The following is a 43549-nucleotide window of genomic DNA, read 5'->3' on the forward strand; positions in this document are numbered from 1 at the left end:
CATCATAATCCCGGAAGTAGTTATACCAGCTTTGCTTTTCGGCATCCCAGTATTGGCCTGGGAATCCTATGTTAAAGTCACCAATCGACGTAGTTAGCACACTATGGTCAAACGCCTCCAGCCTGGCCCGCCATACTACCGCTTTACTGGCGTTGGTAATCACTTCCGGCCGGCCTAAGTGGTCGTTATGCACATAGTACAACTGGTTATTTAAAATATAACCAACAATTTGCCCCTGAAAGTAAATATATTGCTTATTGGTGCCCTCAGCCAGCAGCTGGCCTTGTGGGCTGTAAACAAACCGGGTGATATTACTACCGTCTTTATTTCCACCTTGAGCAGTTTTTTAAATCTACATTTGGTGCAGCTAATTCAAGGCCGCAATCACGTGTTCAGGATCTCGCTCTATCGCTCGCAGCAAGGCTTTTGCCGGGCCGGTCGGTTCACGTCTGCCTTGCTCCCAATTACGAAGGGTGCCCAGTTGCACATCAATCAAACTGGCAAAAGCGGCTTGGGTTAGTTTGGTTTTTTGACGAATTTCTTTCACTTTAACGGCTGCCACAAAGCTTTCCCGGCTGGGCTGACGCTCACCGCGAATAATCTCGCCCATTTCATCAACACTGGCTAGCAGCTGATCAAACAGTTCATCTTTCATTGTTCCACCTCTTTACTGCGTCAACTAATGCTTTGAGTTGCTGATCGGTTAAATCGTCTTGCTCGTTTTTAGGGTAAATCAGCAACAAACGAATATGACTATCTGGTTGTACATAATAATAAATCACCCTAACACCACCGCTTTTACCATGACTTTTCAGGCCCCAGCGGACTTTTCGTAAGCCACCGCTACCCTTGATCACTTTGCCGGCTTCAGGTGCATTAGCGAGAAATTGCTGAAACTCCCGATATTCATCATCATTCATCAGGGCGGTCAGTAATTTGGTAAAAATAGTAGTTTCAATAAATAACACTAGCACCTCACTACGCCATTGGCGTATTAAAGTATACCGCATTTAACGGACAATTTAACAACTGAGTATATTTATATTCTGGCAATATGCACCAAATGAAAACCCGTTAGTTTATTTGGGCCAGACCATTGATCCCCCCTGTTATCTCCCTTAGACTTCTGTAGATCTATTTGCCAGCAATTCGCCTGGTGGTTTGCCGGAGAGCTTGCCTTGAAACCCTTACCCCAACTGGATTTACGTAACAAAGTCAGCGCTGAAGAATGGCAATTACGGCTGGATTTAGCGGCCTGCTACCGGCTGGTAGAGCACCATCGCTGGGGGGATTTAATTTATACCCATTTATCTGCCAGACTGCCGGGCACTCACCATTATTTAGTCAATGCCTTTGGCCTGACCTTTGACGAAGTCACCGCTTCTAACCTGGTAAAGGTCGATTTACACGGCAATATTCTGGATGACACCCCCTTTAGCATTAACCCGGCTGGTTTTACTATTCATAGCGCCATTCATGAAGTGCGGCCCGATGCGCATTGTGTGATCCACCTGCATACCAAAGAGACCATCGCCGTGGCCACACAGCAGCAAGGTTTATTGCCGCTTAGTCAGTATTCGCTGTTCTCGCTCTCCTCGCTGGCCTATCATCAATACGAGGGATTAGCAGTGAATCTGGATGAAAAAGCCCGCTTACAGGCCGATTTAGGCCACAATAACCATATGTTGCTGGTCAACCACGGCGGTTTAACCTTAGGGCCGACCGTGGGTGATGCCTTTATGCGTTTTTATGATTTACAGCGCGCCTGCGAGATCCAACTGGCGCTGCAGGCCAGCGGCCAGCCACTGATCCCGGTGGCGCCATCTATTGTGGAAAACATTAGTCAGCAAGCCAAAGTCGTGCATAGTGGCAGCACCGGCGGTCAGTTAGCCTGGCCGGCCATGCTGCGTAAAGCCTACCGGCTTGATCCCGGTTTTGCTCAGTAGCCCCCGCTCACCTAACAGGAGTTAGCATGAAAGTTACCCGCGTAGAAGTCTTTGATATTTTTTGCCCCGAGCGCCCGGCCTGGACCCCGGTATTTGTGCGTATTCATACCGATGAGGGTATCAGTGGGGTTGGTGAAGCCGGCCTCGCTTACGATCTAGGCCACAGTGCCGCTGCCGCCATGATTAAAGAAATGGCCGAAGCCTTTTTAATTGGCCATGATCCTTTTCAAACCGAAAAGCTCTGGTCACGCATGCTGCGCGAAAGCTTCTGGGGCTTAGGTGGCGGACCGGTGATTTATGCGGCAATGAGCGCCATTGATACCGCCTTGTGGGACATTAAAGGCAAAGCCCTTGGCGTGCCGGTATATCAACTGTTAGGCGGTAAAGTAAACGCCAAACTGCGCACCTATGCCTCGCAACTGCAATTTGATTGGGGCCCGGAATTTAAAGCCCTGGTGCAGCCAGAGCAGTACGGCGAAGCCGCGTTAAAAGCCATAGCCGAGGGCTATGATGCGGTTAAAGTTGACCCCATCATGTACGATAAAGCCGGCAACACCTATTATGATCGCACCAATATTATTAGCCGGGCTGAAATGAAGCTATACCGGGCACGGATGCAGGCTATTCGTGATGCGGTGGGCGATGAAGTCGATATTATTTTTGAATGCCACAGCCTGCCAGGCGCCACCAGTGCCATTCAAATTGCCGAGATTGCCGAAGAATTTGACTGCATGTTCTACGAAGAGCCGGTGAACTACCTTAACCATTCGCTGCACGCTAAAGTGGCGCGTAAAGTGCGGGTACCGCTGGCCGGTGGCGAGCGTTTATATAACCGCTGGGCGTTTAAACCTTACTTTGAAGATCAGAGCATAGATGTGCTGCAACCCGATATCGGCTTGTGTGGCGGTTTTACCGAAACCAAAAAAGTCTGTGACTATGCCGATATTTTCGATATCCGCGTGCAAGCTCACGTCTGTGGTGGCCCGGTCGCCACGGCGGCCTCGCTGCATTTAGAAACCGCTATTCCTAACTTTTTAATTCATGAGCACCATACTTATGCCATTAAAAAGTGGAACCGCGAGCTGTGTCTGCAGGATCCGCAACCGAAAAACGGCTTTTTTGAAGTCTCCGAAACGCCGGGTATTGGTATTGAGCTAAATGACGAGATAGTGATGCGCTCACAGCGTGTCGAAATTAAATAAGGAGCACAGCATGACTGACGCCCTGATCCAACATCACGCTGAGCAACAGCGCTTTGTACTTAAACTGGACGGGGCCGAAGCCTTGCTGGATTACCAGTTAAGCGGTAACTGCATTAATTTTCATCATACCTTTGTCCCCATGGCGTTTCGTGGCAAAGGCCTGGCTGAACAACTGGTACGCCACGGCCTGGCCTGGGCGAATGCCCAGCACTATCAGCTGACGGCCAGTTGCAGCTATGTGCAGAAGTTTTTAAGCTAGATGGCAAAGCCGATGCCACCGCCCCAAGGCCAGGCCCTCCCCAGGCATCTGGGCCTGTTTGGTCTCTGGTTGCTGGTGGTAAATGGCTTAATTGGCGCCGGTATTTTTGGCTTACCCGGCGGTGCAGCCCAATTAGCCGGTGAATACAGCCCGTTAATTTACCTGTTTTGTGCGCTGTTAATCTTACCCATACTGCTTTGTATGGCGGAGCTTGCCAGCTATTTTCGCGGTAGTGGTGGCCCGGTGCGCTATGGCACGGCGGCTTTTGGCCCCTTTATTGGTTTTCAGGCCGGCTGGTTGTATTACATTGCCCGTTTAGTGTCTTTTGCGGCCAATACGGTGTTGCTGGTCGATAGCATCAGTTACTTCTGGCCAGCCGCTTCAGGCGTCTTTCGCCCGCTATTACTGACCGCCATTATTGCCAGCCTGACGTTTATTTATGTTATAGGCTCAGTGCGGGCCATGCGCTCACTGGCGCTGCTCACTGTCGTCAAATTTGCCGTATTGCTGCTATTGGTCATCGCTGGAATCAGCCTGTTAGGCAGCCAGCTGCTACCCAGCTTTAACCCGCTAAATGTGTTTAACAGCCCCTACGATATAGGCGCTGCCACCTTATTACTGATTTATGCTTTTGTCGGTTTTGAATCCGTGGTGGTACCGGCCGGAGAGGCAAAAAACCCGGCGCGGGATATGCCAAGGGCGCTAATTTTGGGCTTATTGCTGGTGACCCTGTTGTATATTGCCATTCAGTTAGTCAGCGTCGCCGCAGTGCCTGATATTGCCGGCTCGGCCAGCCCCTTACTGGATGTTGCTGCGGTATTATTTGGCCCGCTGGGGGCCGCCCTGCTGATGCTGGGTGTGGTGACTTCTGTCGGTGCCAACCTGTTGGGTGCTATTTTCTCCACGCCACGCGCCAGCTTCGCCTTGGCCGAAGATGGCAGCCTGCCGCGTTGGTTTGCCAGTGTGCAGCCACGTTTCTTAACACCGGCCAATTCCATTATATTTTTTGGCATACTGGCTTTACTGCTCACGCTGTACGGCTCATTTTTATGGCTGGCCGCAGCTACTGTAGTATCACGCTTACTGCTTTACGGCTTAACCTGCGCCGCAGTGCCTGTGCTTCGGCCAAAGCTGGCCAGCAACGACAGCTTTGTCTTGCCTTGGGGTTACAGCCTACCACTGCTGGGCATCGCTGCTTGTATCTGGCTGGCACTGCAAGTCAGCATGTCAGCCATTATCGCCACCGCCTTATTTGTGCTACTAGGCACAGCGCTTTACCTACTCGCCCGCTGGCAACGCTAAAAACAACAAAAGGGGTCAGGCCTTGCATTTTGCATTTGTTAACAAATGCAAAATGCAAGGCCTGACCCCTTAGGGTGTTTAACCGCGACGGCTAGCTTAAGCTTAGCCCAGCCAGACGCGGGCGTTGCGGAACATTCTTAACCAAGGGCTGTCTTCTTGCCAATCGTCCGGGTGCCAGGAGTGCGCTACGGTGCGGAATACCCGCTCCGGGTGTGGCATCATAATGGTGACACGGCCATCGGTGGTGGTAAGCGCGGTAATCCCTTGTGGCGAGCCGTTAGGGTTAGCCGGATAGCGCTCAGTGACCTGACCATAGTTATCAACAAAACGCATGGCCACAGTGCCACTGGCTGCAGCGGCTTGTAACGCCGTCGCGCTGGCAAATTCAGCATGGCCTTCACCATGTGATACCGCTATAGGCAACCTTGAACCCGCCATGCCGCTGAATAACAACGACGGGCTTTGCTGCACTTCGACCAAACTAAAGCGCGCCTCGAAACGCTCAGATTTATTGCGCACAAAATGTGGCCATAACTCAGCGCCCGGGATCAGGCTTTTCAGGTTAGACATCATCTGACAACCGTTACAGACACCTAAGGCGAAGGTGCTGTTGCGACCAAAAAAGCCTTCAAATTCAGCACGGGCCTGCTCGTTAAACAGGATAGATTTCGCCCAGCCCTCACCGGCGCCCAGCACGTCACCGTACGAGAAGCCGCCACAGGCCGCTAAACCATTAAAGTCGCGCAGTGATACCCGGCCAGAAAGAATATCGCTCATGTGCACATCAACCGCATTAAAACCAGCACGGTTAAAGGCGGCGGCCATTTCTTGCTGCGAGTTCACACCCTGCTCGCGCAAAATAGCCACCTTAGGCGCCACGCCTTTTAAAATAAAGGGTGCAGCCACATCAGCATTCGCATCGAAGCTGAGTTTTACGTTTAATCCCGGATCGGCCTTATCGGCTTTGGCAGCAAATTCCTGCTCTGCCATGGCCGGGTTATCCCGTAGCGCCTGCATCTGATAGGTGGTTTCTGCCCAAATGCTGCGCAAACGGCTGCGGCTATCGCTAAACAGTACTGCTTCGCCGCGGCTAACCTGGAACAAATCACTGTTATCAACACTGCCTAAATCATGGCTAAGGTCGGCTAACTGATGCTTAGCCAGTACCTGCTGCACATAGGCTACATCGGCAGCAGCGACCTGAATCACAGCACCCAGCTCTTCGCTGAACAAGGCCGCCAGTTCATCATTACCCAGCGCGCTGATATCAACCTTAACACCCGCCTTACCGGCAAAGGCCATCTCAGCCAGGGTCAGTAATAAACCGCCGTCTGAACGGTCATGATAAGCCAGTAACTTTTGCTCGCGGGTCAGTTGCTGAATAGCATGGAAGAAATTAATCAGCAGCTGCGGGCTGTCTAAATCGGCAGGGGCATCACCTAATTGCTGATACACCTGCGCCAGACAAGAGCCGCCTAAACGGTTGGCACCCTGACCTAAGTCCAGCAGCAGCAAGCGCGTGTCGCCCTTGTCGGTGCGCAGTTGCGGTGTTACCGTTTTGCGAATGTCTTCTACCCGGGCAAAGGCAGTAATAATTAATGACATAGGCGAGGTCACCGCTTTTTCTTCGCCGTCCTGTAGCCATTTGGTCTTCATTGACATGGAGTCTTTGCCCACCGGAATGGTCACCTCTAATGCCGGACACAGCTCTTCGCCAATGGCTTTTACTGCGGCATATAAACCGGCATCTTCGCCCGGGTGACCGGCCGCCGACATCCAGTTGGCCGACAGTTTAATGCGTTTTAAATCGCCAATATCGGTCGCCGCTATATTTGTAATGGCTTCTGCTACCGCCAGCCGGGCTGAGGCGGCAAAATCTAACAAGGCGACGGGCGTACGCTCTCCCAGTGCCATGGCTTCACCATGATACGTATCGTAACTGGCGGCGGTGACGCCACAGTTTGCTACCGGGACCTGCCAGGGGCCGACCATTTGATCGCGTGCCACCAGTCCGGTTACCGTACGATCGCCAATCGTCACTAAAAAGGTTTTCTCGGCAATAGTCGGTAAGCGCAATAAGCGCTCTGTCGCGTCAGTCAATGACATTTGCGAGCGGTCCAGCGCCTGGCCCAGCGCTTTGGCACTTTGCACATCGCGGTGCATTTTCGGCGCCTTACCCAATAATACGTTAAGCGGTAAATCTATTGGCGTGGTGCCAAAATGCTTATCGGTTAAGGTCAGGTGTTGCTCGCTGGTGGCTTCACCCACCACCGCGAAAGGTGCACGTTCACGTAAACAAATTTGCTCAAAAACCGGCATTTTTTCTGGTGGAATCGCCATCACATAACGCTCTTGCGACTCATTACACCAAATTTGCAGCGGTGACATGCCCGGTTCGTCGTTGGGGACATTGCGCAGTTCAAAATTACCGCCAACGCCACCATCATTGACCAGCTCAGGGAACGCATTCGATAAGCCCCCCGCGCCGACATCATGGATAAAGCAAATCGGGTTATCGGCGCCCAGCTGCCAGCAGCGATCAATCACTTCCTGGCAACGGCGTTCAATTTCCGGGTTTTCGCGCTGCACTGAGGCAAAATCGAGATCTTCAGCCGACTGGCCAGAGGCCATTGATGAAGCCGCACCGCCACCCAGGCCGATGTTCATTGCCGGGCCGCCTAATACCACCAACTTGGCACCTGGTGGTAACACGCCTTTTTGAACATGATCTTCGCGAATGTTACCCAGACCACCAGCCAGCATAATCGGCTTGTGATAGCCGCGCACTTCAGTGCCATTGTGGCTGTTAACTTGTTGCTCATAGCTGCGGAAATAACCGACGATGGCCGGACGGCCAAATTCGTTATTAAAGGCTGCGCCGCCTAAAGGACCGTCCAGCATGATATCCAGCGCGCTGACAATGCGCTCTGGCTTGCCAAAATCCTGCTCCCAAGGTTGTTCAAAACCCGGGATGCGCAAGTTAGACACCGAAAAGCCCACCAAACCGGCTTTAGGCTTAGAGCCAACACCGGTAGCGCCTTCATCACGAATTTCGCCACCTGAGCCGGTCGCCGCGCCCGGGTAAGGCGAAATAGCCGTTGGGTGGTTATGGGTTTCTATCTTCATCAAAATATGAATAGGCTCATGGCTGTAGCCATATTGCTTAGTATGATGATCAGGGAAAAAACGGCCAGCGGTTGAGCCGGTCATCACCGCAGCGTTATCTTTATAAGCAGATAACACAAAGTCCGGTGTCTGCTCATAGGTGTTTTTAATCATTTTAAACAGCGATTTAGGCTGTTTTACGCCGTCGATAGTCCAATCAGCGTTAAAAATTTTATGCCGGCAATGCTCAGAGTTTGCCTGGGCAAACATATAAAGCTCAATGTCATTTGGATTGCGGCCTAACTGGGTAAAGTTAGTCACCAGATAGTCAATTTCATCATCGGCCAACGCTAAACCCATGGCCATATTGGCATCGGCCAAGGCTTGGCGCCCACCACTGATAATATCTACTGAACTCAGCTCAGCTGGCTCTGCCTGACTAAAAAGTGCCGAGGCGGCAGTAAGCTCGCTGAACACCGTTTCCATCATTCTGTCGTGCAACAGCGCTGCCAGCTGTTGTCGTTGCGTTGGGTTTAACTCAACCGCGCTTTGTACATAGTAAGCAATGCCCCGCTCTAAGCGTTTAATGTTACTCAAACCACAGTTATGGGCAATGTCGGTGGCTTTGGACGACCAGGGCGAAATAGTACCAGGGCGCGGTGTCACCAACAGCAACTGGCCTGCTGCCTGATGCGTTTCAATTGAGGGGCCATAACTAAGCAGTTTATCCAGCGTCTGCTGCTGTGCTGCAGTTAACTGACCGGCGACATCAGCAAAATGGTAGTACTCAGCGTACACCGTGCTAACCGCCAGCTGTTGCTGGGCACAAAGGTCAAGGATCTTTTGAATTCGGAACTCGGACAGTGCAGGAGCACCACGCAGGATCAACATAGGCTATTTTCCGTTGGTTGAACGACAGTGGAACCTAAAACAGGCGCGTCATTATAAAGAAATTTGCTGCTAAGTGGTATGTTAAAAACTGACTGGATAGCAGAAGTTTGTTATAACAGGCAAAACGAGGCCGAAAAGAGTCAGCTGGCATGCGCAAAACCCTGGGTATTTTTTGTTGTTGGCTGTGGCTTGGTGGCTGTGTACCCTCAGCCGCTCCACCGCAACAACTAGCCAGCATTTATCAGCGCGACAGCCTGAAAGTAGGTGTTTTACATGGCCCCACCAGTTATTTTATCGGCGTAGATGGCGCCAGCGGCTTTGAATATGAGCTGGCACAAGCACTGGCCGGGAAATTGGGGGTACAGCTGGAATTAGTGCCTAGTTTTCAATTAGAGGATTTACTGCAAAAACTGGAGCAAGGTCAGGTAGATTTTATCGCCGGTGGCCTGACGCTTACTGAAAAACGCCAGCAACGCTTTCGCTCAGCCCCCGCCTATCGCTGGATAAATGAAGTACTGGTGTTTCAACAAGGCAAGCCCTGGCCGCGGGCGCTGACTGATTTAACCGAGCCGGTAGTGGTAGTGAGCGGCAGTAGCCATGCCGAAACCTTGCAGCAATTAAGCAAGGAAGTCGATAATTTACAGTGGCGGCAGCAAAATGATTGGGATGCCGAAGAAGTATTACAAAAAGTCGCTGATGGCAGTATCAGCTACACCTTAACCGACTCTAACTTATTGGCGCTTAACCGCCGTTTTTCGCCCAACATCAGTATTGCTTTTACCGTGCGCGAAGATTTGCCCGTGACCTGGCTGCTACGTCGCGATAATGATGATTCACTGTATAGCGTACTGATTGAGTTTTTCGGCAACATGTATCGCAGTGGTGAATTGATTACGTTGGAAGATCGCTATTTTGGCCATGTTCGCCAGTTTGATTATGTCGACAGCCTGAAATTTATTGAAGCGATTGAGCAAACGCTGCCAAAATACCGCCCCTGGTTTATTCAATATGCCGGCGAACTGGACTGGCGCTTGCTGGCGGCACTCAGTTATCAGGAATCACACTGGGATCCGCTCGCCCGCAGCCCGACGGGTGTACGCGGCCTGATGATGCTGACCTTACCCACTGCCCAGCAAATGGGCGTGAACAGCCGGCTGGATCCGCAAGAAAGTATTCGTGGTGGTAGTCGCTACTTGCACCGCTTATTCAGCCGCATGCCAGAACGGATCCCAATGCCCGACAGGTTATGGTTTGCATTAGCCTCCTATAATGTCGGCTGGGGCCATGTCGAAGATGCGCGTATTCTTACCCAACGCCAGGGCAGCGATCCGGATAAATGGCTCGAGGTAAAACAACGTTTGCCGCTACTGCGCCAAAAAAGTACTTATCAGCACACCCGCTTTGGCTATGCCCGGGGCGATGAGGCCGTTCATTATGTAGAAAACATACGCCGCTACTATGACACCCTGGTATTGGTAGATGAAAAACAACAAGCAGAAAGCCGCCTGGAACTGCAACGGCAACGATTGCTGGAGCAATTAACTGAGACAGAAAGTATCACACCTGATCTGGAAAATTAACACCGCCCCTTGTGAGTGGCTGCGCACAGCCTTATAGTGACACTATCAGCGCTCTAAAAAACAAAGAGAGGCGCTCACACAGTTCAGGTGACCCATGTTAAAACGTAAAAAACCGGCGATGAAACGTAAACGCCGCATGCTGGATATCTCATCCAGCCGCAGAAGAATAAAACGCAATATGGCAGTGCTTAAACTGCATCGTCGCCGGCGCAATTATCAGACACTATTCCAACAATCGGAGGGGATGGCGGAGCCAACGCCGCCAGCTGTTTAAGCTGCTTTTTTTCCTGGCGCCGACGCTGAAAAAATGCCGACAATTGCGCGCCACACTGCTCAGCCAACACCCCCGCCGTGACCTGCAATTGATGATTAAACTGCGGCTGGCGCACCACATCTAATACTGAGCCAGCCGCACCGGTTTTGTAATCACTGGCACCATACACTAAGCGGCTTACCCGGCTGTGCACCAGCATACCGGCGCACATAGTGCAGGGCTCCAGTGTCACATAGAGGGTGCAATCGATTAAGCGGTAGTTCTGTAGTTGTTGTGCAGCTTGCCTGACTGCCTGCATTTCGGCATGGGCCGAAGGGTCATGTAAACTTATCATCTGGTTATAACCTGCCGCCAGCAGCTGGTGGTCTTTCACCAGCACAGCCCCTACCGGCACTTCGCCGGCTTGTTCGGCCAGCTCGGCTTGTTTTATAGCCTGTTGCATCCAGTATTCGTCTGTCATAGCAATTTACAATTCTTTGCGGCGATGCGGCTATTTTATCACTAGACTTTAGTCAGCATGACCATTATTTTGTATTTAGCACCAGTCTGCTGCAAAGTGAACTGGCTATCACCATGTTTTATATGAATTTTTATACTGGCATTATGCTTGCTTAGTTAGCTGAGAACACTTATCCCTCAACAAGGAGAATTCCATGGGACCTTTTGAAATTGCCGCCATCGCTATTATTGGTGGTTTGGCTTATTCGGCATACGAAACTCATATGAAAACCAAGAGCAAAGCCGGTAAAGGCGAGCTTGAGGCATTACAGACTGAGATTAACCGCTTAAAAGAGCGGGTGGTGACGCTGGAAAGCATCGTAACCGACAAATCTTATCAATTAAAAGACCAAATCAATAAGCTTTAAACCACGTTAAAGCAGTTGTCAGCCAGGCTGACAGCTGCTGCCATTGCACTCCTTAGCCTTTATCCCCGCTATTCTACTTTCTCTATTTTGCTAACTGATAATTTCACCACTTCTTAGCGAAACAGACCAACTCTGTGGCAGCACCGCCGCTGACGCCAAACCACAAACCAACCTAAATAATTGATTTTAATCTTATTTAATATTTGGCACAGCTCTTGAAGTACCAATGTTAAATGACTAACAGGAATGACTCTGATGAACAAAACTATCGTAATTATTTTATTGGTGCTGCTGGGCTTGTACTGTCTGCCCACCTTGCTGGCGATTGTCGGCGCTGTGTTTGGCATCATAGTGGGACTGATTGCCGCGCTATTTGCCATTGGCCTGACGTTTTTAGTGACACTAGGCCCGGTGCTGCTGTTTATCGCGCTGCTGTGGTGGCTGATCCGCGATAATCGTAAATCACGTCAATATTAATGCTGACCAGTTAGCGCTTTACAGTAGCCGGCTGCGGCACAGAAATATCCCTTTCTGGCCGCATCCGCCACCCCAAGTCATTATCAGGCTAAGCGGCGCAGTCGCAACAAGTCACGAACCACTTCATAAGCCGGAAACAGGGCAATAATCACTAAAGTTACTCTGACACTTAACAGAAATGATTCAGGGTTAAAATAACGCGACCAGCTTTCTGTATTTAGCTGAAATAAAGGTCCACCTGATGCCAGTAGCAGCAAGATCACCACAAAAGCCAGATTCACCGCTATATTCAGCTGCAACATACGCAGGCTCCAGATCCGCCGGGTTAATTGCCACAGGCTACTTAGCACACCCAACACTATTATCGGGCTAAACCACAGCAGTAACTTTAGCACCCCAGGGCTAAAGATGGAGCTGATGGGCTCGACACCACCAAACCATTGTTGCCACAACGGCAGCCAGATAATCAGTAGCAAAAAAGCATAAGTAGCCAGATCGGTGAAAATATCATCCAAGCTAATGTGCTGCCAACCAGCACCAACCGCGGGTAACTGTTGCGGTTGCCACTGCTTGTCAGCTTGACATGCAGTGGGCTGGTTACCATGAAAAGCCACTGCAAAGCCCACTGTTACCGCGGTAAAAGCAAAAACGCCATCTTGAATAAAACCCGATGCCAAGCCCTTGAGAAACAACAACAGCCCCAAATCAGACCCTGTTAACCAGATTTTGGTCATAAACACGACCTGCAGCACAAAAAGCACCCCCAGCACCATGAACATAGTGTGTTTATAGAGCGGCATAAAATGTACTGGTATTAACGGCGCTGGCGGGCAAAACTGCCGGGCGATGTGTCGTGGATGCCCCATAGCGATAAGAACCTTAGATAGCTGCTGCTCGCTGAGCTCGCCACCATGTTGCTCGGCCTGCGCATCCAGTTGATCCATAATATTGGCCTGCAATTCGCGGCCAATTTCATCCCGCTTTGCTTCAGGCAATTCGCGCTGCACCGCGGCGATATAACGTTTAACTAAATCCATTGGTTTACTCCTCTGCTTGCTTAGCTGGCATAGTTTGCTCTGGCTGCAACAGTGGCCCCAGCGCATCATTTAAGGTGGTCCATTCCTGGGTAAGTTGTTGCAGCAATTCTGCACCCAGCTCAGATAACAGGTAATAGCGGCGTTCCCGCCCTTCACCCTGCTGCCATTCACTGTCGAGCAAGCCCTGCTCAGCCAGCCGCCGTACTAGTGGGTACAAGGTACCCTCGTCAATATCGATACCGGCGTCCTGCAACTGCCGGCGTAGCGAGTAGCCGTAATGGCGTTGGCGCAGTGACGCCAGCACAGCTAACACCAGTACGCCGCGGCGCAGCTCCAGCCGCAGTTTGTCCAATTGAGCCGTTGTCATAAGCTTTCCTTTTTACTGTGCAAAACATACTGTGTATCGCATACTGTGTATCGCATACTGTGTAACACACAGTAGCAATACTAGGCGCCGCACAGTATAAAAGCAAGTGCCCGCTGTGTTTTTTTTGCTCAATTGGCGAGTCTCAGATATTTCTGGATCCCAGTTCAGGCGACGGGTTCTTTGGCACGCAAAATTTCTAGATTTAGGGTTGCAACATCTTTGATGTTTCAGATAAACAGCAGCAGGCATGGGTTACAGTAGATAGGAAAAGTTATACTAGAGTGAGGTGCTGCCAGGCGCCTCAGGGGTGAAGTTTATTACTTGCTTTCTGCTGTAGACAACAATCTCATGCCCACAGACTGTGCTTTTTTGTCAAAGGTAACAGTTTCTGCACATCCAGCATCTTTACTGATAGTTACAATAAGTGCGTCTGAAAAATCACCGTTGCTACTCTCAAATATCCTAAGAGCGCGATAACATGACTCTGCCTGTTCAATTCGCAACTGTTTTGTTTCTAAAAGCATTTTAATCATAGAACATAGATCAGTTTTACTTACGCCATAACAGGCTTTCAACACCCAGACGGCTTCAGCAAGCGTGATTAGCGTGATAAACCCTGGCTCATCAACAGAAATGATCTCTTCAATTAATGTTGAGGCTTGCAATGATTGAACTTTGTCATCTTGCACCAGGTAGCGCACCAGGACGTTAGTATCTATCCCAATCATGTCGAAGCACTGTCACTGATAGCTTGGTTCATTTCATCTATAGAGACTGTCCTACTGGATTTAAACAAACCTTTTAATGTCTTAACTTCTCTGGTAACCGCCATTACTTCGTACTTACCATTGCCAATATCTACAAATTCTATTTTGTCTCCAGCGCCAACTTTCATGCCAGCTCTGACAGGTGCAGGAATGGTTATCTGCCCCTTTGATGTCAAGGTTGCCTGACTCATAACTATTACCTTAAGTTGAATTCCTTACATATAAGTAAGGTACTGCAAGCCGAAAAAAAAGGCCAGCTTAACTGGCCTCTGTTATTTAAAAAATACCGGCTAATGAGCGCAGCAGGCCCTGATGTAATGGCTGCTCGGCGTCACTCCAGCTAAGGTTAGCTTTATTAGCAAAGCTGACGACCTTTACCTGATATTTGCGCATATCGGTATCACGTTGCCACAGCTGCTCAATGGCGCCACTGTTGCCTTGCAATAAACGGTGCTCAGCGAATTCCTGGACTTTTTGCTCGCTGTCAGGCGCTATGCGCTCCGCCACCTGCACATCCGTCAGCATGGTGTAATATTTATCTTGCACCATCTGATTACCGATATATTCGGCGCCGGCAAACACCGCTAACACCACTAAAGCGCGGGCGATATCTTTGCCATCAATATCAGCACCGATAGCAGTATCAACATAGACTGCTGTGTTGCGGTCGTGCCGCTGCCGTTGCTGCAGTGGCGTCTCTTCCTGCGGCGGCGCCATACCAGGGTGCAGCAGCGCGTGCACTTCTTCAGCGGTCATGCCGTATTGCTGTTTTAAGACCTTGTCTGGCCGCTCTTTTAATATGGTGCGCACATTGACCTGTAACCAGTATTGTGCCGCCAACGGCGAGTCAACCAGCAAGTAGCCGCGGTTAAGCATAAATTGCTGAATATCATCAGCCAGGGGCAGTTGGTACTCGGCTGCGGTTTGGCGAATATCTAAATAGATAGTGCGCAGTTCAGGGTCAACCGGATCCAGATAGATGGTCTGGCTCATCCGGGTTTGCACATCCAGCTTGCCCTTTTTTACTGAAGTATGCAGCGCCGTACAACCGTTTAACAGCAAACTGGCGCTACATAACAGTAACAGTAAGGCACGCATTTAGAATAACCCAGCCAAAGAGCGGGCAACGCCATCAGTTAATAAAGGTGCTGCATCTGGCCATTTAAGGTTGGCCTGGTTAGCAAAGCTAACCACCCGCGTTTGGTAACGGCGCATGTCGGTATCACGCGAAAAGGTCGATACGGTGCTGCCGCTGTCACCCTGCAGTAGGTTATGCTGTGAGCTTTCGCGCACCACACCACTAAACCGCTCCATGATCTGAATATCGGTGATCACGCTGTAATACACATCCTGCACCATGGCATCAACAATGGTTCCTGCCGCCGCACCTACTACGGCGGCACCTAAGGCACCGCTGCCTGAACCACCGGTTGAGCGGTGAATGGCATAACCGGTTACCGCCCCACCAGCGACACCCGGGCCTGCTGATAAGGCACCTTCAGTATCACGGGCATTGCTGCGCCCTACCTGTAACACATTGGCCTGCAACCAGTAGTTGGCCTGCGATGGGCTGTCTATTACCCGGTAACCACGCGACTGCAGGCTAGCGATAACCTGAGGTTTAATATCAAACTCCGGTTTATCGGAAGTATTACGCACATCAACAAAGACGGTGCGCTGCTCCGGCTCTACCGGATCCAGAAAAATACTGGAGCTCATTTTGGTTTGCACATCTAAATTGCGCTTTGCCACTGAAGTGTGCAAGGCGCCACAGCCGGTTAACGACACCAGCAATAAGCCGAGGATGGCCAGTTGAAGTTTTTTCATCATTCCCTCTGATACAGTGCTCTTTAAATAACGTGTGATGTTTAGCTAACGCTGATAATTGTCATGCAGATTAACTGAATCATATCTGAACATTTAGCGGCAACTTAACTATAGATTGTAAAAGGTTGTTATTCTGCATTGTTATTGCCCAGCTGTTGCATCACCGCCGCGATAAAGTCTGCTTTGACATTATTGTAAGCCAACCTGTCGTGTGGAAACTCTGTTGCGGCCTGGCGTTTCAGGGCAGCATAGCGGGCGGCCTCTACCGGGTGTTGCTGCATATAGTGGCAAAAATCCAGTTTACGCCAATGTGCCGAATCGGGTGTGAGCATATGCAGATGATGACTGCGCTGCCCCTGCTCGTTACGTTTAATAAACCACAAATAGCCGATATCCTGCTCACCTTTTATCTTCGGCTGCCAAAACAGCTGATAGCCCTGTTTGGCCATCAGCGGCGCTGCCTGATCGCGGATCTCTGTTAAATCATTCACCTCTACCAGTAAATCAATAATGGGTTTAGCTGGCATACCGGGTATAGCCGTGCTGCCAAAATGCGCAATGCGGCGATTAAAAAACGCCGGCCATTGCTGGCGTAAAAACGCCGCTTCGGTTTCAGCCAATACAGGCCATTCTGACTGCCACTCTTGCAGCCACACTGGCTCTGCTATTGCATCTTGCGAGGATGGTGTTGCCATAGTGCCCTTTTATCAAAAACGATTGCGCTGAATTGATTGCACGCTATAGCCATTCTAGCCCTCCTGTTGCTCCTGGCAATACCGAGTCAAGCGCTCTACAGCAGTGCAAACGTCATTTCGCTTTACTTTTAATCATTAGCCGTTAAAATATGCGCCGCTGTTTTGTTTGGCAGCAACAAATTGTTACACAGCTCTTTTCAAATAAGGTAATCACTATGCATCCGATGTTAAACATCGCCATTCGTGCTGCGCGCAGTGCGGGTACTGTTATCGCCCGGGCCTGTGGCCAGTTAGATATGGTTCAGAAGTTCCCTAAAGGCAGCAACGACTTTGTCACCAATGTAGATAAAGAAGCCGAGCAAGCTATTGTCGAGGTATTAAAAAAATCTTTTCCTACTCACGGTATTATTGGCGAAGAGCATGGTGATTACGGCAATAGCGACAGCGAGTTTCAGTGGATTATTGACCCCCTGGACGGCACCAGCAACTTTATTAAAGGCATTCCGCATTTCGCGGTGTCTATCGCCTTAAAACATCAGGGTAAATTAGACCAGGCCGTGATCTTTGATCCGCTGCGTGGCGAGCTTTTCACCGCCTCACGCGGCCGTGGCGCCCAATTAAATGGTACCCGCATCCGGGTAACCGCCCTGCCAGACATGACCGGCGCGATCTTAGCCACTGGCTTTCCGTTTAAGGCCAAACACCATTTAGACAGCTACAGCAACATCTTCAATAGCTTTTTTGCCGACTGTGCCGATATGCGTCGCACCGGCTCAGCCGCACTAGACTTAGCCTATGTGGCAGCTGGCCGCTTTGATGGCTTTTTTGAAATTGGCTTAAAGCCATGGGATATCGCTGCAGGTGAACTGATTGTGCGTGAAGCCGGTGGTATGGTCTGTGACTTTGTTGGTGGCTCTAATCAAATGAAAAGTGGTAATGTGGTTGCCGCCAGCCCGAAAGTCTTACAGGCCATGGTGAAAGGCATGCGGCCACACCTGTCAGAAACGCTGTCTAAATAAACTCCTATCACTAAGTAAAAGTCCGGCCATCGCCGGATTTTTTTTGCACTGCAGCCAGTGCTGGGGCACACTAGCGTGGATGAAATAGCATGAGGTTTTTTATGCAAGAACAACTGGCGCATTTTCAGGTCTGGCTTAGTGCCCACCCGCAATCAGCCATGTGGCTGGGGCTGGCCGCGTTAATTACCCTATCCTGGCTAGCCAATTTTATTGTAAAACGCATACTACTGCGTGGCATGTTCCGTTTACTGGATATGCCCAAAGCGCAGTGTGAAGAGCGAGGCATGGATTTAAGCTTCGTTGCCAGGCTGGCTAACGTGGTGCCAGCATTAGTGATCTCCACTGGTATCGGCAAGGTGCCACACTTACCGGAAGCCGTGGCAAAGATAACCTATAATGTCAGCAATGCTTTTATTATTTTAACAGTGGCATTGGCCATCATTAAACTGCTGAATTTAATCAATACCCTATACTCTCGCCGCGAAGAAGCCAAACATAAACCGATTAAAGGCTATATCCAGCTGCTGACCATAGTGATCTATGCGGTGACGCTGATTTTAATTATCGCAGCGCTGTTTGACCGCTCACCGCTGATTTTGTTGTCCGGTTTAGGCGCCATGATGGCAGTGCTGATGCTGATTTTTCAGGATACGATATTATCCCTGGTGGCCAGCGTACAAATTTCCTCTAATGATGTAATACGGGTCGGTGACTGGGTAGAAATGCCACAGTTACATGCTGATGGCGATGTGATAGACATAGCACTGCATACGGTCAAAATTCAGAACTGGGACCGGACTATTACTACCATCCCAACCCGCCGTTTTATGACCGACTCCTTTAAAAACTGGCGTGGCATGCAGGAGTCCGGTGGCAGGCGCATGAAGCGCAGCATTATGCTCGATCAGCAAAGTGTGCATTTTCTGGATAAAGAACAAACCCAGCGTTTAAACAAATTTAAGTTGTTGCAGGAATACCTGACTAACAAACAGCAAGAAATAGACGAGTGGAATATCGCGCTGGCCGAGCAAGGTAAAGAGCCGGTCAACACCCGGCGTATTACCAATTTAGGTACTTTTCGTGCTTATACCCTGCAATACCTGAAAAGCCATGCCGGGGTAAACCAGAACATGATCCAGATGGTGCGCCAGTTGTCACCGTCTGCCGATGGCTTACCGCTGGAAATCTACTGCTTTACCAGCACCACTGCCTGGGTGCAGTATGAAGGCATACAGTCTGATATCTTTGATCACTTACTGGCCATTTTGCCAGAGTTTGGGTTAAGGGTATATCAACACCCCAGCGGCATGGATGTGCGTGCGCTGGTCAGACAGGTCCGCCAGGCTAATTAGCTGGCGGGCACCTCCACTGCCAGGCCTCTATCTAACCATTCCCGGTAACCACCGGCCAGGCTTAACACCTGCTGATAGCCCATCTGCTGCAACGTCTGCGCTGATAACGCAGAGCGATAACCACCACCACAATACAGCACGATTTTTTGCTTTTTATCGGCCACCACCTGCTCAATATCACGCTCAATAATGCCTTTGCCCAGATGCATGGCTTCGGGTAAATGGCCGCGTGCCCACTCATTATCTTCACGAATATCCAGCAACACAAAGGGTTGATTGTGCTCTAACAGCTCATCAATACTGATCTCTTTGACTTCAGCTTTAGCCGCTGCGACCAGCGCTAAAAAACCGGGGTTATGTGCTTTGCTCATGACAAGTCTCCATATTAAAAAAAGCTTTAAAAAAAATGCCAGTCACTGACTGGCATTTTTAGCATACTCAACACCGATTTACAGCAAAGACTCTGTACCTTCACCTTCTTTTTCAACCGGTGGCGGAATTAAATCTTCACGACTGATACCCAGCATCAATGAAATAGAGCTGGCGACATAGATGGAAGAGTAAGTACCAATTAATACACCAAATAGCAGAGCGGTAGCAAAGCCATGGATTAAAGCACCGCCCTGAAAGAACAGCACCAACAACACTAAGATAGTGGTTAATGACGTGACTAAAGTACGGCTTAAGGTACCGGTCAGCGATTCATTCACCACTTCTACCGGCAGTGCATCACGGATTTTGCGAAAACCTTCGCGAATACGGTCACACACTACGATGGTATCGTTCAGTGAATAACCAATAACTGCCAATACCGCCGCCAATACCGTTAAATCAAATTCCAGCCAGAGCAGCGAGAACAACCCCACGGTGATAATCACATCATGCGCCAGTGCGGCTACCGCACCCAGAGCAAAACGCCATTCATAACGAAAGGCCACATAGACTAAAATACAGAGTAACGCCGCCAGTGTGGCCAGGCCACCTTGCTCTTTTAACTCTGCACCAACGCTTGGGCCTACAAACTCTACCCGGCGTAAATCAACAGTATCAGTAGTGGCGGCCGTTAGCGCACTCAGTACTTCATTAGAAATACGTGATTGTTCTACCCCGTCACGTGGTGCAATACGAATGGCGATATCCTGGCTGGAGCCAAAATATTGCACTACTGCATCGCCATAGCCGGCGGCATCTAAGGTTTGGCGTACCTGGCTCAAATCAGCAGACTGGCTGTAGCCTACTTCAATAACAGTACCACCGGTAAAATCCAGCCCAAAATTTAAGCCTTTAAAAAAAATCAGGCCCAAAGATCCCAAGACTAAAAAGCATGACAACAACATTGCCGGTGTTTTTAGCTTCATAAAGTTCACGGTGTTAGTGAATGCGATCATGTCTGCCTCCTAAATAGGCAGTGACTGCACACGGCGGCCACCCCAGATTAAATTCACTAATAAACGGGTTCCGACAATAGCCGTAAACATCGAAGTAATAATACCGATAGCCAGCGTAATGGCGAAGCCTTTGATCGGGCCTGTGCCCATACCAAACAGAATCAGCGCCGCAATCAAGGTGGTGACGTTGGCATCAGCAATGGTCACAAAAGCGCGGTCATAGCCGTGATGAATGGCTTGCTGAATACTGCGGCCTTCGCGCAGTTCTTCTTTGATGCGCTCAAAAATCAACACATTGGCATCAACCGCCATACCCACAGTCAGCACTATACCTGCCATACCCGGTAAGGTTAGCGTCGCCCCCGGAATCATCGACATTACGCCAATAATCAGGATAACGTTAACTACCAGCGCAGTATTGGCAATTAAGCCAAAGGCTTTATAGTAAAACACCATAAAGATAAGCACTGCCACCATACCCCACATAATCGCGGTTTTACCCAAGTCAATGTTTTCCTGTCCCAGGCTTGGGCCTATGGTGCGCTCTTCAATAATTTGCGTCGGGGCTATTAAGGCACCCGCACGCAGTAACATCGCCAGGTTTTGCGCTTCAGCCGGGTTATCAATACCGGTAATACGGAAGCTGCGGCCTAAGCGCGCTTGTATGGTAGCCGCGTTAATCACTTCTTCCTGCTTAACCAGCACTGGAGTACCATCGGCAGCCCGCTCTTCACCTGGCTTATACTCGATAAACACCGAAGCCATGCGGCGGCCAATAGCGTCACGGGTCGCATTTGATAACAAGTTACCGCCTTGCGCATCCAGAGAGATATTGACCTGAGGCCGGCTGTATTCGTCATAACCCGAGGAAGCATTGGTGATGTGCTCACCGGTCAGCATGACACGGTTTTCCAGTAAGTAAGGCTGACCATTACGGTCATAATACAAACTAGAACCCGCTGGCATGCGGCCATTTAAGGCTGCACCTAAATCGCCCTGCTCATCGACTAAACGAAACTCCAGCGTTGCTGTGGCGCCTAAAATTTCTTTGGCCTGGGCCGGGTCTTGCACGCCGGGTAGTTGCACGATAATCCTATCGGCACCCTGACGTTGCACCAGCGGCTCGGCCACACCAATTTCATTGACCCGGTTGCGGATAATGGTGATGTTTTGCTCCAGCGCATACTCACGAATTTCACGCACGCGGTTTTCGCTGATGCTGACATTAAGGCTGAACTCAGCGGCGCCGTCGGTAAAGACTAACTCGCGATCACGCTTTAACAGCGCAGCACGGGCAGCGTCCATATCCTCGCTGCTGCGCAACAACAACTGTACATGGCCGGCAGCTAAATCTGGCTGGATTGAGCGGTAACGCACGCGATCTTCACGTAAATCAGCGCGAAACGCCTGAGCCAAATCGTTGATATTTTTGTCCATGGCCGCTTTCATGTCGACAGCCATCAAAAAATGCACACCGCCGCGTAAGTCCAGGCCCAGTTTCATCGGCGAAGCGCCAATAGCCGCCAGCCAGTCAGGTGTGGTCGGTACCAGGTTTAACGCCGTCACATAATTGGCACCCAGTAACTGCGTCGCCAGCTCACGGGCACGTAACTGATCTTCTGCAGATTCGAAGCGCGCCAATAACTGGCCGTTTTCTACCGTCACAGAACGGGGCGTGACACCAGACTCGATAAAACGTTGCTCTAATTGCTGACGGGTGGTTTCAGTAACCACACCGCCACGAGTGGCGTTAATATTTAACGCCGGGTCTTCCGGGTATAAGTTAGGTAAGGCATATACCAGTGCAACCAGTATTACACCTAACACTACCAGATACCGCCAAAGGGGGTTTTGGTTTAACACAACACTTTCCTTTCGTTAGCTGCGCCTTACAGCGACTTCAGCGTACCCTTAGGTAACACGGCACTGATGGCACCTTTTTGCACAGTCACTTCAGTGCTGTCATTCAAGGCTATACTGATAAAGTCTTTATCTTCAGCAATTTTGGTAATACGGCCAACTAAACCGCCCTGGGTCAACACTTCGTCACCCTTACCCAGCGCAGCCATCAGGTTACGGTGCTCTTTTACCCGCTTAGCTTGTGGCCGGTAAATTAAGAAGTAAAAAATCAGACCAAAGGCCGCCAGCATTATAAGTAATTCAAAACCGCCACCGGCTTGTTGTTGTCCGGGATTGGCGTAGGCATTACTGATCAATAAACTCATGGTATTCCCCTTTATAATATTAACTGTTATTTGGTTTTTTCTTCGCTACTGTGCAACGGTGGCACTGGCAACGCACGTTTAGCATAAAATTCGGCGACAAACTGCTCCAAAGTACCAGTGGCTATAGCGTCACGCAATCCCTGCATCAGTTTTTGATAATGATGCAAATTATGAATAGTGTTTAGCCTGGCACCGAGGATCTCATTACAACGGTCCAGATGATGGAGATATGACCGGGAATAATTTTTACAAGTGTAGCAATCACATTCTTTATCTAAGGGCCCGGTATCATCCTTGTGTTTGGCATTGCGGATTTTCACTACACCATCAGACACAAACAAATGACCATTACGGGCATTGCGGGTTGGCATCACGCAGTCAAACATATCAATGCCACGTCGCACCGCTTCCACCAGATCTTCTGGCTTGCCAACACCCATTAAATACCGCGGCTTGTGTGCCGGCATTTTATCCGTAGTGTGATTTAAAATGCGGATCATGTCTTCTTTCGGTTCACCTACAGACAAACCACCAATGGCATAGCCATCAAAGCCAATCTCTTCCAAGCCCTGCAGCGAGATATCCCGTAAGTCAGGATACATACCGCCCTGAATAATACCAAACAGCGCCGAGGGGTTATCGCCATGCGCATCTTTCGAGCGTTTAGCCCAGCGCAGTGATAATTCCATCGATTTTTTCGCTTGCTGCTCAGTGGCCGGGTATGGCGTACACTCGTCAAAAATCATCACGATATCTGATCCCAGATCGCGCTGCACTTCCATCGAACGTTCGGGCGTTAACATAATGCGCTCACCATTTAACGGCGAACGAAACTTAACACCCTCTTCGGTAATCTTACGCAGCTCACCTAGGCTGAATACCTGAAAGCCGCCAGAGTCGGTCAGGATGGGTTTGTGCCAGTGCATAAAGTCGTGCAGATCACCGTGTTTTTTGATGATCTCGGTACCCGGGCGCAACATTAAATGGAAGGTATTGCCCAAGCAAATCTGGGCACCGGTGGCTTCCAGCTCTTCTGGTGTCATGCCTTTTACCGTGCCGTAGGTGCCCACCGGCATAAAGGCCGGGGTTTCCACTACGCCACGTTCAAAGATCAGCCGGCCACGGCGGGCCTTGCCATCAGTGGTATCTAATTCAAATTTCATTACTATCCTCAGTCGCCAGAAAGACAGTCTGGCTTATTTCGCGGCGCATTATAACAGCTAACGGCTGAGAAGCTAAACGCCAATGCCGCCAAAAGCACGGTGAAAAGGGGCATGACAGGGAAATTCTTATTTCGCCGCCTTCGACAACACATCCCTGTGCTGACTCAGCCTGCGCGGCATCCCTGCCGCTGCTGCATAAGAACACCCTGTCACCCCCCAGCGGCTTAGAATTATTACCAAAAAAGCAGGAAAATGCTTATCAATTAGCTAATAAACATCGCATCACCGTAGGAATAAAAACGGTATTTTTCGCTAATAGCTGTTTGGTAGGCATGCATCACCTGTTCGCGACTGCTAAACGCCGATACCAGCATGATCAATGTCGACTCCGGCAAATGAAAGTTGGTGATAAGCGCATCTACCACTTTAAACTGATAACCCGGATAGATAAAAATCTGCGTATCACCACTGTAGGCAATCAACTGTCCGGCGCCCTGCGCCGCCGCCGACTCCAGCGAACGCACCGAGGTGGTGCCCACCGCCACCACTTTATTACCACGCGCCTTACAGGCGGCAATAGCGTCGACTACCTGTTGCGAGACCTCAATGTATTCGGCGTGCATCTTGTGCTCCAGCACATTGTCTACCCGCACCGGCTGAAAAGTCCCGGCACCGACATGCAAGGTCACAAAAGCACATTCAACGCCTTTGGCTTTGAGTTTTTCCAGTAAAGGCACATCGAAATGCAAGCCGGCAGTAGGAGCAGCCACTGCACCGGGTTTTTCGTTATATACGGTTTGATAGCGGGCTTTATCTTCTGGCGTATCTGGCCTGGCGATGTAAGGGGGCAGCGGCATATGACCTAAACGTTCCAGCATCTGCAGCACAGGCTCATCACCCATTACTTGTAACTCAAATAATTCGTCATGGCGCTGATTCATCCGTACTTCGGCCGAATTTTCCAGCACCAGCATCGTTCCGGGTTTTGGTGCCTTACTGGCGCGAACATGGGCTAAAAAACGTTTATCATCCAGCATTCGCTCTACCAAAACCTCTACCTTGCCACCCGAGGCTTTCTGGCCAAACAAACGGGCGGGGATCACTCTGGTATTGTTAAACACCAACAGATCGCCTGCTTGCAGCAGCTCACTGATATCGCGAAAAATGCGGTGGCTTAACTGGCCGCTGTCGCGCTGCATACACAATAAACGGCTGGCTGAACGCTCAGGCTGTGGCACGCTGGCAATCAGCTCTGGCGGTAATTCAAAACTAAAATCTGATACTTGCATAGGATCCTGCCTGGCTTAACCGGCCAGAGTAGTTGAAATGAATGGTGGTACTGCGTTATTACTACGATGCTATTTTAACGAATATTCACCCTTTATGCCTGACATTTTGTCGTTAATACCTTGGCGATAAGCTCAGTCATCGCCCGGTAACTGCCCGCTTTGTTTGAGGTGGGCCGCCAGGCCACACCGATATCACGATAAGCAAAGCCACTGCTCGGGCTTTGTGCCAGCAGCTCAGTACCTTCTAGTAAGCCACTGTTGATGGCCATTTGTGGCAAAAAGGTCACCCCCAATTGGTTATTGACCATCTGGGTTAACGTATGCAGGCTGGTCGCAAAAAACGGGTTGACCTTACGGCTGTCTTCCAGTTCACAGGCTTTTACCGCGTGGCCGGTAATACAATGCTCGCGCTCCAGCAAAAAAATACTCTCATCCGGCCATTGATGAATATCCTGATTAAAACCTCGCCCCAACCAGTCTTTATGTAACACCAGCTTAAAGGCATCCTGCGCCAGCACTTCAGTATGAAAAGCGCCGGTATCATAAGGCAGCGCCAGTAGCACCATATCCAGCCGGCCTTCTGCCAGCGCATGCAAGGAATTGTCTGAGGTATCTTCACGCAGCAGCAGTTGCAAGTCAGGGTAACGTTGCCGGCACGCTGTCATCACCTCACTAAGCACAAAAGGCGCAATAGTCGGGATACACCCCAGCCGGAATGGCCCTGCCATCGGCTTACCCTGCGATTTAGCAAATTCAGTTAACTCTTCACACTGCTCGACAATTTGCCGGGCATGGCGCACCACATCTTCACCCAATGGCGTAAAAATAAAGGTTTTGTGATCGCGTTCCAGCAGCTGTGCCTGCATGGTTTCTTCCATATTGGCAATGGCCGCGCTCAGCGTAGATTGGCCAATAAAACAAGCTTCTGCGGCCCGACCAAAGTGCTGGTGCTCATGAAGCGCAAGCAAGTATTGCAGTTGTTTGATGCTGGGTAGGCGCTTCATTTATTCATCCGATTAAAAGTCATAATTATAACTATAAAAATAGATTTTTGACTTTAATGCCAACCTCGGGCATGTGCAAGACCTAAGATCCACTGCTCAAAAAAAAGCCCTCATGCAAGAGGGCTTTTCTGGGATAATCTTGATTAACCTAAAGGACGGTATACCTTATGGCCTTCAATACGCATCGCTTTTAAACGACGGCCCGCCGCAGATTCATTCACATTCAGGATATGATCACCAATCCGCTCTAAGCGATTAAGCATATCAATAAATACCACGCCGGCACGAGGGGCATAATCGCCGTTTTCCAACCGCAGGTAGTGATTATCACGGAACTGATCGCGTAAGCGGTCAATCTGATTTTCATTATCAATGGCGCCGTCCAGCTGCACGGCAGCAGGCTCTTTTGCTACGTTCGCATTCATGGTATTGATAGCCACAGCCAGCGCCTGCATCATCTGCAGCATTTCTTCAGTTGCTTGCTCCGGCCACTTAGAATCGGTTTCTGTCATCCGCTCATGCAACTTGGAGATTTGATAATAAATATCTGCTACCCGCTCCATGTCATTGATCATGGTCTGCATAAAGCGAATGCGGCCGGTCAGCGCATGCTCCAGGTTAGTATTTTCACTGATCTGTACCAGATAATCAGAAATCTCTACTTCAAACTGGTCGGTGGCTTCTTCAAATTTGTGAATTTTATCCATCAGCTTTTCGCGAGCCTGAGTGGGCAAAGGCAAAAACAGCAATTCGGTTACCGATTCATGCATTTTATCGATTACCCCAGCAAACTGTTGGATCTCTTTCTGTGCCTGCTCTACTGCTAAACCGGGTGAGGTCATCACACCAGCACTGATATATCGTAAGTGGAACTCGTCATCTTTACCCCCGCGATCTGGCTGAATATATTCCACAAAACGCACCAAATATGGAATAAAAGCAAACAAGATAATGACATTTAACACATTAAAGAAGGTATGAAATAACGAGAGTCCTAAGGCCGCAGTGTCCCTGGTTTCAACTCCACCCGCCATGACCGATGCATTGCTGCCAGTAAAATACTGCATGATAAAGTCGATAAAATGCAATGCCGGATAAATCAAAGCAAGCATCCACAGCACACCAATAACGTTAAAAAAGAAGTGGAATCGCGCAGCTCGTTTGGCATGAACATTACCAACCAGCGCGGCAATATTGGCGGTTACCGTAGTCCCAATATTTTCACCAAGGATCATTGCGGCTGCTATAGGGAAAGAGATCCAGCCTTCAAAAACCATGACCAGCGTAATAGCAGTAGCCGCTGACGAGGATTGAGTAAGTAAGGTAAGAACAGTACCAACAACCACAAATAGAAGGAGCGAGAAATACCCATATTGGGCAAAACCATCTAGGAAAGCAAAAATGGCAGGGTTGCTATTTATGTCAGGTACCGCACCTTTAATAAAATCTAAACCAATAAATAAAATACCAAAGCCAACCATTGCCTCGGCAATATTTCGTAAACGGGTATTTTTTGAAAATAAAAAGGCAAAGAATACCCCTATAACCGCAACAGCAATTGACGTGATCTTAAACTTAAAGCCAAATAGCGCGACCATCCAGGCTGTTATGGTAGTACCAATATTAGCACCCATAATAACCCCGGTAGATTGTACAAAAGTCAGTAAACCCGCGTTTACGAAGGTTACAGCCATCACAGTGGTAGTCGTAGACGATTGGGTAATAGCAGTAGTGGCAAAGCCTGTTAGCACCCCGGTCAGGCGGTTGCGGGTCATACCGCTTAGAATGCCCTTTAAACGATTGCCAGCAATTTTTTGCAGGCCCTCACTGAATATTTTCATACCGAAAATAAAAATACCGAGTGAACCGATCAACTGCAGAAAATCAAATAACGAATAATTCATGGTTATTGCCTTTTTTCATTTAAACAGCGCCATTGATTTTCAACTGCTTGAAGTCATTGGTAATGATTAAATTTGTGCGATTCGCGCACTAAGGCGGGCATTATAACCCTGAATTTGACTGTAATAAAAATGAAATATTAATACAGACTGAAGTCAGTCCACCCAACCCATTAAACTGCGGGTTGAGCGAACTAAAATTGACAACGCCGGCTTAGCTGCGCGCTTCTTTTTCCAGCGTTTCTTCTGAACTGTGACGCACCACTTTACCCTTCACAAAAAAGATAATGTATTCCGACAGGTTTTTGCAGCGGTCACCAATACGCTCCAGCGAACGGGCTGACCAGAGCACATTCATGATTTTTGGAATAGAGCGCGGGTCTTCAATCATATAGGTCATTAGCTGACGGGTAATGGCTTCGTATTCGCGGTCTACTTTTTTATCTTCTTTATGTACCGTTAACGCCGCTTCCACATCCATGCGGGCAAAAGCATCCAGTACATCGTGCAGCATCTGGCCAACGTGACGGCCTAAATTATCCAGATTGACCAATAAATCCTGCTGGGCACTGTTGAATGATTCCAGGGCTACCTTGGCAATACGGCGGGTTTCATCACCAATGCGCTCTAAATCGGCGATGGTTTTTAAAATGGCCATAATTAAGCGTAAATCACTGGCCGCAGGCTGACGCTTAGCGATAATGCGGGTGCATTCCTGGTCAATTTGCAATTCCCAGTCATTTACCATTAAATCGTTTCGAATGACTTGCTGCGCTAACTCACTGTCACTGTTCGCAATAGCGGTTAATGCATCATACAACTGACGTTCGATCAGACCGCCCATCGCCATGACATGATTACGAACTTGCTCTATCTCTTCATTAAACTGACTAGAGATGTGCTTTGATAAATTTAACTTATCCATTGACGGAGTCCTTGCTGCTGTAAAATGCCTGTGTTGTTCACTGCTCAGCCAAAGCGCCCGGTAATGTAATCTTCAGTGGCACGCTGGCTAGGATCAGTAAACATTTTATTTGTTTCATCAAACTCAACCAGCTGGCCCATATTTAAAAAGGCGGTATAGTCTGACACCCGGGCCGCTTGTTGCATATTGTGCGTCACTATCACTATAGTGTAGTGCTGCTTTAAATCGTACATCAATTCTTCAATTTTCAAGGTCGAAATCGGGTCCAGCGCCGATGCTGGTTCATCCAGCAATAACACTTCCGGCTCTATGGCAATAGCCCGGGCAATGACTAGCCGTTGCTGCTGGCCGCCAGACAAATTGACTGCACTCTCATGTAGACGATCCCGTACTTCATTCCACAGAGCGGCTTTTTTAAGCGCCGCTTCCACCAGTTCATCCAGCTGACGCCCGCGGCTGATACCTTGTAAGCGTAGGCCAAAACCCACATTTTCGTAAACACTGTGCGGAAAAGGATTGGGCTTTTGAAACACTATGCCTACTCTGCGCCGCAATTCCGCCACTTCAATGTCTGGCTGATAAATATCCAGGCCATCTAACAGCACCCGACCTTCGGTCACGGTTTCATCCAGCAACTCGTTCATGCGATTAAAGCTGCGTAATAAGCTGGATTTGCCGCAGCCCGACGGGCCTATTAGCGCGGTAATATGGTGCGCAGGTATGCGCAAATTAATGCGTTGCAGCACAGTTTTATCGGCAAACTTTAAGGATAAATCCTGTACATCCAGTTTAATGGCAACGTCAGTGTTCATATATTACTCTGCTATTGTGACATTTTTATTACTTCAATCATTATCAGCTATTGCTTGTTGCCGATAACGTCGGTTCAGCCGCTTACGTAAACGATATGCCGCCAGGTTGAACAAAAAGATCAGCATAATCAGTACCAATGCCGAGGCAAATACCAGCGGCTCTGCTTGTTGCGCCGCCGGACTTTGCATTCCGGCATCATAGATATGCATACCCAGACTGGTGATTTTTTGCTGCAGCTGTATGTAAGGAAACTCAGTAGTAAAGGGCAGCAGCGGTGCCGATTTCACCACCCCAACAAATATTAAAGGGGCCACTTCACCGGCGGCCCTTGCTATGGCCAGCATCAAGGCAGTAACCATGGCCGGCGAGGCCTGTGGCAGCACAACCTTCCAGATCACTTCGGCTTTGGTCGCCCCCAAGGCAAAACAGCCTAAACGCAGATTTTTAGGAATGCTGGCCAGGCCCTGCTCGGTCGCAACAATCACCACCGGCAGCGTTAATAACGCCAGTGTTAACGATACCCATATTAAACCTGGGGAACCGAAGGTGGGCGTAGGCAAGCCTTCAGCGTAGAACAGCCGATCAATACTGCCACCAAGAAAATACACAAAAAAGCCGAGGCCAAACACGCCATAGACGATGGCAGGCACCCCGGCCAGATTATGCACCGCAATACGAATTAATCTGACCAGCACGCCGTCTTTCGCATATTCATGCAGGTAAACGGCAGCTAGCACACCCAGTGGCGTGACCAACACCGACATCAACAACACCATCAGTACCGTACCCACAATCGCTGGAAACAAGCCGCCATCACTGGAAGAGCCGCTAAGAAACTGCCACCAATTTTGCAGATAATGCCAGATTTTGCTGCCAAGGTGCCCCTGCTCAGGCCAAAACACCCCGGCGCTTTGCACCACGATAAACAGCAGTAGTGCGCCAACCAGTAACAGGCTGAGTGCCACGGCTGCGGCATTTAACCAAATCCAGGGCTGACCCTGGCGAAACCAGTTACGCAACATGGTTACAACCTCTGATATTTTTTACGCAAGCGCTGGCGAATAATTTCAGCGGCGGTATTGGCGACAAAGGTAAAGAGTAACAACAATAAGGCCGCGACAAACAGCACCCTAAAATGGCTACTGCCCACGGTGGCCTCTGGTAACTCAATAGCCAGGGTGGCGGTTAAACTGCGCAAGCCCTCAAAGATATTAAAATTGCTCACCGGGCTGTTACCGGTGGCCATCAGCACTATCATGGTTTCACCGATAGCACGGCCAAAACCGACCAGACTGGCGGCGATTAAGCCTGGCGCGGCTAACGGCAAGCTAATTTTCAACACCGCCTGCCAGGGCGTGGCGCCCAGCGCCAGGGCACCACGGGTAAGTTGCGACGGCACCTGCTGCATTACATCTTCGGCTATAGCAAAAATCCCGGGGATCACCGCAAAACCCATGGCAATGCCGACAATAAGCGCATTACGTTGTTCGTAATATATACCCTGCTCATCCAGATAAAAACGTAAGCCATCGGTAAACAGCCAGCTGTCTAACTGGCTGCCGGCCGTAAACGCCAGCAAACTTATCAGAACAATCCACAACATCAACAACAGCACTTCACGCCCACCCTGCCACTGCTGCTGCCAGTGCTTGGGCAAGCGTGGCCATAGCGCCGCTAATAGCAAGACACTCAGCGGCAATAACAACAACCAGAGCGCTAAGCCTAATAAATGTTGCTCTATCACAGGCGCTAACCAGACCGCAGCAATAAAACCCAAAATAACCGTTGGAAAAGCCGCCATCAGCTCAATCAGCGACTTAATGCGCCGCCGTGGTTTGGCCGGTAAAAAACAAGCACAATAAATGGCAGCCATGATTGCTAAAGGCGCAGCAATAATGGTGGCATAAAATGCCGCTTTTAAGGTGCCACTGGTTAACGGAATTAATGAAAACTTCGGTTGATAGTCATCGGCTGCAGACGAGGTTTGCCAAATCGTTTCAGGCTGGGCAAAGCCCTCATACCAGACACTGTGCCACAGCGTTTGCCAGCTGATTTCCGGGTGAGGATTGGCAAGCGCATAACGATGTTGCTCTGTGGCACTGTACAAGCTTAACAGCTGATTATCCGCTGAAAACACCATAGCCTGAATATTAGTCAGGCCAGTATCATACTGCCACAATGGCTTGCCGCGGGCAGAATAAAACACCGCCAGTTGCCCCGCTGCATTTAACGTAGCAAAACCGCGACGGTGCTGCTCAGAGGCTATCTGCACTATCGCCGCCTGTTGTGCAAGTAGCTCACGGCTCAGGGTAAATTGTGGCTGCCCCTGCGCATCCGCCACTAAAAACCACTGCTGCAAACGGCCGCTTCGATAGCCGGCCAGCAAGGCCTGCCCGGCTGACATCCAGACTATACTGGTCAGGGTGTCACTGCTGTCGCTTAAACGCCATTGCTGAATACAGCCTGCCGCGACTGATGTTTGCTTTAAACACGCCTGCAAGGCGGCATCGACCTGCAACACATAGTCACCCGAGGGCGAAATAGCTTGCATGAGCTCAGCGCCTGACAGCGCTGGCTGTGAAGGCGCTAACGAAACGCTGTAGGGTACCGGCGCCAGCGCCGAGCCTTTGACACCACGAAACAACGGCAGTACTTCACTGAATAAATAGATAAACAGTGCTGCCAGCATTAGCACCACGCTGATACCGGACAAGCCTATCAGCGTTTTAAATAAGCGGTTGTACCAGCGGCGACGGCGCTGAATACGTGTTGGCGCAGTTAACTTAGGGGCAGACTGGCTCATGGCAGCGCCAACTCAGAAGCTAAGCCAAGCTGCTGCTGCCAATGCTGTATTAGCTCCACTGGCAACGGCAAAAAACCATCAGCTTGCACTAACTGCTGGCCTTTGGCAGAGAGTACCAGTGTTAAAAAGGCCTGCTCATTTGCCGCCAGGCGTTTGCCCGGTTCAAGGTTAACGTAAATATATAATTGCCGGGCCAGCGGGTAACGACCAGATAACGCATTATCCAATGTCGGCGCCACTGCATCCTCACCATTGGCCGCCAGCGCCAACACCTTTACCCCTGAGGTAGCGTAACCAATACCGGAATAGCCAATACCCGTCACCGACTGACTTATGGCTCTGAGCATAGCGGAGGAGCCCGCCAGCTGGTTGGTGCGGGGCTTAATATCGCCGTTACACAACACATGTTGCTTAAAAAAGCCATAGGTACCCGATACCGAGTTACGGCTGAACAGATTGATATAGCGTTGCTGCCAGCGCCCAGTTAATCCCAGCTGCCCCCATTGCTGAATGTCCCCGGTACCACCACAGCGGCGATTAATGGAAAATACGGCATCCAGTTGCGCTAAACTGATGTGTGTTAAAGGATTATCAGGATGTACATAGACTGCCAGCAAATCTATCGCCACGGGTATAGCCGTAGGCGGGTAACCAAAACGCTGTTCAAACTGCTGTAGCTCGCTCTGGCGCATGGCGCGGCTCATATGCCCAAGGGCGGCGGTACCTTCAATTAAGGCGACGGGGGCGGTGGAGGAACCACTACTTTGCAGCTGAAAGTTAACTTGCGGGAAGTGGCGCTTAAATTCGTCGCCCCATAATTGCATTACCTGATGCATGGTATCTGAACCAACACTGCTCAGGTTACCGCCCGGGCTAGCCTTTAAGGTCGGCGCACAAGCTACAGCCAGACATAAGCCCATAATCAGCACGATGTTAGATCCAGATGCCTTGTCGCCACTTAGCACGCGCTCTGCCCCTTTGTCACCTGATGCCCCTCTGTCGATTTAGTTAGCCAGTTTATCTTATAACAGCAGGCAGGGACAAAACAGTAAACGAAAATAAATAGTTAGATTGCGTTCAAAAATCATCAGCTTGCGTCTACACTCCATATACCCATCTGCTAACAGGTACACACCAAGCAAGCCAGGCATTAGCCGCTGTGCTTAGTAAGGATTTTTAAGGAAGCGAATATGAAGCAGTTAGTCTTAACCTTAATTGGTAAAGATAGATCCGGTTTAGTCGAACAGCTGGCCAGCGTCATTAATCAACATAATGGCAACTGGATGGCCAGTAACCTTAGTCACCTGGCCGGATATTTTGCCGGCATTTTACAGGTAGAAGTGGCCGAGCAGGATTTAGCCGCCCTGACTGAGGCGCTGCAGCAAATCACTGAGCTGAATATTAAAATTCAGCATGGTGAAGAGGTTGTGCTGAACATCGATAAACAGCTGAAATTCGTGATCACCGGTAATGACCGCCCGGGCATAGTGCGTGAACTGTCTACAGTGTTAAAACACAAAGGTTCAAACATTATTCATTTTGAAAGTGCCAAACAAAGCGCGCCAAACTGGGGTGTGCCGTTATTCAGCGCCGTGGCCACTGTAGAGCTGCCATCAGGCCTTAGCCGTGATGATGTCGTAGAAGCCCTGGAAGCAATAGCGACCGATATCATAGTAGACATAGAATAAAGTGATTAACGCCTTAGCGCCTTCATTTTTTTGTCACAAAAAAGACATAGAGTGAAGGCCTTTACTCTCGCCGGATTGTATTAAATGGACCTGATAGCGCAGCAAGCTACTGCCGATTTTCCTAATTCCCCACGTGAACTCAGCTGGCTGGCGTTTAATGGCCGGGTGTTGCAGGAAGCGGCCGATGAACGCAACCCACCGATAGAACGCCTGCGGTTTTTAGGCATTTACTCCAATAATATGGATGAATTTTTCCGGGTTCGGGTAGCCGATGTAAAACGCCGCGTTTTACTGAAAAAATACCAGTCAGATGAGCAGGAAGATGCCGAGCAGCTACTGCAGCAGATCCAAAAAGTGGTGCTGGCGCTTGGGGAGCAGTTTAATAAAATTTACTTAGACATTCAGTTAGAACTGCGTAAGCACAACATAGAACTGATTGATAACCATAAACTCACTGAAGTGCAATCGGCCTGGATTAAAGATTTCTTCCGCACCGAAGTAAAACGCCATATTTCGCCGATGATTTTATCCAGTGATGAAGTACGGCTGGCACGTAATCTGGAAGACAACACCACCTATTTAATGGTGGAAATGACCGGTCAAGGCAAACCTGAGTATGCCATTGTCCAAGTGCCCACTGACGAGATATCCCGCTTCATTGAGTTACCACTGCATTTAAATACCCGCAAGAAAAATGGCCATTACCGGCGGCAAATTTTGCTACTGGACGACATTATTTTGCATTGCCTGGCTGATTTATTCAGTGGTTTTTTTGCATTTGAGCAAATCCAGGGGTTTTCATTAAAGTTAACCCGCGACGCCGAATACAATATCAGCGATACGCTGGATCAAAGCCTTATCGATAAAATGTCTAAGGGGATCCGGCAACGGCTGCAATCTGAGCCGGTTCGTCTGGTTTACGATGCACAGATGCCCGAGCAAATGCTCAAGGTACTGAATAAACAGCTGGGTACCAGCTCGGCTGACTCGCTGATCCCGGGCAGCCGTTATCGCAACTTCAAAGATTTTATCGGCTTTCCGAATATTGGTCATCAAAGCCTGGAGTTTCCGCCGCTGCCGCCGTTACCCAGCCCGGAGTTTGAAGCCCATACCACCACCTTTGATGCCATTCGTGCCAGCGATATTTTGCTGTACTACCCCTATCATAACTTTGGTTATTTTACCGAGTGGGTACGCCAGGCGTCATTTGACCCTAAAGTGACTAGCATTAAACTGACCATGTACCGGGTGGCCAAGCACTCCAGAGTGATTCACTCGCTGCTCGATGCCGTGCGCAACGGTAAAAAAGTGACGGTAGTGGTAGAGTTAAAAGCGCGCTTTGATGAAGAAAATAACATTAATTGGGCTAGACGGATGACCGATGCCGGCATTCGGGTGGTATTTGGCCTGACCACGCTAAAAATTCACTCTAAATTGTGCTTAATCAGCCGCCAGGAAAAAGGCAAACAGGTACGTTACGGCCATATCGGCACCGGTAATTTTAATGAAAAAACCGCCCGTATTTATACTGATATGAGCCTGTTTACCTGCCAGAGTGATATTACTGACGAAATAGAGCAGGTGTTTGAGTTTATTGAACATACTTACCGGCCATTCCAGTTTAAACACCTGATAGTGTCGCCCACCTGGAGCCGGCCGCGCTTAATGTCATTAATTCAGCGCGAAATTGATTTTGCCATTAGTGGCCGCAAGGCTGAAATCTTTTTAAAAATTAATAACCTGGTTGATCATCAGATTGTGGAACTGCTGTACCGGGCCAGTCAGGCAGGCGTTAAAATCCGCATGATCATTCGTGGCATGTGCTCACTGGTACCGGGCGTACCTGGCAAAAGCCAGAATATCAAAGTGATTAGTGTACTGGACCGCTTTTTAGAGCACGCCCGGGTCTACGTATTTCATAATGGTGGCGACACCGACGTCTATTTATCTTCTGCAGACTGGATGACCCGTAATATCGATCAGCGGATTGAAGTCGGGGTGCCTATTTATGACGCCCGCATTAAACAGCAGGTGCTCAACACCCTGGATATTCAATGGCGCGATAACGTAAAAGCCCGTATTATTGATGCTAAGCAAGCCAATAACTATGTTAAACGCGGCAATAAACGTAATAACCGATCGCAACAACAGATCTATGATTACTTTGCCAGATTATCCTTGATTGAACAGGCAGAACAGGATCTTTGACTACACCTCTTATTGTGTCAGAAACCAGCGCAGCGGCCAGTATCAGCACTGAACCGGCTGCCGCGCCCTATATCGCCGCGGTTGACTTAGGCTCTAACAGCTTTCACATGGTTATTGCCCGTATTGTTGAGGGCGATATTCAGCTTTTGCACCGCGAAAAACAAAAGGTGCAATTAGCCGAAGGCTTAAATGAAGATTTGGTATTAAGTGAAGAAGCAATAGAGCGCGGCCTGAATGTACTGGCGCAATTTGCTGATACGCTACAACCTTTTGCGCCGCAATCGGTGCGGGTGATTGCCACCTATACCCTACGCCGGGCGAAAAATTCTGCCACCTTTTTACGCCGTGCTAAAACGTTGTTTCCATTTCCGATTGAAGTGATTTCCGGTCAGGAAGAAGCGCGTTTTATTTATCAGGGCGTGGCGCACTTTGAGCATTTTGCCGGCCGCCGGTTGGTAATGGATATTGGCGGCGGCAGTACTGAGTTTGCCATAGGGGAAGGCTCGCAACCGCTCAGGTTAAGCAGTCGCAACATGGGCTGTGTCAGTTATGCTAAAAGCCATTTTGCCGCTGGAAAAATCAGTGGCAAACGTTTTGAACGGGCCATTATTCAAGCTGAGCAGGAATTAGAGCCTATTGTCAGCAGCTTTAAAACGGCCGGCTGGCAACAGGCGGTAGGCACCTCGGGTACCATTAAAACCATCCGCGATATAGTACAGGGCTTTGGCTGGAGCCAGGGTGCCATTGAGCTGCCTATGTTACTGGCGCTGAAAGATAACCTTATTCAGCATGAAAACAGCGCGCAACTGGACTTACCCGGCCTGACCGATGATCGCAAATTGCTGATTTGCTCCGGCCTGGCCATTTTGATTGCCGCCTTTCGCATGTTACAGCTGGATCAGATGGTTTATATCGATGCCGCGCTGCGCGAGGGCGTGCTGTATGAAATGAGCGATCGGCTACAACATCTGGATATTCGTGAGCACACCATTCAAAGCTTAGTGCGCCGTTATGATATTGATCAGGCGCAGGCGGCCCGGGTACAGCACACGGCACTACTGCTGTTTAGTCAGGTTCGCCAGCCATGGCAATTAACCGATGAAGATGCGCTGCTGCTGGGTTTTGCTGCCACTATTTATGAAATTGGTTTGCACATTAACTCCTCCGGCGTGCAAAAACATTCGGCTTATATTATTCAACACGCCAACCTGCCTGGCTTTAACCAGGAGCAACAACTGCTATTGGCCTGCCTGGTGCGCTTTCACCGCCGCAAAATCCGCGCTGATGAAATTCCGATGTTCAGCCTGTACCAAATCCCCCAGGTGATCAACCTGCTGGTGTTACTCCGACTGGCCGTGTTGCTGAATCAAAAGCGTCGCGATGATTTTGTGCCCGAGCTGACACTAAGTGCCGCCAGCCAGCAGTTGCAATTAGTGTTGCCCACCGAGTGGCTGACACAGCAAAGTTTGCTGTCAGCCGATTTACTGCTGGAGCAAAAAGCCCTGAAAAAAATCGCCTTTAGACTCGAGTGCCCGGGTTTAGCTGATACCCTTAGCGCTTAACCAAGAGACGCATTACACAGCATATTGTTTTTTTATTGCCCGATGTCCATGGCGATTTTTCGGATAAAAAATTCGGCATAGTAAAGCGATTCTTTGTTATCAAAACCAAATTTGCTCACCAATAGTGTCGCCAATTCTGGGGCGGTGATATCTTTATCAATGACAGATAGCACTTTGTAAAAGGTTTCGTTGACCGCCTTATATTGCAGCAGTTCGGGCGTGAGCTGTAAGCGCGCAGCAGCCTTGGCCACAGGTTTTGGCGACTTATTGCGTGGTTGTTGACAGTGGGCAAAAAGCAGCGTTTCCAGGCGGTGTTGCGAATCTAAATTGCTGTTGAGATACGTGAGGCTGCTGGTGTCGCTGCTCACCCGTTGAAAATACTGACCAAAGGCGTCGCAGATTTCCTCTGGCGTCCATTGTTGTTCGGCATGGCTTTTGTGCACATTGGCCGGGCCAAAGAAGATCAGGCTGGCGTCTTTTTTCAATGCCGGTAACAGGGCGCGGATGGCATCGCTAAAAGGCATATCCAGAATATCCAGAAACCAGGGGGCGATAATGTAATCGAAGCTTTGTGGTGCAAAAGGCAATTGTGGGTAGCTGGCTATGATGGATTGATGATTAGCCACAACCAGCGGTGGCTTTTGTATAGACCAGCGCTGGGCGGTTTTTTCAATGCTGCTGGGATAGAGGCTATAGTCATATAGCGCTATTTTTTGCCCCTGCATTATCGCATCAGCCGTTAAGGCTAAAAAGGGGTTGTGCTCTAAAGAAACAAAACGAACATCCGGAAACCTTTCTGCCAGCCCATAGCTTAGACCACCAGCCCCTGAGCCTAGAACCAACACATTTTGCGCCTTTTTAGCAAGGTGCGCGCTGACATACTCCAGATACTGCTGCAGCTCATCGCCAGGCCAACACCAGTCTCGGAAAAACAATTTGAAGTAGGAATAAATTTGCTGGCTTGAGGGCAGTACAGGCACTTGTGGGTAGGTTAAAAAAGCATGCAAGGATTGTTGTAAATAGCTGAGGTTATGCTGCCGCGCTATCGCTTGTTGTTTAAGGCGCCCTTTAGTCAGCGCAGATTGAGCACTTTGGCTGAGGGCTTGAGCAAAGGCAATCTGCTGACTTTCTTCTTGCAAATAATGTTGAATTTTAGTGCCCCACTCCAATAACCCCATGCCCGGGTTAGGATAGAGGCAAGGAATGCCATTCAAAAATGGGTAGGCCTGCTTGGGGCCGTGCAGTTTGCCTGCCTCCAAACGCAGGCTGTCGCCGCTACCAGGGCAGCGTAATAGCGGGAGTATCCAGTCTTGCATGATAAAGTCTGTATCATTGTTGAATGCCACTATCCTAGCATAAACAGGCTGCAGCAGCGGTCATTTTACCTCCTGCCCCGGCAGACGCTGAGAATTTAAACTGGTATAAAGGCTGCTGAATCGCTATAATCCTGCGCTTAAAAATTATCAACACAACAAAAATTCCATGAGGATAGGCCGGTGTAACGATTCAACCTATTAAAAAATTGCAAAAAAGTTGGGGCTAGCAACTCAGAGCTCGCTATAGGCGACACGTGAAGAGAAAGCGCAACTTTAAACGTAATTTTGCTGTGTTGTTCCTATTACCACCGTATTACCACACTTATTGGATATTGTATGTTGAAATCTATTCAGCAGAACTGGTTCTCTAATATCAGAGGCGATGTTCTGGCCGCTATCGTTGTGGCACTGGCACTCATTCCTGAAGCCATTGCTTTTTCTATCATTGCCGGCGTTGACCCCAAAGTCGGTTTGTATGCGTCTTTTGCCATTTGTTTAATTATCTCATTTACCGGTGCTCGCCCCGGTATGATCTCTGCCGCGACCGGCGCCATGGCGCTATTAATGATTACGCTGGTAAAAGAGCATGGCTTAGAGTATTTGTTAGCGGCCACTTTATTAACCGGTGTCATTCAAATTGTGTTTGGTCTATTGAAACTGGGCGATTTAATGCGCTTTGTGTCGCGCTCTGTGGTCACCGGTTTTGTGAATGCGCTGGCGATTCTGATTTTTATGGCGCAATTACCAGAACTCAGCGGTACCTATGGCACAACCACCGTCTATGGCATGACGGCCTTAGGCCTGGCGATTATTTACCTGTTCCCCTATGTCACTAAAGCTATTCCATCACCGCTGGTGTGTATTGTAGTACTGACCGCGCTGGCGTTCTATTTTGGCATGGATATCCGTACTGTGGCCGATATGGGCGAGCTACCAGATAGCCTGCCTATTTTCTTATGGCCAGACGTCCCTCTTAACTTTGACACCCTGCAAATTATCTTTCCTTATGCTTTAGCGCTGGCAGTAGTAGGCATTCTGGAATCCTTAATGACGGCAACCATTGTTGATGATTTAACCGATACCTCAAGTAATAAAAACCGCGAATGTGTCGGTCAGGGTGTGGCCAATATTGGCTCAGGCCTGATTGGTGGCATGGCCGGTTGCGCGATGATTGGTCAGTCGATTATTAACGTCAAATCCGGTGGTCGTACGCGATTATCCACGCTATTAGCCGGGGTAATTTTGCTGGTCATGGTGGTATTTTTAGATAAATGGGTCGGCATGATCCCGATGGCTGCACTGGTGGCGGTGATGATTATGGTGTCTATCGGTACCTTTAGCTGGTCTTCGGTAAAAGATTTAAGCAAGAACCCGAAAAGCTCTTCGGTGGTGATGATCATGACAGTGATTGTGGTGGTATTTACCCATAACCTGGCGTATGGCGTATTAGTGGGCGTATTGTTAAGCGCACTGTTTTTTGCCAATAAAGTCGGCCAAATCTTGTATATCGGCTCTAGCCCATCAAAAGATGGCCACCAACGAACTTATAGTGTGATAGGCCAGGTGTTTTTCAGCTCCAGCGAGCAGTTTGTCAGCGCCTTTGACTTTAAAGAAGCCGTAGAAAAAGTCACTATCGATTTGAGCAAAGCGCATTTTTGGGATATTACCGCCATTAGTTCTCTGGATAAGGTAGTCATTAAATTCCGCCGCGAAGGTACCGAGGTAGAGCTGGTTGGCTTAAATGAAGCCAGCGCTACGCTTGTCGATAAATTTGCCGTACATAATCAGCCAGATGCCGTTGAAAAACTGATGGGCCACTAGGAGAGTCATGATGAGCAGAAAAGTACTGGCGTGTATTGACGCCTCCCCCTATGCCCAAGCGGTTTGTGACTATGCAGCCTGGGCTGCCAAAAAACTCAATGTTGCCATGTCGGTAATTCATGTACTGAATAAATCGGCTAAGCCCGCTGCGACAGATTTAAGTGGCAGCATTGGCCTGGGTAGCCAGGAAGCGCTATTGGCGCAACTGGCAAAGCTGGATGAAGCGCACGGCAAACTTACCATGGAAAGCGGCCGCATTATGCTGGACGCGGCCCAGGCCCGGGTTGAAGCCGCCGGCGTTAAAGCGGTTGATCAGCGTTTACGCCATGGTCAACTGGTAGAAACCCTCGCCGAACTGGAAGATGAAACCCGCTTACTGGTATTGGGCAAACGTGGCCTGAGCAGTGCTGACTCCCACGGCCATATGGGTAGCCATGTCGAGCGGGTTATCCGTACCTTGCACAAACCAATATTGGTGACTCAGCAAAACTACAGCGAGCCGAAAAGCATTATGCTGGCCTATGATGGCAGTGCTACGGCATTAAAAGGCATTGAAATGCTGGCTGCCAGCCCCTTGGGTAAAGGCCTGCCGGTGCATCTGGTGATGGCCGGTGCCAACACCGCCGCAACCCAGGCACAAATGGACGCCGCAGCGAGCATTTTACGCCATGCCGGTTTTGACACTACGCTGGCCATTATTGGCGGTGAGCCAGAAGACGTATTGCACCAGTACCAGCAGCAACACCATATAGACCTGCTGGTAATGGGTGCCTACGGCCATTCGCGTATCCGCCAGTTTATTGTTGGCAGCACCACTACTGCCATGATAAGCCGGGCTAAATGTAGTTTGCTGATCCTGCGTTAAGCCCATTAGGCCCGGTGCCATACCGGGCCATCGTTTTTGCGCCAACCTCACGGATACCTGCTAGCCTTATGCGTTTAATTAGTTGTTTAACCCATATTCAGCCACAAGCTGAGCACAGAATAGCCGAACGTATCGCCACCCGCGCTATCGTTCTCAACGGCGAGCAGATACTGCTGTTATACACAAGACGTTATAACGATTACAGCCTGCCCGGCGGCGGTGTTGACGACGGTGAAGCGCTAACCGAGGCACTGCTGCGTGAGTTGCGCGAAGAAACCGGCGCCCAACAGATCAGCATTCTGGCAGAGTTTGGTCGGGTGGATGAATACCGGCCCTGGTATCGTAACGATATAGACGTGATGTTTATGCGCTCATACTGCTACCTGTGCCAGATAACAGGTGAACTGGGAACACCACAACTGGAAGACTACGAGCAAGCCAATGGCATGCAAGTGCAATGGGTGAATATTTTTGAGGCAATTGCCCATAACCAAGCCGTGATGGCCAGCAACGCCGAATCCACTGGCTTATCCATAATACGCGAAACCTTGCTACTTGAAACTATTGCCCGCGAGTGTTTAACTGGTTGCGTACTGTAATAAAAGGTTTGGCAAGATTAGATATTTAGCAAAGGAGTGATTGTTGGGCATTTTTGAACGTTATTTATCCGTATGGGTTGGCTTGTGCATTGTTGCCGGCGTGCTGCTGGGCAATCTTTTTTTGGCGGTGTTTCAATCGATTGGCGACAGTGGTTGGCGTGCTGGTTGAAGTGCCGGTAATGTTATCGTTGGTCTGGTTTGCCAACCGCACCCGCCATTGGTTTGACTAACTAAATAAAATTAGTTAATTGCATTTAAAAGACTACTCATTTGCAAGCGGGCTTTACCGCTCGTTGCAAATCACTACACCATCACTTTAACTCTAAGTACCACTTTGCCGATCTCTGCTTTGTGCCAAAAGCGTAAATTCGCATTGAAGTTTTCAAATCTACGCTTTTAATCAAAAGCAGACATATGAACTAACTAAAAAATAATGTTCAGCAAGAGCCACAAGCACAGCACAAATCGCTCCCAACAGCATCGCTCATCTCGGTCGGGCAGCAGGTTTATTTTGGAAAAAAATGATGCCGCTTACCATGGCTCTGTACCCAACGTCAGCATTACCCGGCGGACAGCGATATTTGGCACTCTTATCGGATGAAAGAAGCACAAGAGAAGGCAGCGACCAGAGGCAAGGCCACAAACGGAAAGGGCCGGCTAAATGAAAACGCTGAAAATAACCACGCACTGGACACCGGGTGAGGCTGCATGTATATATGAAATGCTGGATCTGTTTCAAACCGCGATCTGGGAGGCCTATGGCAATGACATTACGGAGTTCTATATGGAAATCGCCAAAGCTCAAGCGCTGCACGAAGAGACATTTATTGATGACGGTAGCCACTAAAGACAAAATGCCCCTATATCCCTGTTATGTTGTCCGGGCGGCCATAGGCAGATTATAAGCGGTACAGTTTCGGTAAAACAACACAAAAACAGAAGCTTGGTTGTAAAATGTCTGAGGGATCCCCACGAATTTGACCATAGTATCAGCTCTTTTCCATTTTGATTAC

Annotated in this window: 41 protein-coding genes and 1 pseudogene; 16 read left to right on the top strand and 26 right to left on the bottom strand. The window is 49.4% G+C overall.

What is annotated here, in order from left to right:
• The 3 genes from V7D78_RS06450 to V7D78_RS06460 all read right to left on the bottom strand — a co-directional run.
• Positions 1-193, bottom strand: a 193-nt coding sequence (locus V7D78_RS06450) for an RHS domain-containing protein (protein ID WP_442886506.1), incomplete at its 3' end; no start/stop codon positions are given.
• A gap of 174 nt (positions 194-367) precedes the next feature.
• Positions 368-655, bottom strand: a complete 288-nt coding sequence (gene nadS, locus V7D78_RS06455) for a NadS family protein (protein ID WP_333607619.1) — start codon at positions 653-655, stop codon at positions 368-370.
• Entirely contained in the window at positions 645-1010 is a 366-nt protein-coding gene (locus V7D78_RS06460; RefSeq protein ID WP_442886507.1) for a hypothetical protein, read from the bottom strand. The genes nadS and V7D78_RS06460 overlap by 11 nt, the downstream gene beginning before the upstream one ends.
• A 168-nt stretch (positions 1011-1178) precedes the next feature.
• Here V7D78_RS06460 and V7D78_RS06465 point away from each other — a divergent pair, with 168 nt between their 5' ends.
• Genes V7D78_RS06465 through V7D78_RS06480 form a run of 4 tightly spaced genes read left to right on the top strand, consistent with a single transcriptional unit; the run spans position 1179 to position 4709 of the window.
• Positions 1179-1946, top strand: coding sequence for a class II aldolase/adducin family protein (locus V7D78_RS06465; protein ID WP_333607620.1), 768 nt, complete (start codon positions 1179-1181; stop codon positions 1944-1946).
• A 26-nt stretch (positions 1947-1972) separates the two neighbouring features.
• The gene (locus V7D78_RS06470) at positions 1973-3148 is read left to right on the top strand and encodes a mandelate racemase/muconate lactonizing enzyme family protein (protein ID WP_333607621.1); all 1176 of its coding nucleotides are present in this window, start codon (positions 1973-1975) and stop codon (positions 3146-3148) included.
• 10 nt (positions 3149-3158) lie between these two features.
• A complete protein-coding gene (locus tag V7D78_RS06475; RefSeq protein WP_333607622.1) occupies positions 3159-3407 on the top strand; it encodes a GNAT family N-acetyltransferase in 249 nt (82 codons plus the stop codon).
• Between the two features lie 12 nt (positions 3408-3419).
• Positions 3420-4709 (top strand): APC family permease, encoded by a 1290-nt coding sequence (locus V7D78_RS06480; protein ID WP_333607623.1) that lies wholly within the window; start codon positions 3420-3422, stop codon positions 4707-4709.
• A 102-nt stretch (positions 4710-4811) separates the two neighbouring features.
• Here the strand turns inward: V7D78_RS06480 and purL are convergent, their stop codons facing one another.
• Entirely contained in the window at positions 4812-8705 is a 3894-nt protein-coding gene (gene purL / locus V7D78_RS06485) for a phosphoribosylformylglycinamidine synthase (protein ID WP_333607624.1), read from the bottom strand.
• A 149-nt stretch (positions 8706-8854) separates the two neighbouring features.
• On the opposite strand from purL, the gene mltF reads away from it, so the two are divergent.
• Positions 8855-10285, top strand: coding sequence for a membrane-bound lytic murein transglycosylase MltF (mltF, locus tag V7D78_RS06490; protein ID WP_333607625.1), 1431 nt, complete (start codon positions 8855-8857; stop codon positions 10283-10285).
• Between the two features lie 188 nt (positions 10286-10473).
• Here the strand turns inward: mltF and tadA are convergent, their stop codons facing one another.
• Positions 10474-11019: a tRNA adenosine(34) deaminase TadA gene (tadA, locus tag V7D78_RS06495; RefSeq protein ID WP_333607626.1), complete on the bottom strand. Its 546-nt coding sequence runs from the start codon at positions 11017-11019 to the stop codon at positions 10474-10476.
• A 193-nt stretch (positions 11020-11212) separates the two neighbouring features.
• On the opposite strand from tadA, the gene V7D78_RS06500 reads away from it, so the two are divergent.
• Positions 11213-11425: a hypothetical protein gene (locus tag V7D78_RS06500; RefSeq protein WP_333607627.1), complete on the top strand. Its 213-nt coding sequence runs from the start codon at positions 11213-11215 to the stop codon at positions 11423-11425.
• 255 nt (positions 11426-11680) lie between these two features.
• A complete protein-coding gene (locus tag V7D78_RS06505) occupies positions 11681-11902 on the top strand; it encodes a hypothetical protein (RefSeq protein WP_333607628.1) in 222 nt (73 codons plus the stop codon).
• Positions 11903-11985: 83 nt separating this feature from the next.
• Here the strand turns inward: V7D78_RS06505 and V7D78_RS06510 are convergent, their stop codons facing one another.
• From V7D78_RS06510 to V7D78_RS06540, 7 genes are all read right to left on the bottom strand, one after another.
• Positions 11986-12939 (bottom strand): hypothetical protein, encoded by a 954-nt coding sequence (locus tag V7D78_RS06510; protein WP_333607629.1) that lies wholly within the window; start codon positions 12937-12939, stop codon positions 11986-11988.
• Between the two features lie 4 nt (positions 12940-12943).
• The gene (locus V7D78_RS06515) at positions 12944-13306 is read right to left on the bottom strand and encodes a PadR family transcriptional regulator (protein WP_333607630.1); all 363 of its coding nucleotides are present in this window, start codon (positions 13304-13306) and stop codon (positions 12944-12946) included.
• 317 nt (positions 13307-13623) lie between these two features.
• Positions 13624-14034 (bottom strand): PIN domain-containing protein, encoded by a 411-nt coding sequence (locus V7D78_RS06520; protein WP_333607631.1) that lies wholly within the window; start codon positions 14032-14034, stop codon positions 13624-13626.
• Positions 14031-14264 carry an AbrB/MazE/SpoVT family DNA-binding domain-containing protein gene (locus V7D78_RS06525; RefSeq protein WP_333607632.1) on the bottom strand — a complete coding sequence of 78 codons (234 nt, stop codon included), beginning with the start codon at positions 14262-14264 and terminating at the stop codon, positions 14031-14033. Before V7D78_RS06525 ends, V7D78_RS06520 begins: the two co-directional genes overlap by 4 nt.
• A gap of 85 nt (positions 14265-14349) precedes the next feature.
• A complete protein-coding gene (gene traT / locus V7D78_RS06530) occupies positions 14350-15171 on the bottom strand; it encodes a complement resistance protein TraT (RefSeq protein ID WP_333607633.1) in 822 nt (273 codons plus the stop codon).
• Positions 15172-15900, bottom strand: a complete 729-nt coding sequence (locus V7D78_RS06535; RefSeq protein ID WP_333607634.1) for a complement resistance protein TraT — start codon at positions 15898-15900, stop codon at positions 15172-15174.
• A 128-nt stretch (positions 15901-16028) separates the two neighbouring features.
• Positions 16029-16595, bottom strand: a complete 567-nt coding sequence (locus tag V7D78_RS06540) for a GrpB family protein (protein ID WP_333607635.1) — start codon at positions 16593-16595, stop codon at positions 16029-16031.
• A 215-nt stretch (positions 16596-16810) separates the two neighbouring features.
• Here V7D78_RS06540 and suhB point away from each other — a divergent pair, with 215 nt between their 5' ends.
• Positions 16811-17614: an inositol-1-monophosphatase gene (gene suhB, locus V7D78_RS06545; protein ID WP_333607636.1), complete on the top strand. Its 804-nt coding sequence runs from the start codon at positions 16811-16813 to the stop codon at positions 17612-17614.
• A 101-nt stretch (positions 17615-17715) separates the two neighbouring features.
• Complete coding sequence (locus tag V7D78_RS06550; protein WP_333607637.1) at positions 17716-18966, top strand: mechanosensitive ion channel family protein; 1251 nt, start codon at positions 17716-17718, stop codon at positions 18964-18966.
• Here the strand turns inward: V7D78_RS06550 and V7D78_RS06555 are convergent.
• From V7D78_RS06555 to V7D78_RS06615, 13 genes and pseudogenes are all read right to left on the bottom strand, one after another.
• Positions 18963-19337 carry a rhodanese-like domain-containing protein gene (locus tag V7D78_RS06555; RefSeq protein WP_333607638.1) on the bottom strand — a complete coding sequence of 125 codons (375 nt, stop codon included), beginning with the start codon at positions 19335-19337 and terminating at the stop codon, positions 18963-18965. The two genes, V7D78_RS06550 and V7D78_RS06555, sit on opposite strands and share 4 nt — an antisense overlap.
• A 78-nt stretch (positions 19338-19415) precedes the next feature.
• Complete coding sequence (secF, locus tag V7D78_RS06560) at positions 19416-20354, bottom strand: protein translocase subunit SecF (protein ID WP_333607639.1); 939 nt, start codon at positions 20352-20354, stop codon at positions 19416-19418.
• A 9-nt stretch (positions 20355-20363) separates the two neighbouring features.
• Complete coding sequence (secD, locus tag V7D78_RS06565; protein ID WP_333607640.1) at positions 20364-22217, bottom strand: protein translocase subunit SecD; 1854 nt, start codon at positions 22215-22217, stop codon at positions 20364-20366.
• A gap of 26 nt (positions 22218-22243) precedes the next feature.
• Positions 22244-22579, bottom strand: coding sequence for a preprotein translocase subunit YajC (gene yajC / locus V7D78_RS06570; RefSeq protein WP_333607641.1), 336 nt, complete (start codon positions 22577-22579; stop codon positions 22244-22246).
• Between the two features lie 26 nt (positions 22580-22605).
• Positions 22606-23742, bottom strand: a complete 1137-nt coding sequence (gene tgt, locus V7D78_RS06575) for a tRNA guanosine(34) transglycosylase Tgt (protein ID WP_333607642.1) — start codon at positions 23740-23742, stop codon at positions 22606-22608.
• 263 nt (positions 23743-24005) lie between these two features.
• The gene (gene queA, locus V7D78_RS06580) at positions 24006-25031 is read right to left on the bottom strand and encodes a tRNA preQ1(34) S-adenosylmethionine ribosyltransferase-isomerase QueA (RefSeq protein WP_333607643.1); all 1026 of its coding nucleotides are present in this window, start codon (positions 25029-25031) and stop codon (positions 24006-24008) included.
• Between the two features lie 92 nt (positions 25032-25123).
• Complete coding sequence (locus tag V7D78_RS06585) at positions 25124-26035, bottom strand: hydrogen peroxide-inducible genes activator (RefSeq protein WP_333607644.1); 912 nt, start codon at positions 26033-26035, stop codon at positions 25124-25126.
• 143 nt (positions 26036-26178) lie between these two features.
• On the bottom strand, positions 26179-27939 hold the full coding sequence (locus tag V7D78_RS06590) for a Na/Pi cotransporter family protein (RefSeq protein ID WP_333607645.1): 1761 nt from the start codon (positions 27937-27939) through the stop codon (positions 26179-26181).
• A 211-nt stretch (positions 27940-28150) separates the two neighbouring features.
• The gene (phoU, locus tag V7D78_RS06595; protein ID WP_333607646.1) at positions 28151-28861 is read right to left on the bottom strand and encodes a phosphate signaling complex protein PhoU; all 711 of its coding nucleotides are present in this window, start codon (positions 28859-28861) and stop codon (positions 28151-28153) included.
• 44 nt (positions 28862-28905) lie between these two features.
• Positions 28906-29673, bottom strand: coding sequence for a phosphate ABC transporter ATP-binding protein PstB (gene pstB, locus V7D78_RS06600; RefSeq protein ID WP_333607647.1), 768 nt, complete (start codon positions 29671-29673; stop codon positions 28906-28908).
• Between the two features lie 33 nt (positions 29674-29706).
• Positions 29707-30567, bottom strand: a pseudogene (gene pstA / locus V7D78_RS06605) (phosphate ABC transporter permease PstA); the annotation flags it as partial.
• 131 nt (positions 30568-30698) lie between these two features.
• Positions 30699-32477, bottom strand: coding sequence for an ABC transporter permease subunit (locus tag V7D78_RS06610; RefSeq protein WP_333607649.1), 1779 nt, complete (start codon positions 32475-32477; stop codon positions 30699-30701).
• Positions 32474-33397: a PstS family phosphate ABC transporter substrate-binding protein gene (locus V7D78_RS06615; RefSeq protein ID WP_442886509.1), complete on the bottom strand. Its 924-nt coding sequence runs from the start codon at positions 33395-33397 to the stop codon at positions 32474-32476. Before V7D78_RS06615 ends, V7D78_RS06610 begins: the two co-directional genes overlap by 4 nt.
• A 270-nt stretch (positions 33398-33667) precedes the next feature.
• On the opposite strand from V7D78_RS06615, the gene V7D78_RS06620 reads away from it, so the two are divergent.
• From V7D78_RS06620 to ppx, 3 genes are all read left to right on the top strand, one after another.
• Positions 33668-34165 carry a glycine cleavage system protein R gene (locus tag V7D78_RS06620; protein ID WP_333607651.1) on the top strand — a complete coding sequence of 166 codons (498 nt, stop codon included), beginning with the start codon at positions 33668-33670 and terminating at the stop codon, positions 34163-34165.
• 84 nt (positions 34166-34249) lie between these two features.
• Positions 34250-36373, top strand: a complete 2124-nt coding sequence (gene ppk1 / locus V7D78_RS06625) for a polyphosphate kinase 1 (RefSeq protein ID WP_333607652.1) — start codon at positions 34250-34252, stop codon at positions 36371-36373.
• Positions 36370-37935, top strand: a complete 1566-nt coding sequence (ppx, locus tag V7D78_RS06630; RefSeq protein WP_333607653.1) for an exopolyphosphatase — start codon at positions 36370-36372, stop codon at positions 37933-37935. The genes ppk1 and ppx overlap by 4 nt, the downstream gene beginning before the upstream one ends.
• 32 nt (positions 37936-37967) lie before the next feature.
• Here the strand turns inward: ppx and V7D78_RS06635 are convergent, their stop codons facing one another.
• Positions 37968-39251, bottom strand: coding sequence for a class I SAM-dependent methyltransferase (locus V7D78_RS06635; RefSeq protein ID WP_333607654.1), 1284 nt, complete (start codon positions 39249-39251; stop codon positions 37968-37970).
• 336 nt (positions 39252-39587) lie between these two features.
• Here V7D78_RS06635 and V7D78_RS06640 point away from each other — a divergent pair, with 336 nt between their 5' ends.
• The 4 genes from V7D78_RS06640 (at position 39588) to V7D78_RS06655 (ending at position 43383) form a co-directional block, all read left to right on the top strand.
• On the top strand, positions 39588-41072 hold the full coding sequence (locus V7D78_RS06640) for a SulP family inorganic anion transporter (protein WP_333607655.1): 1485 nt from the start codon (positions 39588-39590) through the stop codon (positions 41070-41072).
• Between the two features lie 7 nt (positions 41073-41079).
• Complete coding sequence (locus V7D78_RS06645; RefSeq protein WP_442886508.1) at positions 41080-41937, top strand: universal stress protein; 858 nt, start codon at positions 41080-41082, stop codon at positions 41935-41937.
• A 68-nt stretch (positions 41938-42005) separates the two neighbouring features.
• A complete protein-coding gene (locus tag V7D78_RS06650) occupies positions 42006-42536 on the top strand; it encodes an NUDIX hydrolase (protein ID WP_333607656.1) in 531 nt (176 codons plus the stop codon).
• A gap of 661 nt (positions 42537-43197) precedes the next feature.
• Positions 43198-43383 (top strand): hypothetical protein, encoded by a 186-nt coding sequence (locus tag V7D78_RS06655; protein WP_333607657.1) that lies wholly within the window; start codon positions 43198-43200, stop codon positions 43381-43383.
• Positions 43384-43549 lie beyond the last annotated feature (166 nt).

It is taken from the genome of Arsukibacterium sp. (genome assembly GCF_036735525.1).
GTDB lineage: Bacteria > Pseudomonadota > Gammaproteobacteria > Enterobacterales > Alteromonadaceae > Alishewanella.

Excerpts from the sequence above, each read along its gene's own strand:
- suhB (WP_333607636.1), top strand. The coding sequence starts at position 16,811 with ATGCATCCGATGTTAAACATCGCCATTCGTGCTGCGCGCAGTGCGGGT.
- V7D78_RS06500 (WP_333607627.1), top strand. The coding sequence starts at position 11,213 with ATGGGACCTTTTGAAATTGCCGCCATCGCTATTATTGGTGGTTTGGCT.
- purL (WP_333607624.1), bottom strand. The coding sequence starts at position 8,705 with ATGTTGATCCTGCGTGGTGCTCCTGCACTGTCCGAGTTCCGAATTCAA.
- V7D78_RS06515 (WP_333607630.1), bottom strand. The coding sequence starts at position 13,306 with ATGACAACGGCTCAATTGGACAAACTGCGGCTGGAGCTGCGCCGCGGC.
- V7D78_RS06655 (WP_333607657.1), top strand. The coding sequence starts at position 43,198 with ATGAAAACGCTGAAAATAACCACGCACTGGACACCGGGTGAGGCTGCA.
- V7D78_RS06635 (WP_333607654.1), bottom strand. The coding sequence starts at position 39,251 with ATGCAAGACTGGATACTCCCGCTATTACGCTGCCCTGGTAGCGGCGAC.
- V7D78_RS06540 (WP_333607635.1), bottom strand. The coding sequence starts at position 16,595 with ATGGCAACACCATCCTCGCAAGATGCAATAGCAGAGCCAGTGTGGCTG.
- nadS (WP_333607619.1), bottom strand. The coding sequence starts at position 655 with ATGAAAGATGAACTGTTTGATCAGCTGCTAGCCAGTGTTGATGAAATG.
- V7D78_RS06470 (WP_333607621.1), top strand. The coding sequence starts at position 1,973 with ATGAAAGTTACCCGCGTAGAAGTCTTTGATATTTTTTGCCCCGAGCGC.
- pstB (WP_333607647.1), bottom strand. The coding sequence starts at position 29,673 with ATGAACACTGACGTTGCCATTAAACTGGATGTACAGGATTTATCCTTA.
- V7D78_RS06555 (WP_333607638.1), bottom strand. The coding sequence starts at position 19,337 with ATGAGCAAAGCACATAACCCCGGTTTTTTAGCGCTGGTCGCAGCGGCT.
- V7D78_RS06615 (WP_442886509.1), bottom strand. The coding sequence starts at position 33,397 with ATGGGCTTATGTCTGGCTGTAGCTTGTGCGCCGACCTTAAAGGCTAGC.
- V7D78_RS06510 (WP_333607629.1), bottom strand. The coding sequence starts at position 12,939 with ATGGATTTAGTTAAACGTTATATCGCCGCGGTGCAGCGCGAATTGCCT.
- V7D78_RS06475 (WP_333607622.1), top strand. The coding sequence starts at position 3,159 with ATGACTGACGCCCTGATCCAACATCACGCTGAGCAACAGCGCTTTGTA.
- V7D78_RS06505 (WP_333607628.1), top strand. The coding sequence starts at position 11,681 with ATGAACAAAACTATCGTAATTATTTTATTGGTGCTGCTGGGCTTGTAC.
- V7D78_RS06620 (WP_333607651.1), top strand. The coding sequence starts at position 33,668 with ATGAAGCAGTTAGTCTTAACCTTAATTGGTAAAGATAGATCCGGTTTA.
- V7D78_RS06640 (WP_333607655.1), top strand. The coding sequence starts at position 39,588 with ATGTTGAAATCTATTCAGCAGAACTGGTTCTCTAATATCAGAGGCGAT.
- V7D78_RS06590 (WP_333607645.1), bottom strand. The coding sequence starts at position 27,939 with ATGAATTATTCGTTATTTGATTTTCTGCAGTTGATCGGTTCACTCGGT.
- mltF (WP_333607625.1), top strand. The coding sequence starts at position 8,855 with ATGCGCAAAACCCTGGGTATTTTTTGTTGTTGGCTGTGGCTTGGTGGC.
- V7D78_RS06480 (WP_333607623.1), top strand. The coding sequence starts at position 3,420 with ATGCCACCGCCCCAAGGCCAGGCCCTCCCCAGGCATCTGGGCCTGTTT.
- phoU (WP_333607646.1), bottom strand. The coding sequence starts at position 28,861 with ATGGATAAGTTAAATTTATCAAAGCACATCTCTAGTCAGTTTAATGAA.
- ppk1 (WP_333607652.1), top strand. The coding sequence starts at position 34,250 with ATGGACCTGATAGCGCAGCAAGCTACTGCCGATTTTCCTAATTCCCCA.
- secF (WP_333607639.1), bottom strand. The coding sequence starts at position 20,354 with ATGATCGCATTCACTAACACCGTGAACTTTATGAAGCTAAAAACACCG.
- V7D78_RS06520 (WP_333607631.1), bottom strand. The coding sequence starts at position 14,034 with ATGATTGGGATAGATACTAACGTCCTGGTGCGCTACCTGGTGCAAGAT.
- V7D78_RS06610 (WP_333607649.1), bottom strand. The coding sequence starts at position 32,477 with ATGAGCCAGTCTGCCCCTAAGTTAACTGCGCCAACACGTATTCAGCGC.
- V7D78_RS06650 (WP_333607656.1), top strand. The coding sequence starts at position 42,006 with ATGCGTTTAATTAGTTGTTTAACCCATATTCAGCCACAAGCTGAGCAC.
- tgt (WP_333607642.1), bottom strand. The coding sequence starts at position 23,742 with ATGAAATTTGAATTAGATACCACTGATGGCAAGGCCCGCCGTGGCCGG.
- tadA (WP_333607626.1), bottom strand. The coding sequence starts at position 11,019 with ATGACAGACGAATACTGGATGCAACAGGCTATAAAACAAGCCGAGCTG.
- V7D78_RS06460 (WP_442886507.1), bottom strand. The coding sequence starts at position 1,010 with ATGCGGTATACTTTAATACGCCAATGGCGTAGTGAGGTGCTAGTGTTA.
- V7D78_RS06550 (WP_333607637.1), top strand. The coding sequence starts at position 17,716 with ATGCAAGAACAACTGGCGCATTTTCAGGTCTGGCTTAGTGCCCACCCG.
- V7D78_RS06525 (WP_333607632.1), bottom strand. The coding sequence starts at position 14,264 with ATGAGTCAGGCAACCTTGACATCAAAGGGGCAGATAACCATTCCTGCA.
- traT (WP_333607633.1), bottom strand. The coding sequence starts at position 15,171 with ATGCGTGCCTTACTGTTACTGTTATGTAGCGCCAGTTTGCTGTTAAAC.
- V7D78_RS06535 (WP_333607634.1), bottom strand. The coding sequence starts at position 15,900 with ATGAAAAAACTTCAACTGGCCATCCTCGGCTTATTGCTGGTGTCGTTA.
- queA (WP_333607643.1), bottom strand. The coding sequence starts at position 25,031 with ATGCAAGTATCAGATTTTAGTTTTGAATTACCGCCAGAGCTGATTGCC.
- V7D78_RS06645 (WP_442886508.1), top strand. The coding sequence starts at position 41,080 with ATGATGAGCAGAAAAGTACTGGCGTGTATTGACGCCTCCCCCTATGCC.
- V7D78_RS06585 (WP_333607644.1), bottom strand. The coding sequence starts at position 26,035 with ATGAAGCGCCTACCCAGCATCAAACAACTGCAATACTTGCTTGCGCTT.
- yajC (WP_333607641.1), bottom strand. The coding sequence starts at position 22,579 with ATGAGTTTATTGATCAGTAATGCCTACGCCAATCCCGGACAACAACAA.